Raw genomic sequence first — 57,671 nt, 5'->3', positions numbered from 1 at the left:
GCTTTGGTTGATTTGCAGAAAGCCAGAACCATGGGCCAGAAATTGTCGATATTGAAGAAGTTGCGTTTCAAAGATTTATTGCCGGTGCCTCCTGCCATTAAAGAATATTCCACCGGGCTGACCATGGGGCAAAATGCTGAGCAGATGGCGCGAGATCGTGGTATCACCCGTCAGGAGCAGGATGAGCTGGCTCATCGTTCCCACACATTGGCGGCTCAAGCCTGGGAGGAAGGGAAACTGGATGGTGAAGTTATGACGGCTTATGCCGAACCTTATACTAAAGATCCGTTACACCAGGACAATATAGTGCGCTTTGATTCAACGCTTGATGGCTACGCTAAGCTACGTCCGGCATTCGATAAAAAATACGGTACCTTGACTGCGGCAAACTCGACACCGCTAAGTGACGGTGCGGCGGCCGTTGTGTTGATGAAGGAGTCTCAGGCCAAGGCCCTGGGCTATGAACCGTTAGGCTATATTAAAAGTTATGCTTTTGCTGCGATCGAAGCCGATCACGATATGCTGATGGGGCCTTCCTACGCCACGCCAAAGGCGCTGAAAAAAGCCAAGCTGAAACTAAGCGATCTGGACTTGATCGATATGCATGAGGCTTTTGCCGCGCAGACCATCTCGAATATCCAGGCCTTTGGTTCAACCAAATTCGCCAAAGAACATCTGGGGCAGCGCACCAAAATTGGCGAGATTGATATGGACAAATTTAACGTGCTGGGCGGCTCCCTTGCTTATGGTCATCCGTTCGCCGCAACCGGCGCGCGCATGATTACGCAAACATTAAACGAATTAAAACGACGCGGCGGCGGTCTGGGATTAACGACAGCATGTGCAGCAGGCGGTCTGGGTGCAGCGATGATTTTGGAGGTTGAATAATGTCGGATAATACATTCTTTACGTTTGAACAACAGGACGATGGCATTGCTGTAATTTCGATAGATTTGCCGGGCGAGTCGCAAAACGTCTTGAAGATGGAGTTCATCGAAGAGCTACAACCTGTGATTGAACAAATCAAAACGGATAGCTCGATTAAGGGGTTGATCATTAAAAGCGGCAAAGAGGGCAGCTTTATCGCCGGTGCCGATATCACCATGTTTGGTAAAGTTGATACTGCCGAAGACGCTGAGCAGTTATCATCTTCAGGACATCGTTTTTTTAACGCACTGGAGCAACTGAACAAACCTGTGGTTGCGGCTATTCACGGGGCTTGCCTTGGTGGTGGTCTGGAATTGGCATTGGCTTGTAGCGGACGCGTCATTACGGATAGCCCTAAGACCAAACTGGGGTTGCCAGAAGTGCAACTTGGTGTGCTACCGGGTGGTGGTGGAACTCAGCGTCTACCACGATTAGTCGGCATTGCGCCTTCACTGGATATGATGTTGACGGGGAAACAGTTATTCCCCAAACAGGCCAGGAAGCTGGGATTAGTGGATGAAGTCGTGCCACAGGCGAACCTGATGAAAGCTGCCAGGAAGTGCGTTAATGACCTAAGGAAAGGTAAAGAAAAGAAAACGCCCGTCAGCAGTTATTTTTCAGTAAAAGGAATACAAAAGCTGTTGTTGGAAACCAACCCACTGGGTCGCAATATTATTTTTGATCAGGCTCGAAAGACGGTTCAGAAGAAGACCAAGGGTAATTATCCAGCACCGAAGAAGATTATTGAGTGTGTAGAGAAGGGGATGGCTCAAGGTATGACCGCCGGCTTGGCCATTGAAGCGAGAAACTTTGGACAGCTGGTTGTATCGCGTGAGGCAAAAGCGTTAATCAGTGTTTTCTTTGCTACCACTGATTTGAAAAAGGACAATGGCATTGACTCTGACGCCGAAGCTATTGCTATCAATAAGGTTGGTGTCCTGGGAGGCGGCTTAATGGGCTCCGGGATCGCTTACGTCTCGGTCGATAAGGCAAAAAAACAGGTGCGAATCAAAGATGTTCGGACGGAAGGTGTTAATGGTGCTTTGAATTATTCCTGGACATTGATTGCCAAGAAAATGAAAAAACGGATTATCAGTCCATCTACTGCCCGCCACACCATGTCTTATTTAACCGGGACAACCGACTACAGTGGCTTCAAGCATGTCGATATGGTGATTGAAGCCGTGTTTGAGGATATTAAACTCAAGCATCAGATGGTTGAAGAGGTGGAGCAGAACTGTTCTGAGAAGACGATCTTTGCAACTAATACATCATCGATTCCGATCACCACCATTGCCGAGGCAGCCAAGCGTCCGGAACAGGTGGTAGGTCTGCACTATTTCTCGCCGGTGGAAAAAATGCCGCTGGTCGAAATTATCGCCACGGATAAAACTGCGGACTGGGTGATTACGACCTGTGTTGAACTGGCGAAAACGCAGGGCAAGACACCGATTGTGGTCAATGACGGTGCAGGCTTCTATGTGAATCGCATTTTAGCGCCCTATATTAATGAAGCTGGAATCCTATTAAGCGAAGGCGTTGCTATCGAAAAACTGGATAAGGCCATGGTTAAAGCCGGTTTCCCTGTAGGGCCCATCACTTTATTAGATGAGGTTGGTATCGACGTTGCGACTAAAGTGGCACCGATCTTGCAGGATGCATTTGGTGAGCGTATGGCGACGCCAAAAGCATTTGAAAAACTGAAAGAAGATGACCGAAAAGGTAAGAAGAACAAACGTGGCTTCTACCAATACGACGGCAAGTCGAAAGGCAAAGAGGTTGACGAAAGTGTCTACTCTGTATTGGGTGTCAGCCCTGATAAGCATGTTGATGCTAAGGAAATATCAGAGCGTGGTTTGTTGCTGATGGCCAACGAAGCGGCTCGTTGTTTAGATGAAGGAATTATCCGTAGCGCACGAGATGGCGATATTGGTGCTATCTTCGGTATTGGCTTCCCACCGTTTCATGGTGGACCACTCCGCTATATGGATTCGTTAGGAATAGAAACAGTGGTGGAGCGTTTGCAGTACTATCAGAAGCAGCATGGCGATAGGTTTGCTCCTGCTGAGATTCTGTTAACGATGAAAGAAAACGGTGAAAATTTCCATTCGTAGAGAAGAGTAATCAATAAAAAAGCCCGGATTTAACCGGGCTTTTTTATTATCGCACTTTTGTTCAGGCAAAATAAAAGGTGGCCTAAAGCCACCTTAGAAATTCTATAGGGAGGATTATAACTACTCAAATATTCTCTTAAGCAAAGGTTTCGCGAGTAACGTTAATACCAGAGCCCCTAGTAGTTCTTTATTCTGAAGAACATTTTCTAGGATAACAGGTTCGCTCATCGCAAATTTGATGCCTACTATCCCAGCGATTGCAGCAAGCACGTATTTCATGGTGATACCTTTCCTTTCCGCATTTGTTTACCAAGACTGTCCGAAATTTTAACAATAAATAGAAAAGGTTCTGTGTTCTAGGTCTCACAGAACCTCCGATTTGTGTGAAATGGTTTGCAAAAGCAGAGTTTTGAGGGAATAAAAGTATTTTTGCCCATGTTACGTCAGGTTACATACGGCTCCCTTATGCTGCATCTAAGCCCTTATGTGTTATAGGTTGTAGCGAAAATCGAAGCCTGAAGTTAAACCTGTTATCTGTTCCGAAACATTAACCCCAAATGACCAGTTTTGTGATAGATAATAACGGCCTTCGAAACCATAAACGGCCGAATTGGAATCTTCATGCAACGCTTCATTCACGTAGGTTGAGTAATCATAGTCTTTATATCCGGCAAAAACCGAATACTCCCAGCTGGTAGAGAGGCGGCCTCGAAGACCGAGATTAGTCATTAAACCTTCATCATCATTACCGTAAGTCGATTGTGGAATAATATCCGTGCCGTCAAACTTAATATAGCCAACGTCCATGAAGAAGTCATGAGTACGGCTGGTTGGTACATGAAAGCCAATGGCAAAAGAGTACTCCTGAGCAGTTACATCGGCAGTACTGCCGTCTGGCCAGACATCGGCGGACTGGGATTGAAGTCCTGCTTTTAAATACCAGCTATCGGAAAGGCTTTGGGAGAGACTGAGTTTGTAGCCAGCTTTGTCACTCGTCAATTCACCTTCGCTATGAGTATAGCCAAAATCAATATACTCGTAACTCAGCTTATCGTTGGCCTGAACCGATAGTATTGGAGCCAGAGTTAGAGCGGTTAGTATTAAAGTTTTTTTCATGGTTCTCGAGCTACTAAATTGCTTAAAAATTGCGCTTAGTGTACTACAAAGCTGAAGGTTGAGAAACAAAGAAAAGGCCGCGGAATGCGGCCTTCTCGTAACTAACTTTTAGAAGTTGTAACGGAAATTTGCACCGATATGATCTTCAAGCTCATCGTCATGGCCAATCTCAACGCCCACAGAGAACTTGTTGTTGAAGTGATAACGACCTTCTACAGTCACGTCGGTTGACTCCAGGACGTCAGAGTATTGGGCGTAACCGCCTAGCTCGATGTTTTGGCTTGCCATGCCTCGGAAACCGGCTAGTGCATTGAAACCTGAGTCATCTACATCAAGGTCCTGATCAATGTTTTCATAACCTGCTTCAGCAACAAAATCAACAGAGTTGTTAATTGGTGTATGGAAACCTGCATTGATACGATAGCGATCGGAGTCACGGTCAAAGTGGTCAGTTTCGCCTTTTAATACTTCGGCTCTACCGTACCAGTTTTGATTGAAAGACATAGAACCGTCAAATTCTACTCCGTCAAAGTTGTCATAGTCCTGGACGCTACCCTGAACATAATCATAGCTTACGCCGTTGGCCATCGCTAAGCTTGAAGATAGTGCGATAGATGTTGCGATAAATAGTTTTTTAAAAGACATTGTCGTCTCCTCAAATATTCTTGTTAAATAATGCAAGTACATTATGGTTTTAGTAAACTGAATTTTCCCTGAATCAAAGTTCAGAATTGAACGATTAATGATAATCTTTTCACAAACCCAAGGAACTGTATGAATTCATCAATTTTGCCTGTACTGGAACAGTTAAATAAAGTTGTTCTTGGTAAACCGCTCCAAGTTAAATTGACCGTTGTTTGTCTATTGGCTCGGGGACATTTATTGATCGAAGATTTGCCCGGCATGGGGAAGACGACCTTGGGGCAGGCTATGGCAAAAGTTTTTGGTTTGGACTTTCAGCGTATTCAGTTCACGAGTGATATATTGCCAGCAGATATTGTGGGGGCTAATATTTTTGATAGAGAAAAGTCGGCTTTTGAGTTCCATCCCGGCCCCGTTTTTTCCCAGCTGGTATTAGCCGATGAGATTAATCGTGCCACACCGAAAGCTCAGAGTGCTTTGCTGGAGGCGATGGAAGAGAAGCAGGTGACAGTGGAAGGGCAGACTTATCCATTGCCCACCCCTTTCTTTGTCATAGCGACACAGAACCCAACCCATCAGATAGGGACTTACCCTCTGCCTGAGTCACAGCTGGATCGGTTTTTGTTTAAGATTAATTTAGGCTACCCGGATCCAGAACTTGAAAAAGTGTTACTGAAGGGAGAGTCGGGCCGAACCAGAATGGTTAAGCTTGAGCCGATGTTGGATTTAGATACCTTGTTGGAGCTACAGCGTAAAGTGGATAAGGTGACTGTAACAGAACATTTGTTGCAGTATGTTATGGAGTTGATTCAGGCCACCCGCCGTAGTCCTGATTTTGCTCATGGTTTATCACCAAGAGCTGGCTTATCAATTATCAGTGCCGCCAAGGCCTGGGCCTTTGTCGATGGACGTGATTATGTACTGCCTGATGATATTCAGCAGGTGTTCGTCGCGTCCGCACGTCATAGGCTACAGCTGGTAAAAACATCCTCTTCTTCAACGCTGGAGTTGATAGAAGAGCTAATGAAAACGACTCCTGTACCAGCCTAATGATAAGTGCCATAAGGGATAAGGTCAGCCTGTGGATTGATAAGCGCACACCACGGCAGATCCAAACGGTGTTAAAGCAGAACAATATTTATATTCTGCCGACACGTTGTGGCTGGCTGATGTTGTTGATTTTGGTTCTGATCCTTGTGGCTTCGACCAATTACCAAAATAATATGGGTTTTATGACCGGTTTTATTGTGCTGGCGATTGGTTTGCTGTCGGTCTTCTATACCTTCCGCAACCTCAAGGGAATCGAAGTTCGATGTCATAAACTGGCTGCAGCTTTTGCCGGGGACGAGGCTGTGATGCCGTTACAGTTAGTGAACGCCTCACAAAGTATGAGAACAGGAATTGGCATTGGGTTCAGTAAAAAATCTGTGCACTATGTTGATATTGATGAACTCTCTCAAGCCTCTACCGAACTCAGGCTTGTAACGGCAAAGAGAGGCTGGATGAAGGTTCCGCGGATGGTTTGCACCACCATCTTTCCTTTCGGTATTTTTGAAGCCTGGTCATGGGTGCGTTCGCCTTATCAGCTACTGGTATACCCAAAACCGATACCGTGTCCTGAGCCTTTAATCGCCAGTAAAGAAGGTATCGAAGAGGGGCATCACGTTGAAGAGGGCAGTGAAGATTTTCACAGCGTGAGAGACTATCAGCCAGGGGACTCGGTCAAACAAGTTATGTGGAAAGCCTATGCCAGGGAGCGCGGCTTATTAAGCAAAGAGTTTGAAGATCATGTTGGTGAGCAATACAGCTTAAGCTGGGAGAGTGTGGCTCATTACGATAGAGAGCTCGCCATTTCGTATTTAACCGATGCTGTGCTGCAAGCCGAAGAAAGCCAGCAAGTTTATGCATTACGTCTGCCGCACGTAACGATCGATAAGGGGCAGGGTATGGAGCATATGCATCGTTGTCTTGAAGCACTAGCGTTAATGTAGGAGCGGGTTATGAATGTAAAGCAGTTACCAATTTCTCGCCCTGGAGTTGTTCCTTTGTTGCTGGCAATACAGGCTGTGGTTTTATTGCCATTGTGGTTTCATTTGCCGTCCTGGATCACAGCAACAACCATAGGACTGTTGCTTACCAAGTGGTATTTAAATCACCATCAGCTACAGGCCCCTAAGTGGATACTGCTGGTGATCGTTTTACTATGTGTGGGCGGCGTTTTCCTCCAGTTTAAAACCTTAAACGGCAGAGACGCAGGCATTGGCCTTATCAGCCTGATGTATGGCTTTAAACTGTTAGAAGCAAAAAGTTACCGTGATGCTTCGCTGGTACTTTTTATTTCCTTCTTTATCGTGGTGACGGCGTTTTTTTACAGCGAAGCGATTTGGATGGGCGTTTACCTGCTAATCACCATGCTTCTGATCCTGATTGGCTTAATGGTATTAAACAGCCCGCAGGGGATTAAAGGAACAAAGAAGATAGGGAAAGCTTCTGCAATCACCTTAGTCCAGGCCATCCCCATTATGGTCATTCTATTCTTCTTATTTCCGCGCAGCTCGACGCCGCTGTGGTCCATGCCGAATGACAGTCAGGCGGGTTCTGGTATTGATGATACCATGGCACCGGGTAGTATCGGTGCGCTACATACCTTTGATGATATCGCCTTCCGGGTCGACTTTGCGGACAAGGTGCCGAGTAACAGTGAAATGTACTGGCGCGGTCTGGTTTTGGCGCGTTTTGATGGCTTTACCTGGCATAAAGAAGAACACAGTCCGCTACGTGGTGAGTTGGGGTTGCCTCGTGAAGCCACTTACCAGTACCGTGTACAAATGGAGCCGAATAACCGTAACTGGATTTTCGGCCTGGAACAGTTAGCGGAGGCTCCTGATGGGGCTTACTTGTTCAGCGATAACACCTGGCTGAAACGTCGCCGAGTGACCCAACGCCTGACCTATTCGGCTCAGGCTTATAATATTGATTTTTCCCAGCAGGGGTTAAGCCAGCATCAGCGGAGTATCTATTTACAGATTCCCGATGACTCCAATGAGAGAACCAAAGAGTGGGCCGAAGAGCGGCGGAGAGAACATGGCAGCGATGAGCAATTTGTCAGTTGGATATTGTCCTACATCCATCAAAATCAATACCACTATACATTAACGCCGCAGGTTATCGAGGAGGATACCATTGACGGCTTCTGGTTCCAGACTCAGGAAGGGTTCTGTGAGCATTACGCCGGTGCCTTTGTTTATATCATGCGCGCCGCCGGAATTCCGGCTCGTGTGGTTGCGGGTTATCAGGGGGGAGAATACAACCCTTACGGCGACTATTTCATTATACGCCAGTCGGATGCTCATGCCTGGACTGAAGTCTGGTTAGATGGTGAAGGTTGGCGCCGAGTTGATCCGACCGCAGCGATCCACCCGTCGCGGGTCGAGGAGGACTTGCGGGGACAAACCAGCTCGCGTGATGGCTGGCTTGAAGAGTTTGGGGGTGATGCCATGTTTGAACCACCGCAAGGCTTTTTGCAGGACCTTGCTTTGCGCTGGGATGCCATCCAAAATTTCTGGAGTGATACGGTGATGGGGTATAGTAAAGATATGCAATTTGGTTGGTTGCGTCAGCTGGGTATCGAAAAAAATCAGTATCGCTATCTCGGATACGGTTTATTGGTTACTGTCTTATTAGCCGGTCTAATCTTTGGCTATTGGGTGCTGCGAGCGACGCAAAAACTGGACCCCGTGGCAAAGCAGTATATTAAGTTGCTGACTCGGTTGAAAAAGAAAGGGGTTCCCTGTGAGCCATCGACGGGGCCTAAAGAGTTGCTGAAAATAACTCGCCGCACTTCACCAAAGCTATATGCACGAGTGGCGCCTGCCATAAAAACCTATACAAGCCTGCGTTATCGAAATAAGTCTGACTCTAAGGATTTGTTACAGCGACTTAAGCGGCAGGTAGCGCAAGTGTAGTGTAACTGACAATATAGGCTCTAAGGAGTATAATGGCCGGCTTTATCGCTAACGACTGAATCAAAGCATGGCCGAAAAAGTAGCGGAGAAGTCCGTTGATATTAGTCCCATTCAACAATTCCTGTATTGTGGAACTCCAAAAGCCTGGTTGGATCATGCGGTAGAAGAGTTGGAAACTCTGCTGATCGATCATGCGCATTGTGAGAAAAAAGCGGCTGCCACTGCCGTAAAGTTGATGTTCCGTTACCCGGAGCGACTTGATTTGCTTAAGAAATTATCGCAGCTCATTCGAGAAGAGGTTCTGCATTTTGAGCAGGTGCTGGAATTTATCGAGCAACAGGGCATCAAATATCGGGCAATTAAACCATCGCGTTACGCAGCGAGTTTACATCAGTATGTTGCCAAAGACGAACCACAACGATTTATTGACGGCCTAATTATTGGAGGCATTATTGAGGCCCGCTCCTGTGAGCGTTTTCATGCGTTAGTACCTTACCTTAAAGATTCACATCCCGAGCTAGCCAAGTATTATCGCTTTTTATTAAAGTCAGAGTCGCGCCACTTTATGGACTATATCGATTTGGCCAAGCAGTATGCGGGCAGTGACATTGATGAGCGACTTGATTTCTTTTTACAGAAAGAGCAGGAGCTGATCGAGTCTCCGGACCCTCTGTTCCGTTTTCATTCGGGCGTTCCCGTATAAACAAGAAGGTTATTTATGTCTGATAAAAAACTATTACTACTGAGTTCATCGCGTGAAGGGCAAACCGAGTATTTAGAGCATGCCCTGCCGATGATTGATGACTTTTTAGATAGCAAGATTAAAGAAGTGTTGTTTATCCCGTATGCCGGCTTCGCTATGGGGTATGATGCCTATGAAGACAAGGTGAATAAGCCTTTCCAGACCATTGGCAAAAAGGTCATTTCGATTCATCGCTTTGATGATCCGGTTAAGGCAGTGGAAGATGCAGAGGCCATTGCAATCGGTGGCGGTAATACATTCCACCTGTTGAAAGAGCTCTACGATAATGAGCTCGTCGACGCGATCCGGAAACGGGTTGATGAAGGCATGCCTTATATGGGCTGGAGCGCGGGCTCTAACGTAGCTGGATTAACAATTTGTACTACTAATGATATGCCAATTGTTGAGCCGAGAAGTTTTAAAGCACTGGCTTTGGTGAACTTTCAGATCAACCCTCATTACACCGATTACCAGCCGCCAAACCATAACGGCGAAACTCGTGCTGAGCGTATTTTTGAATACGTTCGTGCTAATCCACATCGTTATGTTGTCGGTACGCGAGAGGGAACAGCTCTAAAGTTGGTGGAGAACCAGTTAACATTGATTGGTAACAAGCCTGGTTTAGTTTTCCGTGATAGCGAGAAAACGCGGCCAATTCAATGCAATACTGACGTTAGCTGGCTTCTTTGATTGCAATAATGACTTAAGTGGTTGGATTTGTTGAAAAAAATGTGTATTCAATAGTTCGAATGGGCTAGTGTGGTATGACTATGGATGGTGATAATAAGACGTTGTACCTTCCATGGTATAGCCAATAGCACTGAAGGAGAGAACTATGAAAAAGCAAATATTGGGGTTGGTGTCGCTGGCTTTGGCGGCATCATCTGCTACTGCAGTTGCAGGAAGTCAGCAGGATAACGAGAACTTAGTAGGAAAAGTTCCGTTTTTAACGTCAACCGCACAGGATTTTAGCGATTCCAACTCACCGATCCACCCCTTTACAAATTCAGCACTACCAAATCCACCAGCTGACGTTTACAACGGTAACCTGTTTCAGCTCCGTCATGACTACCCAAGTGAAGCCGCAGTAAAGCAATCGCCGGACTGGAAAAAAGTGACCAATAACGGTCCAATTACGCAACAAAACGCCATGGCATATGTCGAGGCATTAAAAAGCTATGTCTCGAAGGATATGCGTAAATTAATTTATGACTATGATAATTGGAACGCCAGTGAAGAGCCTTGGTGGGAGTCCATCTGGCTCGGTACCGAGCGTGAACCGATTCATGGGTTTTATGTGGGCTCCGGCTTTCCCGCAGGGACTTTGACTCACCAGAAACTGGACTTAACGACTTATGTCCTGACGCTGTATGACAACACGGCGGCAGCTACTCTTGGAAACATATGGGGCACTACTCTAGAAGAAGCTTATAAGCCAAACATTACCAATCCTGGCGCGCAGTATGCTGAAGGGAGTGTGATTGTGAAGTTTGCGTTTGTGACACCTTGCGGTGCCGATTGGTCACCAATGGAAGGCGCTGCGATGCTTCCAATTTACGCACCTTTAAATACAAGTAATGGCTCAGGAAATAATCCCGACAAGTCTCAATGCCCCAACAATGGATCCGCCGGTGATGTCAACAATCCAAGCCTGACCAATATCTATCTGATGCAGTTTGATATTATTGTTAAGGATAGCCAGGCGGCACCGGAAACTGGATGGGTCTTCTCAACGTTGATTTATGATAAGGATGCGCCTGGTAAAGATGCCTGGGACAAGATGGTGCCGCTAGGAGCTACCTGGGGCGGTAACCCTGATGTGATTAATACGTCTAGCTCGGCCATTACTCCCCCCGCAACAGTGAATCCAAAATTAACGGAAAACTGGATTAACCTTGATACACCTGAGTATGCTCGTTCAACGTTGGGTTGGGATGGGCGCTTATCGGGACCGAATGATGGAGCCGTAGTGACGCCGGCCTGGGCTGGTGGTCATTATTATCCCGTAGGAATTTCCAGTGCTGGTTGCCTGGGTTGTCATAGCTCGGCACAATATAACCCCAAAAGCCTAACTACGAACCAGCCGAATATGACGTCGTTCTTATTACCGTCGACCACCCAGCCACCACAGGCAAGCGCTCCACCGTTGTCCAGTGGCCCCTCTGACGCTTTAGTTCTTAATAAGCCGGGTTCAAAAGGCTGGATGAAGTGGTTCCAGAGCCGTGCTGGCGATGTGCCAATGGATTCGAATCAGGTGGCTCTAGATTACGACATGGTGACAGCGTTTAAGGCGATTCCAATGTGGCAGGCTGCTTTAAAAGCGATGAAACAGGACGGTGCTGAGGAAGCATCTGTTAAGCGACAAGCAGACTAGGAGCCACAATTATGGCGTTTGAAGAGTTAACCAAGGATGTGATTAACTTCTGGTTTGGTGCGCCCGACTCGGCTGAGTTGGGTGCTAACCGTGACATATGGTTTGACTCTAATCCTGAGTTTGATGAGGAGATTAGAGTCCGCTTTGGCGAAGCTAACAAGCAAGCGGCCGAAGGGCTGTTTGATGAGATGATGCAGACGCAAAGTGGGGCGCTAGCCTTAATCATTTTGTTGGATCAGTTTTCTCGTAACATTTATCGTGGCCAAGCTGAAGCATTTGCCAATGACCCTAAAGCTAGGGAAGTAACACAACATGCGCTTGATAACCATTTTGACCAAGGCTTATTAACGGTTCAGCGGAAATTTATGTATTTACCGTTTGAACATGCGGAAGGTTTGGAGCTACAAGAGCGTAGCGTAGAGTTGTTTGTTCAATTGGGAGACAGCAATTCGACCAGCCATGCGTTGTGTCATCGCGATCAAATTATTCGATTCGGACGCTTTCCTGATCGCAATAAAGCGCTGGGCAGGAAAAGCACATTTGCTGAAGAACGCTTCTTAGAGAAGCCTTTTTGTTAAAGTCTCAATAAAATAGCCAGCAACTTAGCTGGCTTTAAAATAATGTTCTGAAATATCTTCACCGTCAACCGTCAGGTAATGTCCTTTTTCTCCCCAGTCGCTTAAAACAATACGCTGGCAGTGTTTTCCGTCGATTTCAAGGTCATGAAAAGCAGGTCTATGAGTATGGCCATGAATCAGAATTTGCGCATGATGCTCTTTTAAAACTTCTTCAACGGCTTGAGGGTGCACATCGGTTATTGCGCTGGCTTTATTTTCCTGAGCCTCGCGGCTCTTCGTTCTTAAATCAGCTGCAATACCTCGTCTTACGGCGAGAGGTTGAGACAGGAGCTGTTGTTGCCACTCTTCTGAGCGAACCATTTGGCGGAACTGCATATACTCTTTATCGTCCCAGCACAAACTGTCACCGTGCATCATAATCGCTGGTTTCTTGCCAAGCTGATAAGGATGAACTTCGTCCAGTAACTGACCGCCTGTTTTTTCAGCAAAAACATCGCCCAGAAGGAAATCGCGATTACCGTGCTGGAAATAGAGGTTTTTACCACTGTCCGAGTAGGCTTTAAACAGCTCTATAGTGGATTCGACAAACTCGGAGTCGTCATCGTCGCCAATCCAGCTTTCGTACAGATCTCCCAGCACATAAAGCTCATCGGATTGTGGCGCGATTTCACGCATGAAATGTTCAAAGAGCGCCGTAAGGTCCGGGCGCTCTTCACATAAATGTAGATCTGAAATTACTAATGTCATAATTAGCCGTTAATTTCAGCTTTCTCAATCAGAACAGTTTCTGTCGGTACGTCCTGATGCATGCTGTAACTACCCGTTGGCACATTACGAATGGCTTCTACAACGTCCATGCCATCAGTAACTTTACCGAATACACAGTAGCCCCAGCCATTCATTGACTCACTTTTAAAATTCAAGAAGTCATTGTCATTTACGTTAATGAAAAACTGACAAGAGGCTGAATGAGGCTCCATAGTTCGTGCCATAGCCACTGTACCCATTTCATTACTCAGCCCATTGTTGGCTTCGTTTGCGATTGGGTCTTTCGTGTCTTTTTGATCCATCTCTGGCGTAAAACCACCGCCCTGAATCATAAAGTTAGGGATCACACGGTGGAAAATTGTACCGTCGTAGTGACCTTCTTTAACGTAGCTTAAAAAGTTGTCCACGGTTTTAGGTGCTTTTTCTGGGTATAGTTCCAAAGTGAACTCGCCGTGATTGGTTTTAAACGTTACTGTTGGGTTAGCGCTGCTCATGGGGTTTGCCTCAAAATTAATGATTTCGCTGGTTTAAGGTAGCCTGAAAGCGTGTTGCTGGTTACAATGCTAGGCTGTTTGGCGCATATGATACTTATTTTAGTAACAAAATGCGATTTTAGCGAAAAATAGTCTGAATTTAGATATTAATTAAGAGATAGAGATAAACGGCCATGTTGCAGATTTATAATAACCTTACTCGTCAGAAAGAACCTTTTAAGCCACTGAAAGAAGGCAAGGTGTCTATGTATGTGTGTGGCGTGACGGTCTATGATCTGTGTCATATTGGGCATGCCCGAACCTATGCAGCGTTTGACGTTATTAATCGTTATTTAAAGTTTCGCGGTTATGACGTAACTTACGTTCGTAATATCACGGATATTGATGACAAGATCATTAATCGCGCCAACGAAACGAATCAGGAATTCGGTGCAATCACTGATAAGTTTATTGAAGAAATGTACCAGGACTTTGACGCCATTGGTCTACAGCGCCCGGATGTAGAGCCGCGCGCTACTACTACCATGGATGAAATCATCGCCATGACCGAGTCTTTGATAGAAAAGGGCGCAGCCTACGCAACGGATGAAGGGGATGTCTATTTCCATGTCCCTGCATTTAAAGACTACGGTAAGCTGAGTCGTCAGGACTTATCGCAGTTAAATGCTGGCGAGCGCATTGATGTGCGTGATTCGAAAAAAGATCCGATGGATTTCGCCCTGTGGAAAGCGGCTAAGCCAAACGAACCTTCTTGGGATTCACCATGGGGCAAAGGGCGCCCGGGCTGGCATATTGAATGTTCAGCCATGAGCAAGAAGTGCTTAGGTGAAACCTTTGATATTCACGGTGGTGGTTCTGACCTACAGTTCCCACACCATGAAAATGAAATTGCTCAGTCTGAATGCGCCAACGGCTGCACCTTTGCCAATACCTGGATCCATACAGGCATGGTGCAGGTCGATAAAGAAAAAATGTCCAAGTCGCTGGGGAACTTCTTCACCATTCGTGATGTGCTGAAACAGTATCGCTCGGAATCGGTGCGCTACTTCTTGATGAGTGGGCATTATCGCAGTCAGCTGAGTTACACCCAGGCTAACCTGGAGTCGGCCGATGCCAGTCTTGAGCGTTTGTATACCGCATTAAGAGGGGTGGACTTACCAGCTGCAACCGATGACAGTTATGACATCATGGACAAGGCGCAAGCTGATTTCATCAAAGCAATGGACGACGATTTCAATGTTCCTGAAGCCATGCCGGTATTGTTTGATCTGGCGAAAGAGGTTAACCGTCTGAAAGCAGATGATATGCCGAAAGCGGCGACTATTGCTGTAAAATTAAAAGAGCTGGCTGGCGTATTGAGTTTACTGCAGCACGATCCAGAAGAGTTCTTAAAGTCTGGTGTGGGTGACAGTGATGTGTCAGATGAAGAAATTGATGCACTGGTTCAAGAACGTCTACAGGCTCGAGCCGATAAAAACTGGGCCCTGGCTGATGAAATCCGCGACAAGCTTCACGAGCTTAATATCGAGCTTGAAGATGGTGCCGGTGGTACTTCTTGGAGAAGACGGTAGTTGGTTTTGAATGGAATGCACGAATAGTGCATTCCTAGTATATCCCCATTAGATTGAGCTGAACATTGAGAAAGGCATAGCAATTTGAATCGTGGATGATTCAAATAGTGAAATTCAGGCCATGGAGGGACTGTATTTCACGGTGCGTTAAGTGACTTTTGAAATGTGAGGATAGTAATATTTATATTATCTCAATCTAGGGGTGTCTTTCTTTTTATAACTTTTCTTGGACAAGCAAGAAAAGTATATAAAATACTCATGCTACCGCCTCAAATCATTAAACACCGATAACTCCCAGTTCCGTAACCCAACCACCAAACTGGTTCCTTTCTTTTCATCCAGCGTTAAATCTTTGTCCTGCCTTAGCTGTTGGCGATAAGCAGTGCCAAGCTCTTCAATTAAAGCCTGAATATTCTTATTCGACTCGTCACTGAGCATACCGGAAATAAATAGGACCTTTTCATTTGGCTGATCAAAGCGGGAGTTAAAGAATTCACTTTGGATGTGCTCACCAAAGAATCGACGTATTGGGCCATCAGATTGCCACTTAAAGTGTGGGCTGACCCTTTTTCTTATTCGATTGTTGGGTAAAAGCTCAATGAAACCGACCTTATCCAGCTTAGCTAAGTACTGAATGAGTTGGTGCTCCGTGAACTGGTATCTCTTTAGCATTTCATCAAACTTCCAGTCTGACAGGCAGAGCTGAGCAACCAGTAGAAGTTTTTCGTCCTTCATTAACTCCTTCTCAAGCTCCAGTGTTAATTCGGTGATTTGGTGTTGTTGCTTTTGAGCACTTTGTGCCAGTTGCAGAATATCCATGTGAAGCAGGTTGCAAATTGTCTCTAAACGTTCCAGAGATAGTTTATTTTGCGAAAACATCCGTTTTACATTGGCCTCACTCATGGATAAATGGTTGGCTAGCTCTTTGTAAGTGATGTTTTGGCTGCGTAGCTGCTGTTTCAAGGTTTCCATTAACTGCGTAGTTTGACGGCTCATCGTTTGTTCCTGCTGGAAAGTATAGTTATACGATACCCTTGGCGTATTTTATGGCGACTATAGCATAATTGGTCGCCACATGATCGTCTTTGTGAGAAGTTTAGCTCTATCGAAATGAGGACATCAAAAGGAAAGTTTATGATTTCAGTTTATCAACTAAAACCAAAGTTCCAGCAGCTTTTACGTCCCTTGACCAATGGCTTAGCAAAAGCTGGCGTTACAGCAAACCAGGTCACTGTTTTTGCCGTGTTGCTGAGTGTTGCTACGGGAGCCTTAATACTGTGGCAGCAAAGCGTTAGCTGGTTTTTCTTGTTACCAGCAGTTTTATTTGTGCGCATGGCACTGAATGCTGTCGATGGCATGCTGGCAAGGGAGCATAACCAGAAGTCTAAGTTAGGTGCTTATCTTAATGAGCTCGGCGATGTGGTTTCTGACGTAGCATTATTGTTGCCATTGTTTATTTTGCCGGGTGTTTCGCCTTGGCTGATTGGCGCTTTTATCTTTATGGCAATGATCGTTGAGTTTGTTGGTGTTATCGCGCCCATGCTCGGGAAAGAGCGCCAATATCAAGGACCCATGGGGAAGAGTGATCGTGCCTTTGTTTTAGGTTTGTTAGGTATCATTTTACCGCTTTGGGTAATGTTCACTGACTATATGAATTACTTATTAGTGGCGTTAATTGCTTTGTCTCTTGTCACCATGATTAATCGCATTAAAGCGGCGCTGTAATCGCAACTACCGAATATATTAAGGAGAATAACCATGTTTTTTGATTTTGAAACGATGCGACCGGTTACACAGGTATTTATGTTTTTATTAGCGGGATTATCTATTGCGAGCATTATTAGCTGGGTTATGACCAAAGTTAATAAACAAAAAGATTATACCGAGCTAAAGCAGCGGATTAATTCCTGGTGGATTATGATTGGTATCTTTGGTCTGGCGCTATTGATGGGGCCATTAGTCACTGTTCTGTTATTTGCCATGCTCAGCTTTATTGCCCTGAAAGAGTACTTTTCTATGACCCCGACTCGCTTAGTCGATCGCAGAGTTTTATTCTGGGCTTACTTAACCATTCCATTGCAATACTACTGGATCGCTACTGGTTGGTACGGCATGTTTATTATCTTTATCCCGGTTTATGCGTTCCTGTTTATTCCATTCCGTATGGTGCTGGCTGGAGAAACAAAAAACTATCTGCGTGCGGTGGGTAATATTCACTGGGGATTGATGTTAACGGTATTTACTCTGAGCCATTTGGCGTACTTAGTGATGCTACCCAGCGAAGGTGAGTATCAATCTTTAACCATGTCAGGTGATGGTGCTGCCTTGTTGCTTTATTTAGTGATGCTGACGCAGTTAAATGATGTTGCTCAATATGTCTGGGGTAAGCTGATGGGCACAACGCCAATCGCGCCAACCATTAGTCCAAATAAAACTCGTGAAGGTTTAATCGGTGGTGTCGTGACTACCGGTATCTTAGCCATGATTTTAGCTGGACTATTAACACCAATGATCTGGTGGCAGGGCCTGTTAGTAGGTTTGGGTATTGGTATTGCAGGCTTTATTGGTGATGTTTCACTATCAGCGATTAAACGAGACATAGGTATTAAAGACTCTGGTCAGTTAATCCCCGGTCATGGCGGTATTTTAGATCGCCTGGATAGTCTGACCTTTACCGCACCATTGTTTTTCCATGTCATGCGTTACTTTTATTTCTAAACTGGGAGCGAATGATGAAATACATTAATTATGTGCTACGTTGGTTATTCTTTGCGGTGATTATTAAGCCTGTTGTTAAGATCATCATTGGTTTGCGTTACCAAAATGAGCCCATCTTACCGAAAGGTGGGCCAGCGATTTTAATCGCAAACCATAATAGTCACCTGGATACGATGGTTTTAATCTCATTGTTACCCCTGAAAATCTTACACAAGGTTCAGCCGGTTGCTGCTGCTGATTACTTTCTAAAAAATAGGTTCATGTCATGGTTTGCTTTGAATATTATTGGCATTTTGCCGATTGAACGTCAGGGCAAAGACAAAAGCGTTAACCCGATTGAACAATGTGCTAAGGCATTAGATAGTGGCAAGATCCTAATCTTCTTTCCGGAAGGTTCGCGAGGGCTACCTGAGCAAATGACAGACCTGAAATATGGTGTGGTCAAGCTGGCTGAGAGATGCCCGAAAGTACCCATTTACCCGATTTATATGCATGGCCTGGGTAAAACGCTGCCCAAAGGCGACGCTCTGTTTGTGCCTTTCTTTTGTGATGTGGTGTTTTCCGAGCCCATGACGTATGAAGCAAACAGTAAAAACTTTTATGAGAATGTGAAATCTCGATTTAACGATTTACAAGATTCGGTCAAGTTACCAAAGTGGGATGAATAGTGAAAGCGATGACGAAAAAGTGTATAGCTGCTGGCTGGGGATTTGCTGAAGCAACGCTTTTTTTTATTTTGCCTGATGTTTTACTGAGCTATTTTGCTTTAGAGCGTAAAGAGCGCTTGATGAGACTTATTTTATGGGCGTTAGCAGGAGCCGTTGCCGGCGGTCTAATCATGTACTACTGGGGCTTTTTTGCGGCAGAAACTGCATGGCACTGGGTTGAAGCGGTGCCAGCAATTAATAGCGAGCTGATGAGTCGTGTGGGAAAACAGCTTGGTGATACCGGAGCTACTGCGATTATATTGGGACCGCTACAGGGGGTACCCTATAAAACGTATGCGGTGCAAGCGGCGAGTGTCGATATTGGGACCGCTTTGTTTATTGGTGTTTCGATTGCTGCAAGGTTACTGAGGTTTGTGTTAATCGCTTTTACGGCAAGAGGCATTAGCTTAGTTTTAATGTCCCACTTAAAGTTCTCAAGAAAAGGGATGATTATTATATGGGGGAGTGTCTGGACAGTTGTTTACAGCTTATATTTTTTCTATTTCCCTTCATAACGTTCAGGCGCGTTGGCACGCGCCTGAATTAAAAAAATAAAATCTAGAGGATTAGCGCTAATAGAGCACAAACGGCTAACGCTATACCCAGAGGAATCTGAATCTTTGTAAGCTTCTTAGCTGCCTGAGCACCTTTTTCTTGAGCCGCTTCATTCTTTGATAAGAGCTTTTCAGAAATTAAGCTGTAAGAAAGAATAAAACCGACAAGAATCATTAAGATTTGAGTTATTATGTTAAACAAGCCACCGGTGAACTTTATCATAGCTCCAAGGTTTGCCAGACTATGGAATAGGAAATAGTATAAACCTATTACTAGAATGATAACGCCAATAATACCTTGGTAAGGTGCTATTTTCTTCAGAGCTTGTCCGGCATCTTGAGATTTGCTGGCGATAAGACTTGATGCAGCTAGCAGGCCACCAATAATGGCGAGTATTAAAACGATAGTTCCAAACATTTTTTGAGTTCCCTTTGTTGTGTATTTGTTGCAAGGCTAGAGTATCGCAACCAATTGAACTCAAATAGTTTTTTGATAATGAAAGGTGAGCCAGTTCACATTATTTTGGACTGGCTCGGCAGAAAAGTCTTTCAGATATTTAATCGTGCAGGTTTTCGCAGGCGTATAGCGTATTACTCATTAGCATCGCAACGGTCATAGGTCCTACACCACCTGGTACTGGGGTAATCCACGAAGCTCGTTCTTTGGCTACGTCATATTCTACATCACCAGCCAGTTTGCCTGTCTCAAGACGGTTAATACCTACATCAATGACGATGGCGCCAGGTTTGATCCAGTCACCTTTGACCATGTTTGGAATACCCACGCCAACAACCACTATGTCTGCTTCCGAGACTTTCTTCGCTAAGTCTTTGGTTTTACTGTGGCAATAAGTGACGGTGCAGCGTTCCATTAAGAGCTCTAAGCCCATCGGACGACCGACAATATTAGAGACGCCAACGACCACAGCATCTTTACCAATTAAGTCGATGCCAGTCTCTTTCAGCATAACCATCACACCGTAAGGGGTGCAAGGACGCATAGTAGGCATTTTTTGCGCCAAACGGCCCATATTGTATGGGTGGAAGCCATCAACATCTTTATCGGCTTTAATGCGTTCCAGAATAACGTTGGAGTCGAGGTGATCAGGTAGTGGTAACTGCACCAGGATACCATCAATTGCTGGGTCATTGTTTAACAGGTCGATCTGCTCTAATAAAGCTTCTTGTGTGGTATCAGCTTCCATCACTATTTTGCGAGAAATGAAGCCAACCTTTTCACAAGCCTCTACTTTCTTGTTAACATAGATCTGTGACGCGGGATCAACTCCCACGAGTATTACTGCCAGACCCGGCGCGCGAAGGCCTTGATCGAGGCGAGCCTTTACTTTTAAGGCTAAATCGTCTTTAACTTTGGCTGAGATGGCTTTGCCATCAAGAATTTGAGCAGTCATGTAGTAAATAGATTCAAATGATTGTTTGAAAGGCGTTATTGTCGCAATATTAACCAACTTACTCAATGCTTTTATAGAAGATTAAAAAAGTTAGAAAAAAGCGATAAAAAGTGGTTGACGGGTATGGGGGAAATCAGTAATATGCGCGTCTCGCAGGGGCAAGCCCCTTGAGACGAAAAATCGGAGATTAGCGCAGTCTGGTAGCGCGCCTGCTTTGGGTGCAGGATGTCGGGGGTTCAAATCCCTCATCTCCGACCAATTTTTATTCTCACCTCGAGTCAGGATTAACATGCGTCCGTAGCTCAGTCGGATAGAGCAACGGCCTTCTAAGCCGTGGGTCGCAGGTTCGAATCCTGCCGGACGCGCCATTTTGAGCGGAAGGTCTGGAGACGAGGGGAGAAATTGAGGTTGATGGTGGGCGTAGCTCAGTTGGTAGAGCCCCGGATTGTGATTCCGGTTGTCGTGGGTTCAAATCCCATCGTCCACCCCAGATTCTTGTAGAGCAGCATTGACGCTGAGCAGGAATTACAATACGGTTCGATGAGGGCTCAGGGCCCGCAATCAAAATGCGAAAGTGGTGGAATTGGTAGACACGCTGGATTTAGGTTCCAGTGCCGCGAGGCGTGAGAGTTCGAGTCTCTCCTTTCGCACCATCTTTAACTCAGCTTATAAAGGCTGGTCTGAAGATGGTTCCTCCCTTAAAGTCTTCATCTGAAAACCTGGTCATTTTAATTATTAGCTATTGAATGTAGTAATAGCCTATCGGAGATCAGCGAATGCAAGTTTCAGTTGAAGCCAATAACGGTTTAGAAAGAAAGTTAGTTATCGATGTACCTGCCGAGAACATTGACGGCGCGGTACAAAAACGCCTACAAGAAATGACGCGCACCGTGAAGATGAACGGTTTCCGTCCAGGCAAAGTTCCTTTCAAAGTTGTAAAAAAGCGCTATGGCGCTTCTGTTCGTCAGGAAGTTCTTGGCGAAATTATGCAACGTCATTATTTCGAAGCAATTCAGCAAGAGAAATTGACTCCTGCTGGTTATCCACAGCTTGAATTAATCGAAAACAAAGATGGTGAGAATCTGAAGTTCTCAGCAACCTTTGAAGTTTATCCGGAAGTTGAAGTCTCTGATCTGGCTAAGCTTGAAATCGAAAAGCCAACATCAGAAGTGTCTGACGACGACCTGTCTAAAATGATGGATACGCTACGTGAGCAGCGCGCATCTTGGGCTGAAGTAAAGCGTAAGTCGAAAGAAGGTGATCAGGTAGTTATCGACTTTAAAGGTTTTGTTGACGGTGAAGCATTCCAAGGTGGTGAAGCGAAACAATTCCCATTGGAAATTGGCGCTGGCAACATGATCCCGGGCTTTGAGGACCAACTGGTTGGCGTTTCTGCGGACAGTGATGTTGAAGTTAAAGTAACCTTTCCTGAAGACTATCATGTAGAAGATCTTAAGGGTAAGGAAGCAACTTTTGAGACACACGTACACGCTGTTAACAAGAAAGAGCTGCCAACACTAACAGATTTAGCCGAGCAATTAGGTGCTGATGACCTGGCTGCACTTAAAGCTGACGTTAAAAAGAATATGGAGCGTGAGCTTCGCAACGCTATCAAATCACGCATCAAAGGTGCAGTGATGGATCAGTTAGTAGAGAAGCATGAATTTGATATGCCAAAGGCAATGATTGATCAAGAAATCGATCGTATGCGTCAAGAGATGGCGCAGCAAATGAATGCTCCTAAAGGTGAAACACCAGATCTTCCTGCGAGCTTATTTGAAGAACAGGCTTCACGCCGTGTAAAACTGGGTTTAGTGGTTGCTGAAATCATTAAATCAGAAGAGTTGAAAGCGGATGAAGACAAAGTTCGTGCACAAGTTGAAGACTTAGCCTCGGTTTACGAAGAGCCGAAAGAAGTTATCGACTGGTACTATGGCGACCCTCAGCGCTTACGTGAAGTAGAGTCACTGGTATTGGAAGATACTGTAGTTGACTTGGTGCTGGAAAAAGCTAAAGTAACGGAGAAAGCCGTTAAGTTTGACGAGATGCTAAACACTAATAAACAGTAAGTTTAGCCTTTCAGTCACAGTATAAAAAAGCGGATTTTATCCGCTTTTTTTTGGAATAAGGAATCGTCTAGATATGAGCAAAATTGAGCAACCCATCAACAGTGCTTTAATTCCAATGGTTGTAGAGCAAACGTCACGTGGCGAGCGCTCTTACGATATTTACTCTCGCTTGTTAAAAGAGCGAGTGATTTTCTGTGTTGGTCCGGTTGAAGACCATATGGCCAATTCGATTATTGCGCAGATGTTATTTTTGGAATCGGATAACCCTGATAAAGATATTTATTTGTATATTAACTCTCCAGGTGGTGTTGTGACCGCGGGTATGGGGATTTACGATACCATGCAATTTATTCGTCCCGATGTTTCGACGGTTTGTGTCGGTCAGGCGGCTAGCATGGGGGCATTGTTGCTCGCTGGTGGTGCTTCTGGTAAGCGTCATTGCTTACCTAATTCGCGCATGATGATTCACCAGCCGCTGGGTGGCTTTCAGGGACAGGCGTCCGATATCGCGATTCATGCTCAGGAAATCAGTGAAATGAAAAAACGTCTGAATGGCATTTTGTCACATCACTGTGACAAACCGATTGAGCAAGTTGAAAAAGATACCGACAGAGATAACTTCCTTTCAGCTGAAGAAGCTATCGAGTACGGATTGGTTGACTCTATTATCAATTCTCGAAAGTAATACCAAAACCACCTGTGAGCAGCGTTTCATGGGTGGTATCTTCCTGATAGTTAGTACAACCCCTCTCCTGAATTAATAATTTCCTTATTTTTTACTGTATAACACTTGATATTACGCTACATTAATCTTTAGCGGGTTCGTACTCTTAGGCTTGTCGCAGTAATCCCTATAAATCATAGGAGGGCGCGATGGAAGAACGCCGCCGATATAACTGGATAGAACGCCTGTTGGCGCACTTCGTCTGGATCCGAGCTGGAGAAGGACGCAGCGTCGTATTGATGTTCGTAAGTCTCTTCATCTTGATGACGGCGTACTATTTGCTGAAAGTTATACGAGATCCTCTGATCCTTTCTGATGGCAGTGCAGAACTTAAGAGCTATACCACTGCCGCACAAGCAACCATTCTGCTAGCGGTTATTCCATTATTCAGTCGTTATTACTACAAGTTTTCTGATCATAAAGACAAGTCGTTGTTTTTAAGACGAGTTTTATTGTTTTTTGTAAGTCACCTTTTACTTTTTGCAGTTGCTGAATATCTTGGTTTAGCCATTGGTATAGCGTTCTATATCTGGCTGGGCGTTTTCAGCGTCACCATGGTCGCTTTGTACTGGGCATTCTGTGCCGACTGTTTTAATTCAATGAGTGGTAAACGGTTATTTGCAGCCATTGCCATAGGCGGCACCATGGGGGCTTGGGTTGGGGCGAAGTTGGGAGGCGCGCTTTTCCCCGTATTCGGCGTAACGGGACTGGTGCTATTGTCAGCAACGCTACTGTTTGTTGTGAACTGTCTGGTTAAATTAAGTTATCAGTCGGTACCAAAAACTTCTCGAGCTATTTCAGACAGTAAGGCATTAGGAACGCGACACCAATGGTGGCAAGGTTTTTCGCTTTTTTTCCAGAGTCGTTACTTATTATTAATCGCGCTATTTATCTTGCTTTATAACTGGATTAACTCTGTCGGAGAGTATGTACTGGCTAAGTTTGTCATTAACCAGGCACAGCAAGTGGGTCCAAGAGGTAGTTACGAAGAGCAACTCTTTATGACGGATTTTTATTCCGACTATATTGCCTGGTTTACTCTGATAGGGTTGTTGTTACAGCTTTTTGTTGTTGCCCGTCTGTTTCGGTGGATAGGGGTTGGTGCTTCAATCTTTATTTTGCCCTTTGTCATGATGATTAATTATAGTCTGATACTGTTCTTTCCTTTTTTTGGGGTCGTTAAGTGGGCGCTCATTGCCGAAAATAGCGTTAACTACTCGATTCAAAATACCAGTCGTCATGCTTTGTTCTTGCCGGTGTCCAGGGACGAAAAATATTTAAGTAAGAACACCACGGATACTTTTTTTTACCGGTTTGGCGATCTAATGTATGGTGCCAGTGTCGCCATTGGGGTTAATGTATTTGGTTTGGGCACGCTTGAGTTTATAACCTTTAATGCCATATTGGCAGCCACTTGTTGCTGGACTGCTTTGGCTATTCGCCGGCATTATAAACGTCGAGATAAAGAGCAAGCGGAAGGGCGTCCGCCTGTGCTTGCTGTTTCGCTAAAACCTGAATCGCTTACGGCTGGAAAGCAAAGTACGATTTCAATTCCGGAAAACACTTTCGTTGAGCCGGACCTTGGAGATATGATTCGTTATCAATTAAGGGAAGCTAATGGAGAGCAGCTTCCTGCCTGGTGTCAATTCGATGATGAGGCTTTAACTGTGATGTTTGAGCCTCCGCCTGAGACTGAGCAAAAGTTGCAGCTCGAGCTGGTAGCTAAAGACTTTGCGGGCTTTGAAGTCAGCACTGCATGGGAAGTCAAAATAAAGCCTGGAACTAGTGAAGACGCTTAAGAATTTTATCTCGACGTGTTAATAGAGAGATAATCTGTCTTGGGTGTAGGTAGTCTTTTAATTCGGCCATAAGCTGCGCTCGATCCAATGACTGAAGTTGGAGTTTATATTCTGGGGACAGGTAGTCTGGAGCAGTTCTTTCGTATTCGGGTAGCTTGCTTTTAACTCGAAAGGCTCGAGTATGATCAATCAACCACAAAAAACCGTTGTCTTTACTGTATAAGCGATTACCAGTATTTCGGTCTTCGTTGTATATCAGCCAATCAAAAATATGCATGATATCTTCAGCCTCATCAGTAGAGCAGAAGCTATATAGTGATTTATCCTGTTCGATCAGCTCTGTTCGTGTGATCGAGTCTTCAACCCAGTACTGAATAACCCCGGGACGATCATTCAGTCGGTACTCCATAGTGAAGGGAACCATGTAAAGGCCAAGCATCCGATCCAGCTTATAAGCCGCCAAGTCGTAAATATAGCGATCGGCGAGGTTGCCCAGTCGTCTTTCCCAGTCTTGCTTCTCCATATTGGGATCACTGTCTAAATACTTAAAAATTGCATGGTGCTCGACGTCACCTTTTTTAAAAGTCAGTTTTAATGGTTTGCTGTAGAAATTCTCTAACTCCTTCTGCTCGACTACTTCCGCACGGTTAAAAAAATTGTTCAGATAGTCATCGTTATGTCCATCGGGGTATAACGGTTTGCGAGTGGGGTCCGGAATGGGGGCGGTATTGCTGGAGTCGTCGATGTTAAGCACTTGTAATGCGTCATTTTCGATAATGACTGCACTGGGATGGCCATGGTAATGGCTGCGCAACATACCGGTATCCAGCAGAATGAGCCGATTATCAAACCGCGAGCGTACCTTGCGGCTTTTGTCGGGAGTATGTCCCACCAAAATTTGTTTAGAGTGGAAGCGTTGTAATGCATTGTCTAGCGTTTGTCGCTCTGAGTAGATGTGGCAATAGATATTACCCCGATACCAGATAGGCCCAAAGGTGGTTAGCATCAGGGAGTCGGCAACCTTGAGAAAGCGACGTGCTTTTTTGACTGTACTGGGTTTGTTGAGAGCGCGAGAGCGTATTTTCCCCTCGACCAGCGCTGTAGCAACCTCTTTTCGATCCAGTTTGTTGAAATAATGCTTGAATAATCCTGCGTCAATTAACTGATGATATAAAGTGGCGTAGTCGGATAGGTCTTGACGAAACCTTTGGTTCAGTTCTTCTTCGTTTAAATTCAGCTCTAATAGTTGTTTTGAGATGCCGCCGTGTACATAAGTGCGGTTGTCCAAGGTTGTAACAACGTTGTTCTGCAATAACCAACGCCCATAGCGGCCATCGGGAGCGAAGCTGGCGACCAGTCCGAAATAACCAGGAGGATACATTTTATTGAAAGCTTGCAGGCTACCGGCGTTATCGTCACGATCTGAGTAATCGAGGAAGTCCTCGTAAACTGACTGTCGAGACTGTTCTGATTCCTCGGGGATAAAAGCGGCATACTCATCTTTCGAAACATAGCGCAGATCGGACATTATCACCATGGCTTCATGGTTGCCCAGTAGAACTTCGACCCGATCACCTGCTTTGTGAGCTTCCCGCTCAAGCCGCATGAGCAGATCCAGTACTCTTCTGGAGTCAGGGCCTCGGTCCAGGTTATCGCCAATACTGATCAGAACATCGGTCTGCCCGCTCCAGTCCAAGTCTTTGTCAATGACCTTGCTTCGCTGCAGAACGTTAATCAGTGAGTGGTAAGCGCCGTGAACATCGGTTACTGCTACCGTTCTTTTGGCTTCGCCTTCAGACGGTATCACCAGCATGGCCAGCAGGAAGAGAAGAATGGCAGAAAGCGGTACCTTGAAATGTTTCATTGGGCGTCTCGGCAGCAATTTGAACCTGTCAACAGTATAGCATAATCGAGGTTTGAGACCGTTAACCACAGCGTGCTAGACATAGGACAAAATGTGTAAAATTTAGAGCTGTTCTGGCTTTGCGCGGCTTTTTGCTTTTGTTGCTGGGCTATATTTGGTACTGTTAACCTATAAAGAGGTGATTTCTGAGGTTAATGTAGCGGCAAACCTTCATTTCATACTTGAAATATCACGAATCAGCCTCATTTCCTCTTTATGGAAACGCCTGCTTAGCAGAGTATAGAAAGCATTAATTAAAGCCACGCCGATAATTTGATTCAAGGCGTTTGCTTGAGGTAGAAAATGAGTAACGAGAACTCCGACGATAAAACACTCTATTGTTCGTTTTGTGGCAAAAGTCAGCACGAAGTAAAAAAGCTGATTGCAGGTCCTCGCGTATTTATCTGTAATGAGTGTGTGGATTTATGCAATGACATTATTATTGAAGAAATTCAAGAGATTGCGTCGAAAGAAGCTAAGGAAAAATTACCGAAACCAAAGGAGATTGCTGAGTTTTTAGAGCAGTATGTGATTGGTCAGGAAGAAGCAAAAAAAGTGCTTTCTGTCGCGGTTTATAATCATTATAAGCGCCTTGAAAGTGAACCTCATTCCAGTGAACACCAGGACGTCGAGTTAGGTAAAAGTAACATATTGCTGATCGGCCCAACAGGTAGTGGTAAAACGTTACTGGCGGAAACGTTGGCTCGTATGTTGGACGTTCCTTTCACCATGGCTGATGCGACTACTTTAACGGAAGCCGGTTATGTCGGTGAAGACGTTGAAAACATCATACAGAAGCTTTTACAAAAGTGTGATTATGACGTGGAAAAGGCTGAGCGCGGTATCGTCTATATTGATGAGATCGATAAGATTTCCCGCAAGTCAGATAATCCGTCTATTACGCGCGATGTTTCCGGTGAAGGCGTACAGCAGGCTTTATTAAAACTTATCGAAGGTACTGTGGCATCAGTTCCACCTCAGGGCGGTCGTAAGCATCCGCAGCAAGAGTTCTTGCAGGTAAATACCGGCAATATCCTGTTTGTCTGTGGTGGTGCATTCGCAGGACTTGAAAAAGTGATCCAGGAGCGTACCGAGAAAGGCGGTATCGGCTTCGGTGCTGATGTTAAAGAAGTTAACGATAGCGCAAAAGTCGGTGAAATGCTGAAGATGGTGGAGCCTGATGATCTGGTTAAATTTGGTTTAATTCCTGAATTTATTGGTCGTTTACCGATTGTGACGACTTTAAGAGAGCTGGATGAAACGGCGTTAGTGCGTATTTTAACCGAGCCCAAAAATGCCCTGACTAAGCAGTACAGCAAGTTATTCTCTTTGGAGAATGTTGAGCTGGAGTTCCGTAAAGATGCGTTAGCAGCGATTGCACAAAAAGCGATGGCTCGCCGTACAGGAGCTCGAGGATTGCGTTCCATCCTTGAAGAAATTTTATTAGACACCATGTATGACTTACCTTCATTAGAAGGGGTCAGTAAAGTCTGTATTGACGGTGCTGTTGTAAAGGGTGAAGCAGAGCCTTTATTGATTTACGACAACCAGTCCAAGGCTGCATCTGAGTAGTACATATAAATTATGTTGTGGTTACAGCTTGTTCGCTGTAACCATTTCCCACTGAGTAGATTTTTATAAATCCCAGGAAAGTAGAGTTCATGCCATTAGAAACTAAACAACTTCCATTATTACCGTTACGCGATGTTGTGGTCTTCCCACACATGGTGATTCCGCTGTTTGTTGGGCGAGAAAAGTCGATTCAAGCATTGGAGGAAGCGACAAACGGTGATAAGCAAGTCATGTTAGTCGCACAGAAGGAAGCGACTGAAGATATGCCGGATACTGATCAAGTATTTGATCACGGCTGTGTGGCAACAATTTTACAGATGCTGAAACTCCCTGATGGGAATGTCAAAGTTTTGGTAGAAGGTGTACAGCGAGCAAAAGTTGAGCGTTTTGTAGAAACGGATCCCATGTTTATCTCTGAGGTGAGCCTGATAGAAAATGTCTCGGGACAGGAAGATCAGGAAGATGCTTTAGCTCGAGCGGCACTGAATAGCTTTGACAAGTATGTGAAGCTCAATAAGAAAATTCCGAGTGAGATTCTGACTACTTTGTCCGGCATTGAAAATCCAAGCCGTCTGGCGGACAGCATCGCTGCCCATATGTCTTTGAATATTGAAGACAAGCAGGAAATACTGCAAATGGAGTCTGTGGTAGAGCGTCTTGAGCACTTGATGAGCAAGATGGAAAGCGAAATGGATCTGCTGGAAGTGGAAAAACGGATTCGTGGTCGCGTTAAGAACCAGATGGAAAAGAATCAGCGTGAGTATTATCTGAATGAGCAAATAAAAGCGATTCAGAAAGAGCTGGGTGATGGTGAGGAAACGGCTTCAGAGCATGAAGAGTTAGCGAAGAAGATCGAAGAAGCTGGCATGACAAAAGAAGCCAAGGAGAAGGCCGAAGCTGAGCTGAAAAAATTAAAAATGATGTCACCAATGTCGGCCGAAGCGACCGTCGTTCGTGGTTACATTGACTGGCTGCTGGGAGTGCCCTGGAAAAAGCGTAGTCGAGTAAAACATGATCTGGTTAAAGCCGAAGAAGTGTTGGATGAAGATCATTATGGTTTAGAGAAGATCAAAGATCGTATTCTCGAATACCTGGCCGTGCAGCAACGAGTGAAGAAGCTGAAAGGACCGGTATTGTGCCTTGTCGGTCCCCCTGGTGTGGGTAAAACGTCATTAGGGCAGTCGATTGCTCGTGCCACAGGCCGAAAGTATGTTCGTATGGCGTTAGGTGGTGTGCGTGATGAAGCAGAAATCCGTGGCCACCGTCGTACCTATATCGGTGCGATGCCGGGTAAGATTATGCAGCGCATGAGCAAGATTGCTGTTAAGAACCCGTTATTTCTGTTAGATGAGATCGATAAAATGTCGATGGATATGCGTGGCGATCCCTCTTCTGCATTGCTTGAGGTGCTGGACCCTGAGCAGAACCATACCTTCAGTGACCATTATTTAGAAGTGGATTATGATCTGTCAGAAGTGATGTTTATCGCAACATCGAACTCCATGAATATTCCGGCACCGTTACTGGATCGGATGGAAGTTATTCGAATCCCGGGCTATACCGAAGATGAAAAGGTTGAGATCGCCAAGCGATACCTGTTGCCGAAGCAGATTAAAAATGCTGGTTTGAAGACAAACGAGCTGGAACTGTCTGATAATGCGCTTCGTAGTATTATCCGTTACTACACTCGTGAATCGGGTGTGCGTAATCTGGAGCGTGAGATATCGAAAGTCTGCCGTAAAACGGTCAAAGAGCAGCTGTTAGCGAAAAAGGCTAAGAAAACGGTCAAGGTTACGGAAAAGAACATCAATAAATATCTGGGTGTGCAACGCTTTGATTATGGCCGCGCAGGTGAGAGTAATAAGGTGGGCCAGGTTACTGGACTTGCCTGGACTTCGGTTGGCGGTGAATTATTGACGATTGAATCCGTGGTTATGGACGGCAAAGGCAAAACGGTCTTTACTGGTCAGCTTGGTGACGTGATGAAAGAATCGATTCAGGCTGCAATGACGGTGGTTCGTAGCCGCTGTTTAGCGTTAGGTATCGAACCTGACTTTTATGAGAAGAAAGACCTGCACATCCACGTACCAGAAGGTGCGACGCCGAAAGATGGCCCGAGCGCGGGTATCGGTATGTGTACGGCGCTGATTTCCAGCCTGACTAAAATTCCGGTGCGAAAAGACGTTGCTATGACGGGGGAGATTACCTTACGTGGTGAAGTTCTGCCGATCGGTGGGCTTAAAGAAAAACTTCTGGCAGCACACAGAGGTGAAATAAAAACGGTGATTATCCCGAAAGAAAATGAACGGAATCTCGAGGATATACCTAAAAATATTAAGCAGGATCTTGAGATCATTGCTGTGAAATGGATTGACGAAGTTATTGATATTGCTCTTGAGCGATTGCCTGAGCCTATCAGTAAACCGGTTGAATCGAAACCCGAAACTGCATCAGCAGAAAAAGGTGAACAGAACAAAATTCAACCACATTAAGCGTGAAATGCTGATTTCTAGAGACTTTTAGCCATATTGCTCTAAATTATCTTGACAGTTTTGACAGTCAATTGATATAACAGAGCACCTTGAGTTATGCATAAAAACTCTAAGAAACGCAGTATATTTTTTTAATCACAGATTTCTAAAAAATAAAGGGGAAAGTGTGTGAATAAATCAGAATTAATTGATGCTATTGCAGCAGGCGCAGATATTTCTAAAGCAGCAGCAGGTCGTGCGTTGGATTCAATGCTAGGTGCTGTAACTGACTCGCTACAAAAAGGTGAGCAAGTTTCTTTAGTTGGTTTCGGTACCTTCTCTGTAAAAGAGCGTGCAGCTCGTACAGGCCGTAATCCTAAGACTGGCGAAACTATCCAAATTAAAGCCGCAAAAGTTCCTGGATTTAAAGCTGGTAAAGCGCTTAAAGACGCGGTAAACTAAGCGCCGTTTTTGCGGGTGGTTAGCTCAGTTGGGAGAGCATCGCCCTTACAAGGCGAGGGTCACTGGTTCGAGCCCAGTACCACCCACCAAGTCTTTCACCACAAGTTCAGTTGAACGCTTGTGGTGAGGACTTAAAAATTCGGAGCGGTAGTTCAGCTGGTTAGAATACCGGCCTGTCACGCCGGGGGTCGCGGGTTCGAGTCCCGTCCGCTCCGCCACTTTTTAAGCGCGCCTCATTAGGCGCGTTTTTTATAACTGGCTTATAAAAGCCGGTAATCTACAAATAAAGCAAAGTTTATAAACGAAAGGTAATTTCAGCTATGATGTTGGAAAAGATTCAGCAAAGCATGAATAACCCGATAATGAAGTTCGTTATGTTCCTCATTATTGTGTTCTTCATTGGAGCAGGCTACTTTGGCGCCAATATGTTTGGTGGTGATCCAAATCGAATCGCTGAGGTTGATGGTGTTTCTATCAGCAGCCAACGCGTGCAAAGACAAATCGACCTGATGCGCCAGCGTGATGCTCAAGGCTTTGAACAGCGTTATCCAACAGAAGCTAGCCGTGAGCAATTACGCCAAACGATTGAACGGCAGTTAATTAATGATGAAGTTGTCGTTGCTGGTGTTGCCCGGGCAGGTTTTGCTGCTTCAGAAGCCCAGGTAAAAGATTGGATCCGTACTAACGAGGCATTTCAAATAGCGGGCGAATATTCTCCTGCTCAGGCCAAAGAAATTCTGCGCCAAAACGGCATGTCTGAAGACCGCCTGGCTGAAATGGCCAGAGAATCAATTGCACGCGAGCAGCTGCAAGATGGTTTGAATAACTCGGGGTTTGCTTTACCGAATGAAGTTGAGACCTTGTATCGTCTACAGGAACAGACGCGTGACGTTCGTGTTTTGCGTGTTCCTGTGGCGACATTTGCCGAATCGGTGACTTTTGATGAAGATGCCATTAATGACTACTATCAAAAGAATCAAGAGCAATTTAAGCAGCCAGAGCAAATTAACTTAAAATATGTTCGGTTGTCGGCCGATAACCTGATCGAAGCTAAAAAGTCAGAGGTTACTGAGGCTGCTGTCCAGGAGTATTACGAGCAGCAAAAATCGAACTATCAGGAGCCTGCCGAAATTCAGGTGGCTCATATCTTAATTGATAACTCTGTAGAGAGTGCGAAAGCAAAAGCAGAGAATCTGCTTGAAGAGATCAAGCAGGGTGCTGATTTTGCGACTTTAGCAGAAGAGCATTCGAGCGATACTTTCAGTGCAGAAAACGGTGGTCAACTGGATTGGGTTGATGCGGTCGAGCAAAGCGCAGAGTCCGCGGGTACTGGCTGGGATCCTGAGTTTGAGAAGGCTGCGTTAGCTTTAGAAGCAGCTGGGGACGTATCTGATGTGGTTGAGTCACAGTTTGGTTTTCATATCATCAAACTAGTGGAGCGTCGTGGCGGTTCTACGACGCCGTTAGCAGAGGTTCGCGATGATATTATAGAGGCACTTGCTAAAGAAGCCGCTAATGATGAATTCTACACGAAAGAATCTAAGCTGGATGAAGCCTTATTTGAATATGGTGACGACATTAACAAGTTTGCTGAGCAAGTTGGCCTGGATGTGGCAGAAACGGGTATGTTCAGTAAACAGAATGCAACGGGGGTTGCGGCCGAACCAGCTTTACTGGAAAAAGCTTTTACAGCTCAAGTTATTGATTCTAAAGAAGTGAGTGACAAAATTGAGCTTGGCAGCAAAGACATTATTTATGTAACGGCTACCGATTATCAGGCAGAGTCGGTTAAACCTCTTCAAGAAGTAAGAGAACAGATTGTTAAAACTATGACTCAGCAGAAAGCAGCTGTAGAGAGTGAAGCTTTCGCGAATGAAGTCCTTGCAGCCCTTGCAAAAAGAGAGTCAACGGAATCTCTGATTTCTGAAAAAGGTTTGAGCTGGCAAGAGAATACCGAGTTGAAGCGTCGTGACTCCGGGATGAAATTTGATCTGGTATCAGCAGTATATCAGCTGCCTGCATCATTGGGTGATGAAACGGTGTATGACGTCAAGCCGCTTAGCAATGGTGATTATGCTGTAATCGAGTTGAAGGGTATTAATTATCCTGACCCAGAGGAAATGGATAATGCTACTCGTACTCAGTTAGAGCAAATGGCGAAGAACCTGAGTACGCAGGATGAAAATTCCAATGTCGTTAAGTACTTCCAGAGTACAGTAGAAGTAAAACGATAGTCCGTTTACCAATATAAAAAAAGCCACTCAGCTGAGTGGCTTTTTTGTGTCCGACTAGTGCTTATCAGGTTGGTTTTTTGTAACCGGCCGAAGCATTCAATAATTCCAGAGTGTATTGAGATTTAGGCTGACTGAAAATGTCGGTAACACGACCATATTCCTCCTGCTTACCATCATTTAATACCAGCACTTTATTACTGAAGTGTTGGACTAGGCCAAGATCGTGTGAAATAAAGACGTAAGCTAAATCGAGTTGATCTTGTAAATCGAGTAGCAAGTTAATGATCTGGGCCTGGACGGATACATCCAACGCAGATACAGGCTCGTCAGCAACGATGACTTTAGGCCTAAGCAGGAGCGCCCGAGCGATGGCAATGCGCTGGCGCTGTCCTCCAGAGAAAGTATGCGGATAACGTTCAGCATACTCGGGGCGGAGCCCAACCATTTCCAGGACTTCCAGAATTCTTTCTCGTCGCTGGCTGGAGGTATAGTTTGTGCCGTTATGCAATGGTTCTTCAAGGCTTTGCCTGATGGTAGTTCTGGGGTTGAGCGATGCAGACGCGTCCTGAAAAATCATGCGGATATTTTTATACCATTCGAATTTATTTTTCTTCTTTAAGATATTCCGGCCTTCAAATAGCAGTTCCCCACTGTCTGGATTATCGGCCCCAACCAGGATGCGTGCTAAGGTTGATTTGCCAGAGCCTGACTCTCCGACAACGGCCAGCGTTTGTCCTTCGTTGAGGCTGAAACTAACGCCTTGCAGTACTTCCAGCGCACCTTTTTTGAGGGGGTTGTTTGAGACTTTATAACTCTTTCTGATGTCCTTTGCGGCAAATAAGTTTGGCATTAGGAATCATCCTCCAGCAGTGGGAAGTGACAGCGCACCTTACGTCCTTTAAGAGAACGAAGCTCCGGAGGTTGAACGCATTTCTTATTGGCATAAGGGCAGCGAGGTCCCAGATAACAGCCAACGGGCAAGTGATCCAGCGATGGTGTACTGCCTTTGAGGTTAAAGAGGCGCCGCCCTTTTTTATAGTGCATCCCGTAGTGTGGAACACTATCGAGCAGCGCCTTGGTATAAGGGTGGTATGGCTGACTTAGTAAATTGTAGGTTCGACCTGATTCGACAATTTGCCCGCCGTACATGACATAAACTTTGTCTGTCGTTTCAGATAATATTGAAAAGTCGTGAGTAATTAACATGAGGGCCATATGATGTTCCTCATTAAGTTTCAGCAACAAATCCAGTATTTGTGACTGTACGGTTACGTCGAGTGCCGTGGTTGGTTCATCCGCGATAAGCAGTTTTGGCTGACAGGCTAATGCCATGGCAATCATCACACGCTGGTTGAGGCCGCCAGATAGCTGGTGAGGGTACTCTTTATAACGACGCTTAGCATTCATGATGCCGACCTGGTTCAACAGCTCCAACGATTTCTCAAAACGCTCTTTACGCGTTCCGCCACCATGAAAACGAATGGTTTCATCGAGTTGATAACCGATGGTTAAAGAGGGATTCAGGCTCGACGTTGGTTCCTGAAAAATAATGGAAATATTACTGCTGATAATCTTTTGTCGTTCGGCGGAACTCATGCGGGTTAAATCATGGCCATCCAGGTTGAATAAATCGGCTCTCATGGTAGCTGCCGGTGATAGTAAACCTGCTATTGCCAGCGCCATAACACTCTTCCCTGATCCGGACTCGCCAATAACGCCTTGTACCTGCCCAGCGTTAATCGCTATTTTCGCTTTATCGACTGCCGTGATGATGCCTTCATCAGTTTTAAACTCAACGCTTAAATTTTCAACTTGCAGTAGTCCCATAGTGTTTACCGGTTAAGTCTTGGATCGAGAGCATCGCGGATGCCATCGCCGACTAAATTAATGGACAGAACTGTCAGAAAAATGGCCACGCCAGGTAATGTCATGGTCCAAGGTGCAAACTGAATAAATGCTCGAGATTCCGATAGCATGGTTCCCCATTCTGCCATGGGAGGCTGGGCACCCAGGCCGAGGAAGCCAAGCGCTGCTATATCGAGCAGCGCCGTAGAGAAGCTAAAGGTCAGCTGGACAATTAAGGCTGGCACAATATTGGGCCACACATGGTGGGTCAGTAGTCGGAAACGTTTAGCTCCGTCCAGCTTGGCTGCCATGACATAGTCCTTATTGAGCTCATCGCTGATGGCGGATTGAGTAATACGAACAAATTGTGGAATTAGAACGATAATAACGGCATAAATAGCATTAGGTAACCCGGGACCAATAATGGCTACGATAGCAATAGCCAGTAATAACGATGGGAACGATAATAATAAATCCATAATACGCATCAGCAAAGAGCGCAAGGTCGGATTAAGAAATGCCGATGCCGCCCCGATTATGATCCCTGTAATTGCTGCAGTCACAACAACGGTGAGAGTGAGCTGCAGTGATAAGCGGGCACCGTAGAGCAGCCGTGAAAGCAGGTCTCGGCCTAAATCGTCTGTCCCGAAGAAGTAGTCAAAGTCACCAGCGGAATTCCAAATGGGCGGTACCAATACTTTATTACTAAACTGGTGGGCTGGATCATAGGGTGCCAGCCACGGGCCGGTTAAAGCCATTAATAAGATGAGTGCCAGAATGACAGAACCAATCAGAGCGCCTTTGTTCTGCTTGTAAATGACCCAGGCTGCCTTTTGATTTGCTGTTACCAGTGATTTTCTCATGATGGTCTCCTCAAACGGGGATTGAGGTAGATGCTTAAAAAGTCCAGAGCAAGGTTGAAAGCAATGACCACAATTGACAGAGCCAGAACGCCACCCTGGATACTGGCAAAATCACGTCGTGAAACGGCTTCCAGTAACCACTTTCCGATTCCTGGCCAGGCGAAAATATATTCGGTAACGATGACTCCGGACATGATAATACTAACCTGGACGCCACTAATGGTTAGAATTGGCTGTAAAGCGTTGCGCAGGCCATGGATCCAGATAATACGTCGTTTGCTAATCCCTTTTGAGCGTGCCGTACGGATATACTCAGACTTCAATACTGCCAGCAACGATGATCGGGTCATGCGGGCAATGATAGCCATGGGGATGGTGCTGAGCGTCACTGCCGGCAGAATCAGGTGATGCAATGCATTCAAAAAAGCATTGAAGCCGTATTTATTATGATGCAGTAAGGTGTCAATGAGCATGAAGCGGGTGTAGGGCTCGATGTTATATTGAAAGTCTAACCTGCCTGCTACCGGAGTCCAGCCAAGGGTTAGTGAGAAGAGTAGAACCAGTAACATGCCCCACCAGAAAATTGGCATTGAATAGCCGATTAAAGAAGATGTCATCAGGGTATTATCAAGCCAGCCGCCACGTCGACTAGCGGATAGTATGCCTAAGCCCAGACCAGTCGTCACCGCTAAGGTTAATGCTAGAGCAATTAACTCTATTGAAGCTGGGAAATGCTGTAGAAAATCTTTTAAAACGCTACGTTTGTGGATGCTTGATATCCCCCAGTCTCCCTGAAGTAAGAACTGCAGGTACTCAAAGTACTGTAAAAAGACGTTACTACTTTTGTAGTCGTGGATCGGGATATTCGATTGCAGGCTGAGAATGTAGGTTAAAACCGTTAACCCAAGCAGACTGATAAGGAGTGTCCCTAACTGTTTTAGGAGCGAGGCAAACATTATTTGGCTTCTCCTTCTGTGTCAGTGAGCTCGCTGCTTGTTGACTCAGAAATAGTGACACCTTCAAAGCTGATATTGCCGATGGGTGAAATAATTAAGCCGTGAACGTTGTGTTGCACTAAGACACTGTTGTTGGCATGAGCAATGGTTAACCAGGGGGCTTGCTGTTTAAAGACTTCCTGAGCTTCATCGTAATAGCGCTTTCTTACCGTTTGTTCAGAGGAGGTTCTTGCCTTTAAAATCAATTCGTCAAACTCCCGGTTGCACCACTTGGAGTAGTTATTGCCACTAATGGCAGAGGTACAGCTTAATAGCGGACTGAAAAAATTATTCGGATCGGCATTATCCGCATTCCAGCCTAGAAGAACACTGTGGTGAAGACCTTGTGCGACACGAGATAAAAAAGTGCCCCACTCATAAGTAATGATACGGGCCTCGACATTAATATCCGCCAGATCTTGCTGGATCATCTCTGCCATTTTTCGAGCATTGGGATTGTAAGCCCGTTGAATTGGCATTGCCCAAATATCAATGGTAAAGCCATTACCGTACCCCGCTTCTTTTAGTAACTCTAAAGCCTGCCGCTTGCTAAAGGTCACTTTGTTGATGTTTTTATTATAAGCCCAGGAAGAAGGGGGGATGGGATTGGTCGCCAGGGATGCCTGACGGTCATAGACTGTCTGCAAAATAGCCTCACGGTCAATGGCCATGGTCAGAGCCTGTCTGACTTTGGCATCATGGAATGGCGGTTTTTCAGTATTAAAAGCCCAATAAGCCACGTTGAGACCGGGTGTTTGCACAATGTCCAGATCATTTTTTTGGGCGACTCGCAGGTGCACAGGCAAAGGGTAGCTCATCACATCACATTCACCGGCACTGAACCGGGCAAAGCGCATTGCGGCATCGGGTGTGATAGCAAAAACCAGATTCTTAACCCGTTGGGATTGGACAAAGTAGTTGTCAAAACGTTCATAGCGGATATAAGCGTCTGGCTCATAGCGGTCAAAGCGAAAAGGTCCAGTTCCAATAGGTTTGCTATCAATCCACTCTGGGTGTTTCATTTTATTAAGTTGAGCAGCGTATTCCGCTGAGAGTATCGAAGCGAAAGGTGTTGCTAAAATTGACAGGAAAGGGCTTTCTGGGCGAGTTAAAATAAATTCGACCTGATATTTGCCTTTTTTACGAATGTCTTTGATCAGCTGGTCGAGGCTTTGTGCCGTGAAATAAGGATAACGTCCACCTGAAATCCCATGATAAGGGTGATTGCTTAATCTTTGTCGGTTGAAACTGAACAGGACATCGTCGGCATTCAGAGGCCGACTGGGGGTAAAGAGCTGGTTGCTATGAAATGGGACATCTTGCCTGAGGTTTAAAGTATACCGCAGCCCATCGTCACTGATGCTCCAGGATTTGGCCAGCGACGGTATAATTTCCGTGGTGCCCGGCTTGTAGGTCACCAGCTGATTGTAAATAATGTTAGCCGTGGCGTCATACGAAGTACCCGACGTTACGAGCTGAGGGTTGAAGCTGTCAGGGCTGCCCTCCGAACAATAGACGAGCAGTTGCCGAGACTTTTCGCTGCTTTCTGGGGAAGCATCAGGAGTACATGCTGTGCATAGAAGCAGGGCTACAGCTGCCAAGCTTGGCACGGTACGAATGATGCAATTATAAACGCTATCGTTTATCATCAGGTCTTTGTTTTCGTTAGATTTCTTAATAATAACAAGCTTAACCTCCAGTGCCTAGCACTTACTGAGTGTCAAGGTTTCTCAGGGCAGCGGTAGAACTTGTAACAAGCTGTGAACAGCCACTAAGTTCACACCGTAACAAGTTGAAAGGCATAGGGAAACTGATATACTAAAATGTATTAAATACCGTACTGTTCAGCTGCTCTTAAGCAACGGTCTAGTACTGTAATCCTAATTAAAATGCCTTTGAGGCAACGTTTTGGGGCACATAGCGAGTTGAAGCTTTAACACACTTTAACGCCATAATAGAAAGTAACCAGTGCTGTGTGACTTTAGACAACAAAGTGTAGAGTGAGCAATGAAACCTTTAAGTCAGGTAAAAGTAATTACTGCGTCAGTACTTCTATTCCTTAGCAGTACCGCAGTTGCAAGTAAAGGTATTTCCGAGCCTTCTAGCGATTGGTCACCATATGCGCTAAATAGTTCCTCGGTAACCGAGTTGTTTGACTACTACTCTTCATCAAAGGCTATTCCTTTGTATGCTGGAGAGACAGATTTTCCTTCTTATCAAGGTGCTGAAAGCCTGTCTGTGGGCTTAGTTGACGGAGAAGATGGTTTTTGGAAAGTCTCTTTAGATCTTAATCAGTCACAAGAGTCGGCTTTTACCGAACAGTACCGTTTAAATTCGGCTTACAGCCCTAACGGAGGCGAATCAACTTTTTATATTGATTATGGTAACCGCCGAGTCCCCGTTTCTATTAAAGTTGATGACTTCCTGGACTATAACGAAAGCGGTATAGAAGGGGAAAATTTCTCATTTGGCTTTGAGCAACAAGTTAATGACAGTTGGGCTGTTAGTATTAGTTATACTAAGTCAGATTTGACGCAAAAAGCCGCCGACAATAGTTTGTTTGACTTGACGCAAAGTAGCCTCACCAATCAGCGTTACTGGTTTGATCTGAATAAAGATGGTCTACCGGAAGCCGTAAACTTATTGTCTGAGTTGGATGCGTCGACTGGTTTTGATAAAGCTGCTGAAGGGATTGAGATACGATTAACTCGCCAGGCCGGAGAGCGATTAAGTTATGGTGGTAAAGTCAATCGCTCAAGTTCAGTATTCAACTGGCAGCCTTACAAGTTAGATGCTTTAGAAATGTCGCACAGTCAGCTGGATGAACAGAGTTTTTCGCTTTTCAGTCAATATGATATCAATCATGACTGGAGTCTGGATGCTAACCTCAGTCGACATTTTTTCCAGCAAAAATCCCCCCAGATTGTATCGTTGTTGTCCGCGGATACCAGCAAATTAGATTTCAACAGCACAACATTAGATATTGGTGTTCAATATCAAGGGGACTGGGATAATGTTGGGCTGGTCATTCGAATCGACCTGATGAATTTGTTAGGTAACGTGTCAGTAGACGAAAAAAACATGCAGCCATTTGACGATACGGGTTTAACCCCATATACCTTTCAGAGCCCAAAATATATTAAGTTAAGTGGTAGTATTAACTTTTAGTCAAAGCTGACTCGGTTCATGCAGAACTCATGTCGGGCTTGCATTCAAGTATAAAAAAAAGTTATCTGAAGATATTACTAAATGTAAATTAGCTGTAATGTTTTGTTGACCGTTACAGGCCTTCTCCTTTATAGTTGATTTCTTTCACCGCACGAAGACCGATTGGTTTAAGTTGACAATAAAGAGACTGTTTTAACACTTTCCAGCCTTTAATTCCTTGATTTTTGGTCTGGATCCTACTAAGTTTCTTTTACATCGACTTTTAATGAAACAATTTCTGAACAGAAATTTGGGTAAGTTTATGAAAAAACAAGTACTTTTTAAAAAAACGGCTGTTGCCTTATTGGCTTCCGCTGTCATGGGAAGCACAATTGCTGCTGGCCCATTCAATTCCTCTATGACTGTAGAGAAACGAATTGATAAGAAGGCAGCGAGTACGCAGGTATCTGTAGATCGTCTAGCAGAGCAAACAACTGATTTGGCTCTAGAGTACAGAAACACTTTGCAACAAGTTGACAGTTTGCGCATTTATAATACTCAGCTTGAAAGACAAATTGCTTCTCAGGAAAAACAAATTGCTGAAAGCAGTAAAGAAATGGAAACCATTGACGAGACTGAGAAGGGTGTTCTTCCTTTAATGGATGAAATGATCAAAACCCTTGATGAGTTTGTTCAATTAGATATTCCATTTAACATCGAAAAGCGCCAAGAGCGTGTACAGAATTTGTACGCTTTGATGGATTCTGCTGAAGTTACAGTTTCTGAAAAATATCGCAAGATTTTAGAAGCTTACCAAATTGAAATGCAGTACGGTAACGCTGTATCAGCGAGTACTGGTAATATTGATAAAGATGGTGAAGCTCTAACTGTAGATTTTCTACGTGTAGGGCGTCTATCTTATGTTTACTTAACTGTTGACGGTGAAAGTGGTGCCTACTGGGATAAAAACTCAGGTACATGGCAACCATTGCCTAAAGAGTACTTAGACTCAGTGAGTAGCGCTATTAACATGGCGAAAGGTGTCGCAACTCAAGAACTCTTCAAAGTACCAGTCCCAGTTACGGAGGCAGCACAATGAGAAACATTTTAGCATTATCACTTGCTGGCGCCTTAGCGTTTAGCGTTTCAGCCGTATCGAACGCCGCTGAAAGTTTGTCACACGCCGACCTTCTTAAGAAAGTAAGGGATAAAGAGCGTATTCAAGAGCAGGTGAATAACCAGCGCGTTCAAGAGTTTCAGCGTAAGAAAAGCCAGCAAGATAAGCTTTTAGCGGATGCCAAAGCTAAGCTAGCTGCGGAAGAAGCTCGAAGTGAACGTTTAAAAGCTCAGTTTGACGAAAATGAAAAGCAACTGACGCAAATTGCCGAAGACCTACGTGTTAAGCAAGGTAACTTGGGTGAGTTATTCGGTGTTGTTCGTCAAGCAGCGAACAGCCTATCGGGTGACATTGCTTCATCACTGATTAGTGCACAATACCCGGGGCGTGGTGTATTGCTAGACAAGTTGATTGAAGCTGAAGAGCTGCCAAAAATGGACGACCTTCGTGGTTTCTACGTATTAATGCTTCAGGAATTATCCGAGCAGGGTAATACAGCAAACTTTGCTGCTGACGTTGTCAACGAAGCGGGCCGTACTGAAACGCAGACAGTTGAACGTATTGGTACTTTCAACTTGTTAACAGGTAACGAGTACCTTATTTACGATCAAGGTCAGATTAAGACGCTACAAGTTCAGCCAGCAGCCGAAGTTCGTGACTTGGCATCAGGTTATGAGTCAGCAGCCTCTGGTTATGCTGGTCTTTACATCGACCCAACTAAAGGCGGTATTTTGCAGTTAGAAAAGCTGAAAATGAGCTTGCCTGATCGTTTGTGGAAGTTTAAAGGCTTTGCCGGCTCTACCGTTATGATCTTATTAGCGATCGGTATCTTAATCGCGTTAGAGCGTCTATTCACGCTTTACATGGTTACGGGTCCAAAAGTTGCGTCGCAAAAGAAATCAAGCACACCTGGCAACAACCCGCTTGGTCGTGTGATGAAAGTCTACTTAGCGAACAAAGATGAAGATGTAGAAAACTTAGAGCTGAAGCTAGACGAAGCAGTTCTTAAAGAAACACCTAAGATTGAGCGTGGTATTAACTTAATCAAGGTTATTGCAGCGCTAGGTCCGTTGTTAGGTCTATTAGGTACAGTTGTTGGTATGATTGAGGTATTCCAATCAATTACCCTACACGGTACAGGTGACCCACGTTTGATGGCGAACGGTATTTCTCAGGCATTGGTAACTACTGTTTGGGGTCTATTAGCAGCAATCCCACTTACTTTCCTACACGCTGTTGTTGCGGGTAAAAGTAAGAGCATCATTCATGTACTTGAAGAGCAAAGCACGGGTCTAATGGCTCAACACGACGAAAATAACGGATAGGAATTTCCTTATGGAATTAATCTATACGATATTAGCGTTTATCGGTAAAGGTGGATGGGTCCTATGGTGGATAGGACTCGTTCTCTTCCTCATGTGGACCTTTATTATCGAGCGCTACTGGTACATCTATGGGCAGTTCCCCAAAGAAGCTCGTTCGATTATTGCTCGTTGGAACTCGCGTGACGATCAAACATCATGGCGCGCACACCAAATCCGTGATGCTTGGGTCTCAATAGCGAGAGAAGCTTTGAACCAAAGAATGCTATTAATCAAAACCTTGATTGCAATTTGTCCGCTACTGGGCCTTTTAGGTACGGTTACGGGTATGATCAGTGTTTTCGATGGTATGTCAGGTCAGGGCTCAGGTAGTGCACGTCAAATGGCGGGCGGTATCTTCCAAGCGACAATTCCAACAATGGCGGGGATGGTTGCAGCACTATCTGGTATCTTTTTCAGTAGCCGTTTAGAGCAAACAGCTTATTTGAAAACGCACCAGTTAGCCGATAACCTTCCACACCATTAATCATTGGGTGAAGCTACATGGCTATACAAGATAAAAGAAAGCAAGAAGATGTAGAGATCGACATGACTCCAATGTTAGACATTGTGTTTATTATGTTGATCTTCTTCATCGTTACTACGGTTTTTGTGAAACAAGCGGGCGTTGAAGTTGTCAAACCTACTGCAACCACAGCAAAAGAGCGTAAAAACGCTTATATCTTTGTGGCAATTGACGACAAAAACACGATTACGATAGATAAAACGACTGTGCAGCCTGCAGAAGTTAAATCAAAAATCCAATCATTGCGTACTGAGAACCTGGAAGGTGAGGTAGTCATCCAGGCTGACAAAAAGGCAAAAGCAGGGCTTGTTCTTAAAGTCATCGACTTTGCTAAGAGTGCTGGCGCCAAGGTTTCAGTCGCAACAGAGAAGGTACAGTAAACGATGATGAGAGTTATTTTAAGTGCACTGTTTGCCTTTGGTATTGTGGTAGGGTTATTCCTATTAATGAATCTTTTGATCTCTTCTGATGATACAAAAGATGAAGATATGGATAACATTAAGGTTGAAGTGGCTTTCGTTGAGGAAGACAAGCAAGTTCAACGTAAAGAACGTCGTCCTCCTAAAAAGCCGCCACCACCAAAAGAGCCGCCACCACCTCAGCAGCAGCAAGTGCAACAGAAACAAAAAGTTGTTACTGCGATAGTGGACATCAAAATTGACAATATTGATGCTTCTATGGATGGTTCAGGTATTTATATTGGCGGTCTTGGTCAAGGCCAGACTGACTTCGCTGGAATGGGCGATGGTGATGCAATCCCTGTCTACCAGCCACCGGCGCAATACCCAGTTCAGGCGCAATTGAAAGGTATCGAGGGTTATGTACTGTTTACTCTTGATATTGGCCCGGATGGAACACCATCCAACATTTCCGTTGAAGAAGAAAATCCGCGTGGTGTGTTCAGAAGAAACGCGATGCGAGCTATACGCAAATGGAAGTTTAAGCCAAGAATTGTCAATGGTCAGCCTATCCATCAACGTAATATGAGATACAAGATGGAGTTCGAGCTTGATCAATAATCTCAAACAAGTGTGATAAGTATGAATAAATTATCAATTTTTTTAGGAGTCACTGGGTTGATGTTTGCAGGGAGCGCAATGGCGCTACCGCAAACAAAACTTACAGCTTCTTGTAAGCCGCTTGCTCCAACTGAAGGCAAGTATGAAGAAGACTCTGTAGGATCGATCAGCTCACAATCTGCTTTTAAGAAAATCACAGCAGCGAATGAGGCTTATGCTGACGGCAAGCATCGTGAGTCGATTGCAATATTGAACGAGCTGATAGCTGATTCTAGCGATAAGGTCGCTGTTGGTCGCGCACAATCTCTGCTGGGTATGAATTATCAGGCAATTGAAAACTACAGTGCGGCACGAACTGCTTTTCAGAAAGCTATTAATAGCGGATTCTTGCGTAAGCAAGATATTGTTCGCCTCCGTAGAGGTGTGGCACAGTTATATTCTATAGAAGAAAATTACCCGAAAGCTATTGAATGGATGGAAAAGTACTTTGCAGAAGCAATAAAGCCGCCAGCTAATTCCTATGCATCTTACGCCAGCCTTTTGTATAACAGCAAAAGATATAGGGATGCAATTTGTCCAGCTTACATCGGGTTACAGCTGGGTGCTAGCTCAAAGAAACCGTTATACAGCATGATGTTTGGTGCTCATATCCGTCTTAACGATAATGCGGGTGCTGAAGTGATTGGTGAAGACATGGTTGAGCTTTTCCCTGCGGATAAGGCGGTTTATAACAACTTATTTGCTGTTTACAGCCGTCGAGGTAAGCAAGCAGATATGCTGGCATTAGCCGAACTAGCACGTATGAACGGCATCTGGACTAGTGAAACTAAATATAAACAGCTATCAGCTTTGTTCGCAAACAATAGGACGCCTCGTTTAGCAGCAGAACGCTTAAAAGAAGGTATCGATAAAGGTGTTGTGGAGTCGACAGAGGATAATTGGAAGCGAGTCGCTGATAATTACTTCTATGCGAAGGACTTGGAGAATGCCGTTACTGCATACGAAAAAGCTTCATCATTTACATCATCTGGTAAATATGATTATAAAATTGCCATCATGTACCAAGATAATGATGACTACGCGAAAGCTGCACAAAAGTACCAGGAAGCAATTCGGAAAGGTAACTTAAAGAAAGGTGATATAGGTTACGCCTATATGAACCTAGGTGTCTCGCAGTTCCGTCTTGGTCGAGAAGAAGCTGCTATTGCAACCATGAAGCGCGCAAAAAAATATTCTAAAGTTGCTAAAAATGCAAATGCATATATTAAATATATTGGTGACCTGAAGAAAATGCGTGACTCAATGGCAGAAATCGGAAAAGAAGAAAGCTCAGAATCAGAAGATGAGTCCTAGTTTACTTTTCTAAACTCAAAAAGCGCTATTTATAGCGCTTTTTTTGTGCCTGATAATTGATAAACTGGTGATAGATAGGAATGCAGGTATTGAATTTGAAATCGTTTCTTATTTTATGTTGTCTTGCGCTAATGCCTTACGCCTCGTATGCAGAAAACATTTTAGAGGGTGTTGATTCTGTTATTGAGGAGTCGATTGATGATGCTGTCCAGGTCCAGCTAATTGATGCTAAGTTCGAGAATATCTCTTACTTTAGTATTAGCTTTATTGGCCCAGACAACGTAATCCAGTCCGTTACTCAATATTATAAATATCGAGGCTATCAGTTTATAGCTAAAGATTTTCCGGGTGACTACCATACGGTTATTGTCAAGCTGCCTGATGATGAGCTGGAGGGGGTGCTTGAGGAGTCCATTAATACTTTACGCAATAACCAGTTTAACTTTTTGCGTTTTACAGTTTTAGGCTCAATTAACCAACAAAGAGTGCTCGGCAATATCAATCGCATTTACTCTAATGCGGCATTAAATGTGGCTGAGAAGGTGGAGTCGGGCCCAGGCCAACAACTTCCTTCAAACAATACCCTACAATTGCCTTACCCGTTTGCAACAAAGGATAAAGAGAAAGAAAAAAAGCTGCCTGCAGTCTCGAGAGAAACAAGCTTACTTACGGCTTTTATACTGTGTCGGTTTGAGCCTACAAAGGTTCCAGCTTTTATTGTTAAGAGAGAAACCGTGGAGTGCAGCAGGAGTGAGTTTCAGAAGATGCTCATCGTGGACGATAAGTATGTTGCCAATTATAAAAGCGACTTATTGCAACGTTTGGAATTTGTCGATAGAGATCCTTTTGAATGGCTTGAGCTTTTAGCTTCCTTTACTTCAGAAGATAGCTTTGAAGAGTTCACCCAGTTTTACAGTAACCTCCCGGCTGTTTCGATTGAAGATGTTGTCGCTCTTTATAAACGATATAACGTCAACTTTGAGTCGGCCCCGCAGCAGTCGATAAGTTTAGAGCGCGTGGCTGACTTAAAGATGAGCCAAAGCTTTATGGAAAGTTTCGATGTCGATTCATATGAATTGAAGAGTCGTGGTGATTACTACGGGGTGACTGTAACCGTTTCGAGTGCAGACATGTGTACCCATATCGACTGCAAGGCACTGCCCTACTATGCAACTGCTGCTCAAAGTGCACAGCAAGGAACGATCAGCTTTACTTTTTTGCCACAGCAGTCGGCTCAAGTAATAGGTGAGATCGTTGATAAAGTTATTGCCCCTCTGGCGAAGGTTGAGAGTATCAGGCAAGGTGATGTCATGCTAGCTTTTAATGGCAACTTTGCTATCGGTGACTTAGAAAAAGTGTTTTTCGGACTGGGACAGTTACCGGCAACTTTAAAGTTAGATGTTATTACTCCAAGCCACTATCAAAAAATCGATATCGCAGGTTCATCATCAGGACTCAATATACCAGCAGTACCTGGTGATCAAGACTGGGCATCAAGTGAGTTACTTTATTTTAAGTTATTAACTGAAGCTGCAAACGGCTTTGAAGTATACAAAGACAACTCGGTAATCGCGCTACAGCCAGCGGGATTCTTTAACGTCAATCGAGAAAGGACAGTGCTTACTTTTCAAGCCGGAGAGACAGGAGTTGAGCACCTTAAGGCCATCCAGCAGATGAATGACGAGGAGTTTACTGCTCTGAAGCAAGGTCTGTTAAACAATGTAGTACTACAGGATAATGAGTACCAGATTGCATTGCTGTCAGAGGTTTTTGCACTTGAAAATTACAAGCAACAACTGAGCTTTTCCGTAACTGACTTGAGTTTAAACGAGTTTAAATTGTTTGCTCAGCGCCTGCTGGAGACTTATTCAAAGTAATATTTTATTACGTTTCTTCATATTTTGTCCTTGCTATCTGGGCTATACTGACTGTGTTTAAATAGGGCAAAATATGGATTGGCTAGATAAAACATTAACTAAAGTTAACGATCTGTGGGAGCGAAGTTTAGATCGGCATATTCGAATCGCTGTTACCGGCTTGAGTGGAGCGGGGAAAACGGCTTTTATCACTTCTTTTATTAACCAGATTTTACACGCTTCTACAGAGCAGCAGTTACCTTTTCTTGAGGTGGCTACCGAAGGACGCCTTAAAGCGGCTAAACTGGAGCTGCACGATGAGCTCCATGTACCGGCGTTTAAGTACCATCAGTGTCTGGAAAGTCTCACCGCTGAACCAGCCAACTGGCCGGCCTCGACGACCAGTATTTCTCAGGCACAGCTCAAATGCCGCTACCAGATTAAAAGCCAGTGGCTAAGTAAGGTTCAAGAACAGTCCCATTTAACGATCGACATTATCGACTACCCGGGTGAGTGGTTATTAGATTTACCGCTGCTGGCGTTAAGTTATAAAGAATGGTCTCAGCAATGTAGCCAGTTTTTACAGAGTGAGCGGCGCAGAAAGTATACCCAGCAAGCCACCGACGCCATTGCTCAGCTGGAGTTTCACCGGGAATTTGATGAAGTTGACGGTAGTGGGCAGTTGTCGGAATTGGCAGGTGAATACCGCAAGGCCTTACTGGAGTATCGGTACTCTGAGGGTGATAACAGTATTGCGCTCCCCGGACGTTTTATATTGCCCGGGGAGCTTTCAGGAGCCCCTGTGTTGGATTTTTTTCCGATTATCAATGCGGATGTGTTGTCTCTGGACTGGAGCTCACTAGAGGAACGCTCTCTGCTTAAAAGCCTGGAGCGACGTTACAACTATTATCGGCAGCAGATCGTTAAGCCATTTTTCGAAGAATATTTTGCTAAAGTCGATAGACAAATTTTACTGGTCGATACCACGACCGTACTCGAAAGTGGTTATGAGTCCTACCAGGACTTGAAAAAAACTATAGAGCAACTGCTTGCGGGTTTTAGTTACGGACGCTCTAACTGGCTTAAACGTCTTTTCTCGCCATCGATTGATAAGTTAATGATAGCAACGACCAAAGTTGATCTTATTCCACCCGACCAACATGCCAACATAGAATCTTTTATGCAAAAAATGATTGCTCAGGCGAAGAATGATGTGGGTTACGAAGGGGTTGAGGTTGATACCATGGCGATCAGCGCGGTGACTACATCTGAGCCGGTATCGACCGAGCATGACGGTGAAGCATTGTTATGCGTTAAAGGTCTGGACACAGAAACTGAGGAGTCGGTATTGCACTACCCGGGGAAAATACCGACAAGCTCACTAAGTCGAAACGAGTGGCAACATCTTGCTATTGATTTTTCACCTTTTGGGATTCCGCAACTCAATGCTGATGAGCCGTTACCTTATATTCGCATGGATAAGGTGTTGCAATTTCTGCTGGGGGATAAGTTTTCATGAGTGATAAGCCTGTCAAATTTTACAGTAAGGATAAAGAACACCAGAAAGCAGAAAAGCTGTTACGAGAGTCTCTGGCTCAAGCCGAACAGGAGCACCAATTGGTTCAGTCAGAAGGAGCTGAAGATGAATTGGAGGAGCTGCCTAAGTTGAAAGGCCAGTCCAAAAAGAAAAGTTTACTCCGGCGATTATTCTGGCCCGCCTTATCTGCTTTTGTGGTCATCGCTGCGGGATATGAAGCGATACAGTTCGTCAGCAGCTTAGTGCAAACTCATTGGTTATTAGGTAGTGTCGTTGGTGTCATTGCTGGCGCGGTTGTCGTTAGTGGTGGATACATGCTGTTGAAAGGCTGGCGTGCTCGACGCCGTTTTAAAGAGCGACAGCAGCAGCAAAAGCAGTTTGCAGCATTGTTGCATAAAAACAGCTATGGACAAGCAACTGGAAAGCTTGATAATTTGAGCGCGGAAATTGATGAGTTTGTTGATATCCGGGAACTTAAGCAACAGTACCAGAAGAGAAAGCAGCAGGTTCACAATGACCAGGAGCTAATTCAGATTTATTCGAATACAGTGCTCAAGGGACTGGATAAAATGGCCATTGATATTATCACTAAGCATGCCGCAGAAGCGGCTGCGATGGTCGCCCTTAGCCCCCTGGCTGCCGCTGATATGGCGCTGGTGGCCTGGCGTGGCAGTAAGATGATAGAGCAATTGTCGCATTTGTACGGCTGCCCGCAAACTGCCTTAAGTCGATTGGAGATGACTAAAAAGGTATTTAAGAATATGATGTTGGCCGGGGCCAGCGAACTGGCCGCCGACGCGGGAGTAGAACTGCTGGGGAAAGGGCTGACAGCCACTATTTCCACTAAAGCTGCTCAGGGTATTGGTGTTGGTTTGTTGGTGGCTAGAATGGGCCTGCAGACGATGCATTTGTGTCGTCCGGTAGTTTTCGATGCTAACAGTAAACCCAAATTAAGTGAGATAAGAAAGTCAATTTACAGCAAGGTCGCTGGACTAGTGAAAAGTGCTTCAGGTGCTGATAATGCAGTTGATAAGAAAGAACAGGGGAAATCATAAGTATGATTGAAATTAAGGGCTTAGCGAAGAGCTTTGCGTATGATAAAAAAGAAGCTAAAAAGAAAAAGAATCGAGAAACTATCGATCCAAGGGAAGGGGACGGTGTCCTCCATGCGGTTCGAGATGTTAGTTTTAGTTGTGATAAAGGTAAGGTACTGGGGTTACTCGGGCCGAACGGCGCAGGCAAAACGACGACCCTGCGGATGTTATCTACTGCGCTTGAGCCAACCAAAGGTGAGATTCTTATCAATGGTCATGACGTGACTAAGGAGCCACGCTACGCACAGAAACTTATTGGTTTTTTATCTGGTAAAACAGGGCTTTACCATCGCTTAACGGTTCGTGAGAACGTCGAGTACTTTGGTCGTATGCATGGTTTGTCCAGGTTGGTCATGGATGAGCGCATTGATAAGATTTTTTCCATGCTGGATATGCATACCTTTGCTGGTAAGCGAGCCGATGACTTATCCACTGGCATGATGCAGCGAGCCTCAATTGCGCGTGCCGTGATTCATGATCCCAAAGTACTGGTTTTTGATGAACCGACAACGGGTCTTGACGTTATTTCAGCAAAAACGGTGCTCGACTTTATTGAGAGCTATAAAGGTTCGGAAATGGCTGTAATTTTCTCGACCCACCATCTGCATGAAGTCGAGCGACTCTGTGATGATGTCTGCCTGATTGATTTGGGCGAAACCAAGTTTTTCGGTAATACCCGGGAGTTCGCAGCACAGACACCGTCGGGTAATCTATACGATGCCTTCTTACATAATGTTGATAATAAAGAAATAGAGGTAGCTTAATATGTGGCTGGTCTATAAAAAAGAATTGTTAGAGATTTTAAGGGACAAGAAAACATTAATATTTTCAATTTTATTACCCACAATCATTTTTCCGGTATTGTTTTTTGGGATTGGTAAGTTTACCCAGAGCAAAACAGAAGAAGCGGAAACAAAAGAGCTAAAAATCGCATTTATCAATGGCGATACCTTTGAAGGGTTAACCGACCTTTTTACTGCTGAAAAGTATTTCAAAAAAGTCACTATTGAAAGCAGTGATTATAAAAATGAGATTCTGGATGATAATGTAGACTTTATTATTGAGGTTCCTGAAACAGCTTCAATGCCTTCCAGCAGTACCAAGCAAGAGATGATTAACCTTTATTTCAAGGGTTCATCGAAACTGGATAATATTTCCAGCAAGCGTGTGAAAGATATTATTGAGCTGTATAACAATACACAACGTTTAGCTTTAGGTGAGAAGTTCAATCTGACAACTGATAATGTCAAAGCTTTTAATACCCCGATATCGATTGAAAACAAAAACTTTGCCTCTGAGCGTGAGCGGATGGGAGAGTTTGCTGGGCCATTAATTGCTTATATCCTGATTGCGCTTGCTGTATCGGGCGCTATGTATCCAGCTTTAGAGCTGGGTGTGGGTGAAAAGGAGCGCGGTACTTTGGAAACTTTGCTGCTAACGCCAATGAGCAAAGGGCGTATCGTATTAGCGAAGTTCGCGGTGATTTTTACTGCCAGTTTCTTTACCGTTATTGTAACACTGCTCAGTTACTTTATATGGACTTATATCTTTACCATGGGTGGAAAAATGGGCGGTCTGGACTTCTTGTCTAACATCTCTGGTCTAGACTTATTGTTAGTTGCCGTTTTGTTGGTGCCATTGACCAGTATCTTCGCTTCCATCATGCTCAGTGCTTCGATCTATGCAAAGAACATGAAAGAAGCACAAGCTTATATGTCGCCAATCTTTATGCTGGGCTTTATGCCGGTGATTGTTGCTTTTGTTCCTGGTATGGAGCTGGATGTGAAAACGGCAATGATACCGATCACCAATGTGGCGTTGGCGATGAAGGATCTAATTAAAGGAACCGTTGATTACGGCATGATAGGGGTGCTCTTGGCATCCACTGTGGTGATTGCTGGTGGTTTGCTGTATTTCACGACACAGTTCTTTAAGAAAGAAAAAGTACTTTTCAGAAGTTAAGTTACTGTTCGAGCAATAAAAAAGGGCCTGAACGGGCCCTTTTTTATTGGAGAATTAACGGTAAATCGTCAGTGTTTGCCCCGGTCGAATGATGCTATTCCGCGACAGACGGTTCCATTTGGTGAGCTGGCTGACTTTTACTTTAAACTTACGAGCAATGGTTGATAGTGAATCACCGGATTTTACACGGTATGAGGTTTTCGCTGAGGCGTAACTGGCATAGCGTTTGGACCAGACTTTGAGTTTTTGACCTATGCGTAAGGTACTGTTTTTACTGATATTATTCCAACGTGCTATTTTCGAAGAGCTGACCCCGAAGCGTTTTCCGATACTCCACAAATTATCACCACTGCGTACCCGGTAGGTCTGGTAACGCCGACGTTGACGGTTTTTATCGAGAGTGGCCATGAAATTCAGTTCGTGCTCAGAAGCATTAGCAAAGCCAGGCATTTTTAGAACCTGTCCAACTTGTAAGAAATCTGATTTGAGCTTATTAATACTCTTTAAAGTTGGAACGGAAGTTTTATGTTTTTTGGCGATAAGACTCAGGTTATCACCAGACTTTACGGTATAGGTGAGTAAACCCAGGCTTTGCCCAGGGTTTATATTCATTAAACCTTTTTGGAATAATTGAATATTTTTGGTTGGTACCAGTATGGTCGCCTGGCCATGTTCTTCCGGAATAAATAACTTGTTATATGCTGGATTTAACCGATAAAACTCAGATTTATTGATATGGGCAATTTTGGCCAGCTCCATCAGATTCGCTGGCGCATCAACGGTTACTTCTGTGAATGCAGGCGTATTTTCGATAAAAGGCAGGTCAACGTTATAGTCCTGCGGATTGAGGAAAATTTTAGATAAAGCGATCCATTTGGGGACATGGCGCATGGTTTCCCGGGGCAAGCGTAATGACCAATAATCGGTTGGTTTGCCCTGGCGTCGGTTGCGCTTGATGGCTTTAAGGACATTACCTTGTCCCACGTTGTAAGCCGCTACGGTCAGTAACCAGTCGCCATCAAACATGTCATTAAGGTATTCGTAATAGTCTAATGCTGCCTGAGTAGAGGCCACCACATCGCGTCGGCCGTCGTACCACTGATCGATTTGAAGACCGAAGCCTCTGGCCGTGCGTGGCATAAACTGCCACAGCCCAGCTGCCTGCACTACTGAGTGAGCGAGAGGGTCAAAATTACTTTCCACCATTGGAGTGAAGGCCAACTCAACGGGCATATCGCGTTTGTGTAATTCGTTGATAATATAATGCAAATAGGGCGCGGCTTTGTTAGCACGCTTGACCAGCAAGTCCTTATGTCTTAAAAAGCGCTTTTTGTGTTGAGTGATTCGGCTATTGGAAAGACTGGTTAAGCTTTGTTCTGCACTTAAAACGTCCCATAAATTTTCAGGCGCTTCGGGTTTTAGATCTTTCGTCACCAGTTCGACTTCGGGTGAACGCTCTCCCTGTTCCAGGTCCGGTGCTGGGAGTGGTTGATTTTCCTTAGCTTTTTTACTATTGCTAATGTCGTTCGGTGATTCTTTTTTTAATGTACTGCAGGCCGTTAAAACCAGCAGTGATAATAATGCAATGCGCTTCATAAACGTTATTTTAGTTAAAAATTATCTTTTAGTTGGCGGATTGTAGCAAAAGTTCGGACAGGATCAGAGAAAGTTTTTTCCATGCTCGCGTGGCCGGCCACTTCCTGAAGAGTTTTTTGATCACAACGAAGAAAAGGATTAAAGCTTAATTCTTCGCCAATTGTGGATGGCAGGGTAGGCTTCCCCTCTGCCCTGAGTTTCTCTGAGTGCTTAATAGCTTCGGTTATTGCCGTATTGTCGGGTTCCACGGATTGGGCAAAGCGTAAATTAGCCAGGGTATACTCGTGGGTACAATAAACTTTAGTGTCAGTCGGTAACTGTGCTAGTTTTTGCAGGGATTGGTAAAACACTGGCGGTGTTCCTTCAAACATGCGACCACAGCCTGCTTTAAACAGGGTATCGCCACAGAACAAGGCTCCGTGACCGTAGAAAGCGATATGGCCCATGGTGTGGCCTGGTACTTCAATAACCCCAAAGTGGTAGTTGCCATTGAGTATGGAGATCTGGTCGCCCTCTGTTAAGTCCTGATCAGAGAACGGCTGCTGGTCGTGGAGTGGGGCAAACACGCGGCATGAATAGCGCTCTTTGAGCGCATTGACGCCACCGACATGATCGGGGTGGTGGTGGGTGATTAAAATGGTTTCCAGGCTTAGCTGATGACGCTCCAGGTATTCGATAACCGGGTTGGCATCACCGGGATCAACGACTGCCACGGCAGAGCCATTTGGGGCTTTAATAACCCAGATATAGTTATCGCTAAAGGCTTCAAGTGGGATGACTTTCATAATTATACTGTAGAGTGTTTGCGTGCTATAGGGTCTCGGGTTAGCATGACCTTACTGTACAAGACTGGTTTAAGCCTAGCAACTGATGGATGGGAATGGAACGATTATTTGAGCTCAGTTGGCCAACGATGCCAGCGGGAAACCGCATTCGTTACCTATGGCAGGAATGGTTGCAACAGCATCTTGAGGAATACCATGGTGGTTACCTGTTGAGTCTGGATAGCCTGACTCAAAGTTTGAGCTTGCCAGATAACGTGTTCGAGTACCATATCCGGCTAGGGGATGGTCTCGGACATTGTATTGAGGCCAGGCCGGATCAATTGCCTATTATGACTGATTCTATGCAGGCGGTCATCTTAAGCCATGCTCTCGAATACGGAAATAACCCTGGTGTTCTTTTAGGTGAGGTGCACCGAGCATTAGCACCTCAAGGCCTGCTCTATGTGTTACTATATGCGCCGATGAATCCTTGGATGATGAAAGCCAGAATGCATCTGAATCGCCGCAAAAAAAGCTTACCTTTGCAACCGATAGGTATTCGACGTTATCAGGAATGGCTAAATTTACTTGGTTTCAAAACGCTGGAAATTGAGGCGATTGGTTGCCCCTGGTGGCGTGGATTTAAAGAATTTGAGAAGAAGTCGGAGATGTCTAAGGCCTGGTTGTCTGCTCCTATTGCCTATATGGTGAAAGCGGAGAAGAAGGTCTCAACCATGACCCCGGTTTCGCCACTTGAGCAACGGGAAGCCATTGCGTTAGGCGGTAAGCTGGCAAATGTTTAAACTCGCAACATTGTGAACAATAACGATAAGAGACACTGTGAAAAAAATTGAAATTTATACTGATGGTGCCTGCAAGGGAAACCCGGGCCCTGGCGGCTGGGGAGCTTTACTCCGTTACGGCGACCACGAAAAGCGCTTGTATGGCGGGGAACTTGAAACTACTAATAACCGTATGGAGCTGACAGCCGCAATCGAAGCGCTGAAAGCGTTAAAACGTTCCTGTCAGGTCGAATTAACTACTGACTCGGTGTATGTAAAAAATGGTATCAACCAATGGTTAGAGGGATGGAAAGCTAAAGGTTGGAAAACGGCCAGCAAGAAGCCTGTGAAAAACAAAGACTTGTGGCAGGCATTGGATGAGCAGGTGGCAAAGCATCGGATTAACTGGCACTGGGTGAAAGGCCATAGTGGTCATCCTGAGAATGAAATTGCCGATGAATTAGCCAATTTGGGTGTTGAGAAAGTATTAAGTGAGCAGAAAGAACCATGAGACAGATTGTACTGGATACAGAAACCACCGGTTTAGAACCATCCGATGGGCATCGTATTATTGAAATTGGTTGTGTCGAGATGGTTAACCGTAAGTTGACGGGGAATCATTATCATCAATACATCAAGCCCGATCGTGAAATCGACGAGGGGGCAATCGAAGTGCACGGCATTACCAATGAATTCCTTGCCGATAAGCCGACGTTCGATGAGGTTGCCGGGCAGTTCTTAGAATATATTGACGGGGCAGAGCTCGTCATTCATAACGCGCCGTTCGACGTGGGATTTATTGACCATGAGCTAAAACTTTATGATCCCAGTAAGGGTAAGACGACCGATTACTGTACTGTACTGGATACTTTAGTTCTGGCAAGGCAGATGCACCCTGGTCAACGCAACAGTCTGGACGCACTCTGTAAGCGTTACGATATTGATAACAGTCACCGTGATCTCCATGGCGCTTTGCTTGACTCGGAGATTTTAGCAGACGTTTATCTGCGCATGACAGGCGGTCAAACCAATCTGACTTTAGGTCAACAAACGACATCCAGCAATGATGGCAGCGAATTAAAAGTAAGGAAGTTATCGAAAGATCGACCTGCTTTAAAGGTAATTAAGGCCACAAACGACGAACTTAAAGCACATCAAGGAAAAATTAACAGTATGGATAACGCGCTATGGAGTGATTTATGACCGCATAAGTGTGTACTGATTAGTCTCTCACGACTGAGCACCTGAAGCTAAATCGGAGCCGCTATGCGTAAAAGCCATACAGTATTGATTCGTAACGCTCTAACAAACCAATTGATGGGACGGCTTAATATCTTTTGTCCGAAACCGTCGATTTGTTTTACCCGAACATAAAAAGTAAAAAAAAGTTACTTTTATAGACAGCTTATTTATGTAGTTATTCGGGAGTGATTTTTGTCTAATTACTGCTCAGTGCGGTGCTTGCGCGGTATTTGGGGGGTTGCTACAATCTTTTGACTTTGTTGGTAATTGCATAACATCGGCTACAAGCCATGCGGGATTTTGGGGCTTGGCAGTCGCTGCGAATAAGGTGCTATAAAACTACATGAAGAAAAAAACAAATCTTCGCTATATCATCAGTCTAATTGTTGTGTTATCACTCATCTGGATTGGTAACTCAGGTTTCTTTAATGGTTTGCTATTATCGCTAGGTGCTGTGTCGGTGGCTTTTGTGGTTTTTATGGCTTTCCGTTTGAATATTCTGGATGAAGAATCTCAGCCATTACAGGTCAGCCGTCGAATCATTGTTTACTGGTTGTGGTTACTGAAAGCCCTGGTGGAATCCAACCTCTCTGTTATAAAACGTATTTGGAAAGGTCCAAAGTCTCTGGATCCTGTTGTTGCGCGACTCCCGATGAGCCAAGAAACGGATATGGGGAAAACTATTTATGCTAACTC

52 protein-coding genes and 6 tRNA genes (2 of these 58 cut by a window edge) are annotated in these 57,671 nt (G+C 44.8%); 43 read left to right on the top strand and 15 right to left on the bottom strand.

The genetic code is table 11. The features are described from left to right. Both fadI and fadJ read left to right on the top strand, forming a co-directional pair. On the top strand, window positions 1-888 hold the 3' portion of the coding sequence (gene fadI, locus H7708_RS00500) for an acetyl-CoA C-acyltransferase FadI (RefSeq protein ID WP_223668503.1). The gene continues 435 nt to the left of window position 1, outside the view; only the last 888 of its 1,323 coding nucleotides appear in the window; the start codon falls outside the window, past its left edge; the stop codon is at window positions 886-888. Further along, on the top strand, window positions 888-3,041 hold the full coding sequence (gene fadJ / locus H7708_RS00495; protein ID WP_223668502.1) for a fatty acid oxidation complex subunit alpha FadJ: 2,154 nt from the start codon (window positions 888-890) through the stop codon (window positions 3,039-3,041). Before fadI ends, fadJ begins: the two co-directional genes overlap by 1 nt. A gap of 489 nt (window positions 3,042-3,530) precedes the next feature. On the opposite strand, the gene H7708_RS00490 is transcribed toward fadJ, so the two are convergent. Together H7708_RS00490 and H7708_RS00485 are read right to left on the bottom strand one after the other, a co-directional pair. Then, window positions 3,531-4,157, bottom strand: a complete 627-nt coding sequence (locus tag H7708_RS00490) for a hypothetical protein (protein ID WP_223668501.1) — start codon at window positions 4,155-4,157, stop codon at window positions 3,531-3,533. 108 nt (window positions 4,158-4,265) lie between these two features. Continuing rightward, window positions 4,266-4,802: a hypothetical protein gene (locus tag H7708_RS00485; protein ID WP_223668500.1), complete on the bottom strand. Its 537-nt coding sequence runs from the start codon at window positions 4,800-4,802 to the stop codon at window positions 4,266-4,268. 129 nt (window positions 4,803-4,931) lie between these two features. Here H7708_RS00485 and H7708_RS00480 point away from each other — a divergent pair, with 129 nt between their 5' ends. From H7708_RS00480 to H7708_RS00450, 7 genes are all read left to right on the top strand, one after another. Then, window positions 4,932-5,849 (top strand): AAA family ATPase, encoded by a 918-nt coding sequence (locus tag H7708_RS00480; protein ID WP_223668499.1) that lies wholly within the window; start codon window positions 4,932-4,934, stop codon window positions 5,847-5,849. After that, complete coding sequence (locus tag H7708_RS00475; protein WP_223668498.1) at window positions 5,849-6,790, top strand: DUF58 domain-containing protein; 942 nt, start codon at window positions 5,849-5,851, stop codon at window positions 6,788-6,790. The genes H7708_RS00480 and H7708_RS00475 overlap by 1 nt, the downstream gene beginning before the upstream one ends. Window positions 6,791-6,799: 9 nt before the next feature. Continuing rightward, window positions 6,800-8,764 carry a transglutaminase family protein gene (locus tag H7708_RS00470; protein WP_223668497.1) on the top strand — a complete coding sequence of 655 codons (1,965 nt, stop codon included), beginning with the start codon at window positions 6,800-6,802 and terminating at the stop codon, window positions 8,762-8,764. Between the two features lie 67 nt (window positions 8,765-8,831). Further along, entirely contained in the window at window positions 8,832-9,467 is a 636-nt protein-coding gene (miaE, locus tag H7708_RS00465; RefSeq protein ID WP_223668496.1) for a tRNA-(ms[2]io[6]A)-hydroxylase, read from the top strand. Window positions 9,468-9,482: 15 nt separating this feature from the next. Then, a complete protein-coding gene (pepE, locus tag H7708_RS00460; RefSeq protein ID WP_223668495.1) occupies window positions 9,483-10,196 on the top strand; it encodes a dipeptidase PepE in 714 nt (237 codons plus the stop codon). 145 nt (window positions 10,197-10,341) lie between these two features. After that, window positions 10,342-11,880, top strand: coding sequence for a hypothetical protein (locus H7708_RS00455; RefSeq protein ID WP_223668494.1), 1,539 nt, complete (start codon window positions 10,342-10,344; stop codon window positions 11,878-11,880). Window positions 11,881-11,891: 11 nt separating this feature from the next. Continuing rightward, the gene (locus H7708_RS00450) at window positions 11,892-12,458 is read left to right on the top strand and encodes a DUF924 family protein (protein ID WP_223668493.1); all 567 of its coding nucleotides are present in this window, start codon (window positions 11,892-11,894) and stop codon (window positions 12,456-12,458) included. Between the two features lie 24 nt (window positions 12,459-12,482). Here the strand turns inward: H7708_RS00450 and H7708_RS00445 are convergent, their stop codons facing one another. Both H7708_RS00445 and H7708_RS00440 read right to left on the bottom strand, forming a co-directional pair. Further along, window positions 12,483-13,205 carry a UDP-2,3-diacylglucosamine diphosphatase gene (locus H7708_RS00445; protein WP_223668492.1) on the bottom strand — a complete coding sequence of 241 codons (723 nt, stop codon included), beginning with the start codon at window positions 13,203-13,205 and terminating at the stop codon, window positions 12,483-12,485. Window positions 13,206-13,207: 2 nt separating this feature from the next. Then, a complete protein-coding gene (locus tag H7708_RS00440) occupies window positions 13,208-13,720 on the bottom strand; it encodes a peptidylprolyl isomerase (protein WP_223668491.1) in 513 nt (170 codons plus the stop codon). A 173-nt stretch (window positions 13,721-13,893) separates the two neighbouring features. Between H7708_RS00440 and cysS the strand changes: the two genes are divergently transcribed. Then, a complete protein-coding gene (gene cysS, locus H7708_RS00435; protein WP_223668490.1) occupies window positions 13,894-15,291 on the top strand; it encodes a cysteine--tRNA ligase in 1,398 nt (465 codons plus the stop codon). 261 nt (window positions 15,292-15,552) lie between these two features. Here the strand turns inward: cysS and H7708_RS00430 are convergent, their stop codons facing one another. After that, window positions 15,553-16,287 (bottom strand): helix-turn-helix domain-containing protein, encoded by a 735-nt coding sequence (locus tag H7708_RS00430; RefSeq protein ID WP_223668489.1) that lies wholly within the window; start codon window positions 16,285-16,287, stop codon window positions 15,553-15,555. Window positions 16,288-16,425: 138 nt separating this feature from the next. On the opposite strand from H7708_RS00430, the gene H7708_RS00425 reads away from it, so the two are divergent. The 4 genes from H7708_RS00425 to H7708_RS00410 are packed head-to-tail and all read left to right on the top strand — an operon-like array spanning window position 16,426 to window position 19,231. Then, window positions 16,426-17,016, top strand: coding sequence for a CDP-alcohol phosphatidyltransferase family protein (locus H7708_RS00425; protein WP_223668488.1), 591 nt, complete (start codon window positions 16,426-16,428; stop codon window positions 17,014-17,016). Between the two features lie 33 nt (window positions 17,017-17,049). Beyond that, a complete protein-coding gene (locus tag H7708_RS00420) occupies window positions 17,050-18,009 on the top strand; it encodes a phosphatidate cytidylyltransferase (RefSeq protein WP_223668487.1) in 960 nt (319 codons plus the stop codon). A gap of 14 nt (window positions 18,010-18,023) precedes the next feature. Beyond that, on the top strand, window positions 18,024-18,677 hold the full coding sequence (locus tag H7708_RS00415; protein WP_223668486.1) for a lysophospholipid acyltransferase family protein: 654 nt from the start codon (window positions 18,024-18,026) through the stop codon (window positions 18,675-18,677). A gap of 8 nt (window positions 18,678-18,685) precedes the next feature. Further along, window positions 18,686-19,231, top strand: a complete 546-nt coding sequence (locus H7708_RS00410; protein WP_223668485.1) for a YqaA family protein — start codon at window positions 18,686-18,688, stop codon at window positions 19,229-19,231. A gap of 43 nt (window positions 19,232-19,274) precedes the next feature. Here the strand turns inward: H7708_RS00410 and H7708_RS00405 are convergent, their stop codons facing one another. Together H7708_RS00405 and folD are read right to left on the bottom strand one after the other, a co-directional pair. Then, on the bottom strand, window positions 19,275-19,688 hold the full coding sequence (locus H7708_RS00405) for a hypothetical protein (protein WP_223668484.1): 414 nt from the start codon (window positions 19,686-19,688) through the stop codon (window positions 19,275-19,277). Between the two features lie 139 nt (window positions 19,689-19,827). Continuing rightward, a complete protein-coding gene (folD, locus tag H7708_RS00400) occupies window positions 19,828-20,682 on the bottom strand; it encodes a bifunctional methylenetetrahydrofolate dehydrogenase/methenyltetrahydrofolate cyclohydrolase FolD (RefSeq protein WP_223668483.1) in 855 nt (284 codons plus the stop codon). 181 nt (window positions 20,683-20,863) lie between these two features. Here folD and H7708_RS00395 point away from each other — a divergent pair. The 7 genes from H7708_RS00395 to H7708_RS00365 all read left to right on the top strand — a co-directional run bounded on the left by H7708_RS00395 (window position 20,864) and on the right by H7708_RS00365 (window position 25,274). Then, a tRNA-Pro gene (locus tag H7708_RS00395) sits at window positions 20,864-20,940 on the top strand. Between the two features lie 33 nt (window positions 20,941-20,973). Continuing rightward, window positions 20,974-21,050: transfer RNA gene (locus H7708_RS00390), tRNA-Arg, on the top strand. Between the two features lie 46 nt (window positions 21,051-21,096). After that, window positions 21,097-21,172 (top strand) — tRNA-His (locus H7708_RS00385). A 78-nt stretch (window positions 21,173-21,250) separates the two neighbouring features. Then, window positions 21,251-21,335 (top strand) — tRNA-Leu (locus H7708_RS00380). Window positions 21,336-21,458: 123 nt separating this feature from the next. Further along, complete coding sequence (gene tig, locus H7708_RS00375; RefSeq protein WP_223668482.1) at window positions 21,459-22,751, top strand: trigger factor; 1,293 nt, start codon at window positions 21,459-21,461, stop codon at window positions 22,749-22,751. Window positions 22,752-22,824: 73 nt separating this feature from the next. Next, on the top strand, window positions 22,825-23,436 hold the full coding sequence (gene clpP / locus H7708_RS00370; protein ID WP_223668481.1) for an ATP-dependent Clp endopeptidase proteolytic subunit ClpP: 612 nt from the start codon (window positions 22,825-22,827) through the stop codon (window positions 23,434-23,436). A gap of 188 nt (window positions 23,437-23,624) precedes the next feature. Then, window positions 23,625-25,274, top strand: a complete 1,650-nt coding sequence (locus H7708_RS00365) for an ATP translocase (protein ID WP_223668480.1) — start codon at window positions 23,625-23,627, stop codon at window positions 25,272-25,274. Here the strand turns inward: H7708_RS00365 and H7708_RS00360 are convergent. Then, on the bottom strand, window positions 25,258-27,138 hold the full coding sequence (locus H7708_RS00360; protein ID WP_223668479.1) for a metallophosphoesterase: 1,881 nt from the start codon (window positions 27,136-27,138) through the stop codon (window positions 25,258-25,260). The two genes, H7708_RS00365 and H7708_RS00360, sit on opposite strands and share 17 nt — an antisense overlap. A 342-nt stretch (window positions 27,139-27,480) precedes the next feature. Between H7708_RS00360 and clpX the strand changes: the two genes are divergently transcribed. The 6 genes from clpX to H7708_RS00330 all read left to right on the top strand — a co-directional run bounded on the left by clpX (window position 27,481) and on the right by H7708_RS00330 (window position 33,916). Beyond that, a complete protein-coding gene (gene clpX, locus H7708_RS00355; RefSeq protein WP_223668478.1) occupies window positions 27,481-28,749 on the top strand; it encodes an ATP-dependent Clp protease ATP-binding subunit ClpX in 1,269 nt (422 codons plus the stop codon). An 89-nt stretch (window positions 28,750-28,838) separates the two neighbouring features. Further along, complete coding sequence (gene lon, locus H7708_RS00350; protein WP_223668477.1) at window positions 28,839-31,241, top strand: endopeptidase La; 2,403 nt, start codon at window positions 28,839-28,841, stop codon at window positions 31,239-31,241. Between the two features lie 168 nt (window positions 31,242-31,409). Further along, a complete protein-coding gene (locus H7708_RS00345; protein ID WP_068989605.1) occupies window positions 31,410-31,682 on the top strand; it encodes an HU family DNA-binding protein in 273 nt (90 codons plus the stop codon). A 13-nt stretch (window positions 31,683-31,695) separates the two neighbouring features. Next, window positions 31,696-31,771 (top strand) — tRNA-Val (locus H7708_RS00340). A 52-nt stretch (window positions 31,772-31,823) separates the two neighbouring features. Beyond that, window positions 31,824-31,900: transfer RNA gene (locus H7708_RS00335), tRNA-Asp, on the top strand. Window positions 31,901-32,002: 102 nt separating this feature from the next. Then, window positions 32,003-33,916 carry a SurA N-terminal domain-containing protein gene (locus H7708_RS00330; RefSeq protein WP_223668476.1) on the top strand — a complete coding sequence of 638 codons (1,914 nt, stop codon included), beginning with the start codon at window positions 32,003-32,005 and terminating at the stop codon, window positions 33,914-33,916. A 64-nt stretch (window positions 33,917-33,980) separates the two neighbouring features. Here H7708_RS00330 and H7708_RS00325 read toward each other — a convergent pair whose 3' ends face one another. The 5 genes from H7708_RS00325 to H7708_RS00305 are packed head-to-tail and all read right to left on the bottom strand — an operon-like array spanning window position 33,981 to window position 39,268. Further along, entirely contained in the window at window positions 33,981-34,766 is a 786-nt protein-coding gene (locus H7708_RS00325; protein ID WP_223668475.1) for an ABC transporter ATP-binding protein, read from the bottom strand. Next, a complete protein-coding gene (locus H7708_RS00320) occupies window positions 34,766-35,743 on the bottom strand; it encodes an ABC transporter ATP-binding protein (protein ID WP_223668474.1) in 978 nt (325 codons plus the stop codon). The genes H7708_RS00325 and H7708_RS00320 overlap by 1 nt, the downstream gene beginning before the upstream one ends. A 5-nt stretch (window positions 35,744-35,748) precedes the next feature. Next, the gene (locus tag H7708_RS00315) at window positions 35,749-36,624 is read right to left on the bottom strand and encodes an ABC transporter permease subunit (protein WP_223668473.1); all 876 of its coding nucleotides are present in this window, start codon (window positions 36,622-36,624) and stop codon (window positions 35,749-35,751) included. Beyond that, window positions 36,621-37,580 carry an ABC transporter permease gene (locus H7708_RS00310; RefSeq protein WP_223668472.1) on the bottom strand — a complete coding sequence of 320 codons (960 nt, stop codon included), beginning with the start codon at window positions 37,578-37,580 and terminating at the stop codon, window positions 36,621-36,623. Before H7708_RS00310 ends, H7708_RS00315 begins: the two co-directional genes overlap by 4 nt. Then, complete coding sequence (locus H7708_RS00305) at window positions 37,580-39,268, bottom strand: ABC transporter substrate-binding protein (RefSeq protein ID WP_223668471.1); 1,689 nt, start codon at window positions 39,266-39,268, stop codon at window positions 37,580-37,582. The genes H7708_RS00310 and H7708_RS00305 overlap by 1 nt, the downstream gene beginning before the upstream one ends. Window positions 39,269-39,626: 358 nt before the next feature. Between H7708_RS00305 and H7708_RS00300 the strand changes: the two genes are divergently transcribed. From H7708_RS00300 to H7708_RS00245, 12 genes are all read left to right on the top strand, one after another. Next, entirely contained in the window at window positions 39,627-40,787 is a 1,161-nt protein-coding gene (locus tag H7708_RS00300; RefSeq protein ID WP_223668470.1) for a TonB-dependent receptor, read from the top strand. Between the two features lie 301 nt (window positions 40,788-41,088). Continuing rightward, window positions 41,089-41,865: a DUF3450 domain-containing protein gene (locus H7708_RS00295; protein WP_223668469.1), complete on the top strand. Its 777-nt coding sequence runs from the start codon at window positions 41,089-41,091 to the stop codon at window positions 41,863-41,865. Beyond that, the gene (locus tag H7708_RS00290) at window positions 41,862-43,208 is read left to right on the top strand and encodes a MotA/TolQ/ExbB proton channel family protein (RefSeq protein ID WP_223668468.1); all 1,347 of its coding nucleotides are present in this window, start codon (window positions 41,862-41,864) and stop codon (window positions 43,206-43,208) included. Before H7708_RS00295 ends, H7708_RS00290 begins: the two co-directional genes overlap by 4 nt. 10 nt (window positions 43,209-43,218) lie before the next feature. Beyond that, complete coding sequence (locus H7708_RS00285; protein WP_223668467.1) at window positions 43,219-43,731, top strand: MotA/TolQ/ExbB proton channel family protein; 513 nt, start codon at window positions 43,219-43,221, stop codon at window positions 43,729-43,731. 17 nt (window positions 43,732-43,748) lie between these two features. Continuing rightward, window positions 43,749-44,150 carry an ExbD/TolR family protein gene (locus H7708_RS00280; RefSeq protein WP_223668466.1) on the top strand — a complete coding sequence of 134 codons (402 nt, stop codon included), beginning with the start codon at window positions 43,749-43,751 and terminating at the stop codon, window positions 44,148-44,150. 3 nt (window positions 44,151-44,153) lie between these two features. Beyond that, a complete protein-coding gene (locus H7708_RS00275; RefSeq protein WP_223668465.1) occupies window positions 44,154-44,789 on the top strand; it encodes an energy transducer TonB in 636 nt (211 codons plus the stop codon). A 21-nt stretch (window positions 44,790-44,810) separates the two neighbouring features. Continuing rightward, entirely contained in the window at window positions 44,811-46,142 is a 1,332-nt protein-coding gene (locus H7708_RS00270; RefSeq protein ID WP_223668464.1) for a tetratricopeptide repeat protein, read from the top strand. A 95-nt stretch (window positions 46,143-46,237) separates the two neighbouring features. Continuing rightward, complete coding sequence (locus H7708_RS00265; protein WP_223668463.1) at window positions 46,238-48,019, top strand: hypothetical protein; 1,782 nt, start codon at window positions 46,238-46,240, stop codon at window positions 48,017-48,019. Between the two features lie 73 nt (window positions 48,020-48,092). Continuing rightward, window positions 48,093-49,517, top strand: coding sequence for a YcjX family GTP-binding protein (locus tag H7708_RS00260; RefSeq protein WP_223668462.1), 1,425 nt, complete (start codon window positions 48,093-48,095; stop codon window positions 49,515-49,517). Next, window positions 49,514-50,590, top strand: coding sequence for a TIGR01620 family protein (locus H7708_RS00255; RefSeq protein WP_223668461.1), 1,077 nt, complete (start codon window positions 49,514-49,516; stop codon window positions 50,588-50,590). The genes H7708_RS00260 and H7708_RS00255 overlap by 4 nt, the downstream gene beginning before the upstream one ends. Window positions 50,591-50,592: 2 nt before the next feature. Continuing rightward, complete coding sequence (locus tag H7708_RS00250) at window positions 50,593-51,393, top strand: ABC transporter ATP-binding protein (RefSeq protein ID WP_223668460.1); 801 nt, start codon at window positions 50,593-50,595, stop codon at window positions 51,391-51,393. A gap of 1 nt (window position 51,394) precedes the next feature. Next, window positions 51,395-52,591, top strand: coding sequence for an ABC transporter permease (locus H7708_RS00245; RefSeq protein ID WP_223668459.1), 1,197 nt, complete (start codon window positions 51,395-51,397; stop codon window positions 52,589-52,591). Window positions 52,592-52,645: 54 nt separating this feature from the next. Here the strand turns inward: H7708_RS00245 and H7708_RS00240 are convergent, their stop codons facing one another. Together H7708_RS00240 and gloB are read right to left on the bottom strand one after the other, a co-directional pair. Next, a complete protein-coding gene (locus tag H7708_RS00240) occupies window positions 52,646-54,187 on the bottom strand; it encodes a lytic transglycosylase (RefSeq protein ID WP_223668458.1) in 1,542 nt (513 codons plus the stop codon). Between the two features lie 14 nt (window positions 54,188-54,201). Further along, window positions 54,202-54,975 (bottom strand): hydroxyacylglutathione hydrolase, encoded by a 774-nt coding sequence (gene gloB, locus H7708_RS00235; protein WP_407929710.1) that lies wholly within the window; start codon window positions 54,973-54,975, stop codon window positions 54,202-54,204. A 92-nt stretch (window positions 54,976-55,067) separates the two neighbouring features. Here gloB and H7708_RS00230 point away from each other — a divergent pair, with 92 nt between their 5' ends. The 4 genes from H7708_RS00230 to H7708_RS00215 form a co-directional block, all read left to right on the top strand. After that, window positions 55,068-55,754, top strand: a complete 687-nt coding sequence (locus H7708_RS00230) for a class I SAM-dependent methyltransferase (RefSeq protein ID WP_223668456.1) — start codon at window positions 55,068-55,070, stop codon at window positions 55,752-55,754. 37 nt (window positions 55,755-55,791) lie between these two features. Continuing rightward, on the top strand, window positions 55,792-56,244 hold the full coding sequence (rnhA, locus tag H7708_RS00225; protein ID WP_223668455.1) for a ribonuclease HI: 453 nt from the start codon (window positions 55,792-55,794) through the stop codon (window positions 56,242-56,244). Then, window positions 56,241-56,936 (top strand): DNA polymerase III subunit epsilon, encoded by a 696-nt coding sequence (dnaQ, locus tag H7708_RS00220; RefSeq protein WP_223668454.1) that lies wholly within the window; start codon window positions 56,241-56,243, stop codon window positions 56,934-56,936. Before rnhA ends, dnaQ begins: the two co-directional genes overlap by 4 nt. A gap of 382 nt (window positions 56,937-57,318) precedes the next feature. Then, window positions 57,319-57,671, top strand: partial view of a Na+/H+ antiporter subunit E gene (locus H7708_RS00215; protein ID WP_223668453.1) — the 5' portion only. 136 nt of this gene lie beyond the right edge of the window; the window shows 353 of its 489 coding nt (coding positions 1-353); it begins with the start codon at window positions 57,319-57,321; its stop codon lies beyond the right edge, outside the window.

The organism is Kangiella shandongensis, assembly GCF_020005365.1.
Taxonomy (GTDB): Bacteria; Pseudomonadota; Gammaproteobacteria; order Enterobacterales; family Kangiellaceae; genus Kangiella; species Kangiella shandongensis.
This window is presented reverse-complemented; position numbering and strand designations above follow the sequence as displayed.

What these genes read in the sequence shown, in the direction of transcription:
- H7708_RS00290 (WP_223668468.1), top strand. Translation starts at nt 41,862, where the DNA reads ATGAGAAACATTTTAGCATTATCACTTGCTGGCGCCTTAGCGTTTAGC.
- H7708_RS00315 (WP_223668473.1), bottom strand. Translation starts at nt 36,624, where the DNA reads ATGAGAAAATCACTGGTAACAGCAAATCAAAAGGCAGCCTGGGTCATT.
- H7708_RS00365 (WP_223668480.1), top strand. Translation starts at nt 23,625, where the DNA reads ATGGAAGAACGCCGCCGATATAACTGGATAGAACGCCTGTTGGCGCAC.
- H7708_RS00270 (WP_223668464.1), top strand. Translation starts at nt 44,811, where the DNA reads ATGAATAAATTATCAATTTTTTTAGGAGTCACTGGGTTGATGTTTGCA.
- pepE (WP_223668495.1), top strand. Translation starts at nt 9,483, where the DNA reads ATGTCTGATAAAAAACTATTACTACTGAGTTCATCGCGTGAAGGGCAA.
- folD (WP_223668483.1), bottom strand. Translation starts at nt 20,682, where the DNA reads ATGACTGCTCAAATTCTTGATGGCAAAGCCATCTCAGCCAAAGTTAAA.
- H7708_RS00295 (WP_223668469.1), top strand. Translation starts at nt 41,089, where the DNA reads ATGAAAAAACAAGTACTTTTTAAAAAAACGGCTGTTGCCTTATTGGCT.
- H7708_RS00425 (WP_223668488.1), top strand. Translation starts at nt 16,426, where the DNA reads ATGATTTCAGTTTATCAACTAAAACCAAAGTTCCAGCAGCTTTTACGT.
- H7708_RS00420 (WP_223668487.1), top strand. Translation starts at nt 17,050, where the DNA reads ATGTTTTTTGATTTTGAAACGATGCGACCGGTTACACAGGTATTTATG.
- clpP (WP_223668481.1), top strand. Translation starts at nt 22,825, where the DNA reads ATGAGCAAAATTGAGCAACCCATCAACAGTGCTTTAATTCCAATGGTT.
- lon (WP_223668477.1), top strand. Translation starts at nt 28,839, where the DNA reads ATGCCATTAGAAACTAAACAACTTCCATTATTACCGTTACGCGATGTT.
- H7708_RS00405 (WP_223668484.1), bottom strand. Translation starts at nt 19,688, where the DNA reads ATGTTTGGAACTATCGTTTTAATACTCGCCATTATTGGTGGCCTGCTA.
- H7708_RS00300 (WP_223668470.1), top strand. Translation starts at nt 39,627, where the DNA reads ATGAAACCTTTAAGTCAGGTAAAAGTAATTACTGCGTCAGTACTTCTA.
- H7708_RS00320 (WP_223668474.1), bottom strand. Translation starts at nt 35,743, where the DNA reads ATGGGACTACTGCAAGTTGAAAATTTAAGCGTTGAGTTTAAAACTGAT.
- H7708_RS00250 (WP_223668460.1), top strand. Translation starts at nt 50,593, where the DNA reads ATGATTGAAATTAAGGGCTTAGCGAAGAGCTTTGCGTATGATAAAAAA.
- tig (WP_223668482.1), top strand. Translation starts at nt 21,459, where the DNA reads ATGCAAGTTTCAGTTGAAGCCAATAACGGTTTAGAAAGAAAGTTAGTT.
- miaE (WP_223668496.1), top strand. Translation starts at nt 8,832, where the DNA reads ATGGCCGAAAAAGTAGCGGAGAAGTCCGTTGATATTAGTCCCATTCAA.
- H7708_RS00445 (WP_223668492.1), bottom strand. Translation starts at nt 13,205, where the DNA reads ATGACATTAGTAATTTCAGATCTACATTTATGTGAAGAGCGCCCGGAC.
- H7708_RS00245 (WP_223668459.1), top strand. Translation starts at nt 51,395, where the DNA reads ATGTGGCTGGTCTATAAAAAAGAATTGTTAGAGATTTTAAGGGACAAG.
- H7708_RS00275 (WP_223668465.1), top strand. Translation starts at nt 44,154, where the DNA reads ATGATGAGAGTTATTTTAAGTGCACTGTTTGCCTTTGGTATTGTGGTA.
- H7708_RS00480 (WP_223668499.1), top strand. Translation starts at nt 4,932, where the DNA reads ATGAATTCATCAATTTTGCCTGTACTGGAACAGTTAAATAAAGTTGTT.
- H7708_RS00410 (WP_223668485.1), top strand. Translation starts at nt 18,686, where the DNA reads ATGACGAAAAAGTGTATAGCTGCTGGCTGGGGATTTGCTGAAGCAACG.
- H7708_RS00310 (WP_223668472.1), bottom strand. Translation starts at nt 37,580, where the DNA reads ATGTTTGCCTCGCTCCTAAAACAGTTAGGGACACTCCTTATCAGTCTG.
- H7708_RS00470 (WP_223668497.1), top strand. Translation starts at nt 6,800, where the DNA reads ATGAATGTAAAGCAGTTACCAATTTCTCGCCCTGGAGTTGTTCCTTTG.
- H7708_RS00230 (WP_223668456.1), top strand. Translation starts at nt 55,068, where the DNA reads ATGGAACGATTATTTGAGCTCAGTTGGCCAACGATGCCAGCGGGAAAC.
- H7708_RS00330 (WP_223668476.1), top strand. Translation starts at nt 32,003, where the DNA reads ATGATGTTGGAAAAGATTCAGCAAAGCATGAATAACCCGATAATGAAG.
- H7708_RS00325 (WP_223668475.1), bottom strand. Translation starts at nt 34,766, where the DNA reads ATGCCAAACTTATTTGCCGCAAAGGACATCAGAAAGAGTTATAAAGTC.
- H7708_RS00360 (WP_223668479.1), bottom strand. Translation starts at nt 27,138, where the DNA reads ATGAAACATTTCAAGGTACCGCTTTCTGCCATTCTTCTCTTCCTGCTG.
- H7708_RS00240 (WP_223668458.1), bottom strand. Translation starts at nt 54,187, where the DNA reads ATGAAGCGCATTGCATTATTATCACTGCTGGTTTTAACGGCCTGCAGT.
- cysS (WP_223668490.1), top strand. Translation starts at nt 13,894, where the DNA reads ATGTTGCAGATTTATAATAACCTTACTCGTCAGAAAGAACCTTTTAAG.
- H7708_RS00455 (WP_223668494.1), top strand. Translation starts at nt 10,342, where the DNA reads ATGAAAAAGCAAATATTGGGGTTGGTGTCGCTGGCTTTGGCGGCATCA.
- H7708_RS00440 (WP_223668491.1), bottom strand. Translation starts at nt 13,720, where the DNA reads ATGAGCAGCGCTAACCCAACAGTAACGTTTAAAACCAATCACGGCGAG.
- H7708_RS00415 (WP_223668486.1), top strand. Translation starts at nt 18,024, where the DNA reads ATGAAATACATTAATTATGTGCTACGTTGGTTATTCTTTGCGGTGATT.
- clpX (WP_223668478.1), top strand. Translation starts at nt 27,481, where the DNA reads ATGAGTAACGAGAACTCCGACGATAAAACACTCTATTGTTCGTTTTGT.
- dnaQ (WP_223668454.1), top strand. Translation starts at nt 56,241, where the DNA reads ATGAGACAGATTGTACTGGATACAGAAACCACCGGTTTAGAACCATCC.
- H7708_RS00485 (WP_223668500.1), bottom strand. Translation starts at nt 4,802, where the DNA reads ATGTCTTTTAAAAAACTATTTATCGCAACATCTATCGCACTATCTTCA.
- H7708_RS00285 (WP_223668467.1), top strand. Translation starts at nt 43,219, where the DNA reads ATGGAATTAATCTATACGATATTAGCGTTTATCGGTAAAGGTGGATGG.
- H7708_RS00255 (WP_223668461.1), top strand. Translation starts at nt 49,514, where the DNA reads ATGAGTGATAAGCCTGTCAAATTTTACAGTAAGGATAAAGAACACCAG.
- H7708_RS00430 (WP_223668489.1), bottom strand. Translation starts at nt 16,287, where the DNA reads ATGAGCCGTCAAACTACGCAGTTAATGGAAACCTTGAAACAGCAGCTA.
- H7708_RS00450 (WP_223668493.1), top strand. Translation starts at nt 11,892, where the DNA reads ATGGCGTTTGAAGAGTTAACCAAGGATGTGATTAACTTCTGGTTTGGT.
- H7708_RS00305 (WP_223668471.1), bottom strand. Translation starts at nt 39,268, where the DNA reads ATGATAAACGATAGCGTTTATAATTGCATCATTCGTACCGTGCCAAGC.
- H7708_RS00490 (WP_223668501.1), bottom strand. Translation starts at nt 4,157, where the DNA reads ATGAAAAAAACTTTAATACTAACCGCTCTAACTCTGGCTCCAATACTA.
- H7708_RS00260 (WP_223668462.1), top strand. Translation starts at nt 48,093, where the DNA reads ATGGATTGGCTAGATAAAACATTAACTAAAGTTAACGATCTGTGGGAG.
- H7708_RS00280 (WP_223668466.1), top strand. Translation starts at nt 43,749, where the DNA reads ATGGCTATACAAGATAAAAGAAAGCAAGAAGATGTAGAGATCGACATG.
- H7708_RS00475 (WP_223668498.1), top strand. Translation starts at nt 5,849, where the DNA reads ATGATAAGTGCCATAAGGGATAAGGTCAGCCTGTGGATTGATAAGCGC.
- fadJ (WP_223668502.1), top strand. Translation starts at nt 888, where the DNA reads ATGTCGGATAATACATTCTTTACGTTTGAACAACAGGACGATGGCATT.